This window comes from Gluconobacter sp. P5H9_a, assembly GCF_018812085.1.
Taxonomy (GTDB): Bacteria; Pseudomonadota; Alphaproteobacteria; order Acetobacterales; family Acetobacteraceae; genus Gluconobacter.
The window spans coordinates 1-57,671 of sequence record NZ_JACRVW010000007.1 but is presented as its reverse complement, the minus strand read 5'-3'; the positions used below and the strand labels follow the sequence as shown (position 1 = coordinate 57,671).

The following is a 57,671-nucleotide window of genomic DNA, read 5'->3' as shown; positions in this document are numbered from 1 at the left end:
AGAATCAGGCCTAAAACATGCGCGCTAACCGCGCGGAGTTCGATTGTCTCATCATTTTCTGCCGCGAAGACGGGCTTGGAGAACTCTACGAACCAGTCACAGAAGCAACTCCAGACGAAGCGATAACAACAGTTAGCGTACTCATCGAACCGATAGTTCGAGAGAGCCTGTTGCGCGTCCGCAATTGCAGTGTTCGCTTCTGAAAGGATCCAGCGCCCCAAGCTGCTCTGCACAGTCGTTGGGTCAAAGTTCGCGACCGGCCGTGCACCATTCATCTCGAGGAAGCGGGATGCATTCCAGAGTTTGGTGACGAATGCACGGTGTTCTTCTACACGTTTGCGACCCAGTTTGATGTCGCGTCCCGGGCCTGTGCCCGCACAGATTGCCAGACGGGTTGCATCAGCACCAAACTCTGCAATCAGATCCAGAGGGTCCAGTCCATTACCTTTGGACTTGGACATTTTCTGCCCTTTTTCGTCCCTGACAAGGCCGTGGATCAGGACCGTTCGGAAGGGCACGTCGTCCATGAAATGCAGGCCCATCATCATCATCCGGGCGACCCAGAAGAAGATGATGTCAAAGCCAGTAACGAGAACGCTTGTTGGGTAATAGTGAGCGAGTTCAGGCGTTTTGTCCGGCCAGCCGAGTGTTGTGAAGGGCCAGAGGCCGGAACTGAACCACGTGTCGAGAACATCTTCGTCCTGCGTCAGTGGAACGCCATCACCGGCCTGGGCCTGGGCCTCAGCTTCTGTATTAGCGACATAAACACTGCCATCCGGCCCATACCAGGCCGGAATACGATGCCCCCACCAGAGCTGGCGGCTGATGCACCATGGCTGAATGTCTCGCATCCACGCGAAAAACGTGTTCTGCCACTGCCTTGGCTCAAAAACGATTTTACCACTTTCCACCGCCTCTACGGCTGGCCCGGAAAGCTTTTTCGCATCGCAATACCACTGCAATGTCAGGCGCGGCTCAACAATAGCTCCACCGCGTTCGGCATAAGGGACCTGAAGCTTATGTGGTTCGATTTTTTCAAGCCACTCAAGACGCTCGAGTTCAGCAACAATGCGCTTGCGTCCCTCTTCCCGGCTTAGGCCTGCGAGCGATTCCACAAACGCTACGGACGACAAGCCGTCAACATCTGCCAGTTCGGTGCGGATTTCATCGAGCCAGATATGGGCTGTTTCATCCAGCATCGTGGGCGCAGACAGATTGTGTCTTTTGCCCACTTCAAAGTCATTGAAGTCGTGAGCCGGCGTAATTTTTACGGCGCCGGTTCCCTTTTCAGGGTCGGAATAGAGATCTGCCACAACAGGAATACGGCGACCCGTTAGCGGGAGCGTAACGAACTTGCCCACCATGTCGGCGTAGCGTTCATCTTCAGGGTGAACGGCAACCGCAACGTCTGCCAGCATCGTTTCAGGGCGCGTGGTTGCAACCGTTATCGTGCGCCCGTCCTCGAGCGGATAACGGATGTACCACATGGATCCCTTGGTCTCGCGGTTCTCAACCTCAAGGTCGGAAATCGCGGAACGGAAGTTTGGATCCCAGTTTACCAGGCGCCGATCACGATAAATGATCCCTTCCTGGTGCAACTGCACAAAAACCTTGCGGACGGCGCGTGAAAGCCCGTCGTCCATGGTGAAGCGTTCGCGGTCCCAGTCTGCCGAAGCACCAAGTTTGCGAAGCTGCTGGACGATCTCCCCGCCGGACTGCTCTTTCCACTCCCACACCCGCTCAAGAAAGCCTTCACGACCTAAAGCGGTTCTGCTGACGCCTTCTTTATCGAGCGAGCGTTCGACAACCATTTGCGTAGCGATGCCAGCATGGTCAGTTCCTGGCTGCCACAAGACATTGCAGCCCTCCTGACGCTTCCAGCGGATCAGAATGTCCTGCAGGGTAAATGTCAGGGCATGACCGAGGTGCAGTGTGCCCGTGACATTTGGTGGCGGAAACATGATCGAAAATGGCGTTCCCGGTGCACTCGGGTCGGCACGGAAAGCCCCGTTTTTCTCCCAGCTTTCGTAGAGAGACGTTTCATGATCAGCGGGAACAAAACTTTTTTCGAGCATGATAATCCAGAAAGTTCAGCGGCAAATGTTGGTAAAAGAAGGCAATCAGTTATTCGGGCGCAGACGCGCAATTTCGGCGCGCACCAGAATTTCTACAAGCGAAGGCAGGTGAGCATCCAGCCATGTCCGTACCATGGAGCGCACTTCAGTGCGAACCATGTCTTCAATCGTCATGCCGCTGCTTCCGCTCACGACGGTATCAGACGGGATTGATTTTCCGTTACTGGTGAATGCGGTCTGCAGGTCATTGAGCGAGTGCTCTGCAGCAGCAATGGTTTGTGCGCCCATGAGATCATCCTGCAGCGCGGAGTTGCCGTGCTCTGTCTTTGCAGGCGACACCATCATGGATGGTTCAAGGGTCAGTTCGTCATTTTCGATAGCTGACGTCACGAGTGTGCTCTCCACTGTTGTGTTCAAAGTCTTGTCGTCCTTCAGGATCCGACGGATCGAGCTAAGGACGGTGTCGATTGTATCGTCAGCGGAGTCACGCTGCGGCTCCGGAGATGGAGAGGTCATGACGTATGGGGCATCTTGAGCATTACAGGAAAAGCATTAGCGTCCAGGCTGATTGATCGCGTAGTCGCTGGTGCCCCACAGTCTGTTCTTGACCGCATTATAGTAGGCTTTTTCATCGTAGAGCGGGACACCCAGTTTGAGGTCAGATGCCGTCAGTCTTCCGATCGACGCTGCGACCGCATACGAGGAGATGACCAAGTTAGATAGGTGCTGAACCAGTGTCTGCTGGGCCTGCAGGAGTGTCTGCTGCTGCTGGAGAACAGCTAGTGTCGTGCTGGTTCCGACCAGAGCCTGACGTTCTACGCCGTCAAGCGCGATCACGTTGGAAGATATCGCCACCCGGTCACTATTGATGGACTGCTTGAACGCTACCATCTGTTGCCAACTGGACGCTGCTTTCTGGAGTGCAGTGCGACGCTGTACATCCACTTCGCGATGAGCCGCCTGAGCCTGCTGGCGTGCGCCACGAATAGCCGCATATTCAGAGCCGCCCTGATAAATGGGAACCTGAAAAGAGAGCATGCCGTACTTGTTATCCATCAACGTGCGGCTGTAGCCTTGGTTGACAGTATGCTGATAGCTGAGGTCAGCAGAGACTTTTGGCATGATCGCCGAGATTTGCACCGAAATGTTGTCTTTTTGCTGGGCCTCGGTGAAGAGCGCATTAACGACGTCGGGATTGTTCTGCACAGCCGCGGCAACTGCCTCGCGTTCGCTCGAAACTGGTAGTTTAAGTGGCTGTGGGGGCTCAATATTCGGAGCCGCAGAAATGCCTATAATTTGCAGATATGTGGCCTGCGCGCCTTGCAGCGTTCCTTCAGCTTGTTGGCGTTGGGCCGATGCGCTCGCCAGTGCGGCCTGTGCCTGAGCAACGTCGGTTCTCGTTATTTCACCAACCCGAAAGCGTTCTTGTGTCGCTTGAACCTGTTGCTGGAGAACTCGTTCGTTATTAATGGCAAGTTGAAGAAGTTGTTCGTCCTCGACAACGCCTACATAGGCATTGACGACACTGGTAAAAACGCTTTGTTCAGTTGAAATCAGTTTGGCGCGTTCGGCCATGACCTGATTGGTCGCAGCATGGATACCGGCGACTGTTTTTCCGCCTTCGTAAAGCGGTTGGGTAATATTCACTTGCCCGTTGTAGCCGGGAGTTTGATAGGTAGAGCCACTTCCGAGGGAGCCTCCGGAAGCCGCATAATTTGTACGACCGTCGTAGTAGGTCAGATTCATGGACGTCTGAATGGTCGGGTGCCATCCAGCCATTGCCGTCGGCACCTGTTCGTCGGTTGCGCGCAGGTGGGCACGTTCTTCACGAAGCGTGGGGTTGGTCAGATAGGCAGTGGCAAGTGCTTCCTGCAGGGTATGCGGAACGAAGGTTGGGGACCCGCTCCCATCATACTTCTGAGCCAGGGCTGTTCCGCTCAGGAGAAAGCTCAGAAGACCCAGTCCCAAGGGACCGGATAGAGCCTTTGTGCCGTTGCATCCTGAAGTCATGAGATATCCTGCCATCTGAACACTGTATCGCAGCGTTTCGTGAATCAGCCCTTAATAGCCTGATCCCTCCCAGAAGAAAAATCCTCATCGGGACTGAAATATCTCTCTTGACCAAAATGTCCTGAAAGACGATATAGCCCCTGTCTCCTCCGAGGTCCGGTGGCAGAATGGTGATGTAGCGGACTGCAAATCCGCGTATGTGGGTTCGATTCCCGCCCGGACCTCCAGAGAGATTTTCTCCCGCAGAAAATAGCTGTTTTTCCTGATGTTCTAAAAATCAGGGAATTCGATTTTACAGTTCCAGATAAAGCGCATGGCTTTTTTTGATCGGCTGGCCGTGTGTATTGCGCCACGTTAGCCAGCCGTTTTGCTCAGTCTGTCAGGAGTGAGCCTCTGCATACGCTGCGGCTGCCCCAAAGAGACCAGGCTGGGGATGCGTGATAATTTTGACGGGCATTTCGCTCATCATGGTCTCAAATCGCCCTTTTGCGACGAAACGTTCGGCAAAGCCGGATTCACCGAGAATATTCGCCAGGCGCAGTCCAAGGCCACCGGCAATCACAACGGCATGGGCGCCGTGTGCCAGTGCAAGATCACCAGAAACGGCGCCAAGGCTGAGGCAGAAGCGTTCGAGAGCCGCTGCTGCGATTGTGTCGGAACCTTCCATGGCGTTCTGCCAGAGCGTTCTGTTATCGCGTAGTGTGATGGGCAAGCCCTGTTGTTCCGCGATGACTTCATAAAGGTTGGTCAAGCCAGGACCCGAGACGATGCGTTCTGCTGATACGCGCCGGAAACGCTGGCGGAGTGCCTTGAGGATGTTGTCTTCAACCTCGTCAAGTGGCGGGTAGTCCAGGTGGCCCCCCTCGGTCTCCATGACAAAGTATTTTTCTCCGCGGCGCAGCAAACATGCTGCGCCCAGGCCCGTTCCTGGACCGACAATTGTAATTGTTCCCTGAGATGGCAGGTCCACGTCCGGCCCACACAGATGTCTCATATGAGAGGAATCAACCTGTGCTACAGCATGGGCCACGGCACCGAAATCGTTGACCAGAACGAAGTTGTCGAGATGCAGACGGCTGGCAAGCTGCGTCGGATGGATGACCCAAGGGTTGTTGGTCATCTTCAGGATCTCACCCGTGACCGGACAGGCTACGGCAATCCCCGCTTCCTTTGGTAAAGGGCGGTCCAAAGTTCTACCAAAAGCTTCCCAGGCCAGAGCCAGGCTTGCGTGTTCCGCGCATTTCAGGGTGACGGCTTCACCCAGTTCAGCGACGGTTCCGTTTTCGATGCTTGCGATTGCAAAACGGGCATGGGTGCCGCCGATATCGACCGCAACGATTTCCCTCATGACAACTATCCTCTGGCCTGTCTGGCATCTGTTGAATGTGGAAGCAGTCGCCTACCGGCAGCATGCCGTCAAGTTAGTGAGAGGTGGCTTTTCTTAATTTGCAGCACGTTGTCGTACTTCAGCGGAACGCAGCAGGCGATGAACAATTGGCCGCGGCACCAGCATCTCCAGAAGTCGGGCCAGAGCGAAGGGCCATGGAAACAGAAGATGCGCCCGTCCCTGCCCGATGGCGCGCGCGATGAGCCGCGCTGCTTTCGCGGACGACACCAGGAGCGGTCGAGCCCCTTCCAGACGCTGGCTCATGGGTGTGTCGACATATCCCGGAGAGACAAGCGTCACATGAACATTGTGCGGTGTCATGGCGGCATGAAGCGCTGTGCTGAAACGGGCAAGGCCAGCTTTTGAACCGCTATAGGCCGTTGCAACGGGAAGATCATGGAAGGCAGCAACAGAACCGATGAGAGCGATATTTCCGCCACCCCGTGGAGCCATGCGCCGTGCCATTTCGGTGGCCAGGGTCACGGGCGTCGTGAAGTTGACGAGGGAAATGGTTTTTACCTGCTCCGGGAGTTCCGTGAGCTCATTTTCCGGGCGGATGTCTCCCAGCCCGGCACCGAGAATAAGAATATCGATCGGGTTGACATCGTCGGTCTCGCGCAAGGCGATAAGGGCTGCATCCGTGTCACACAGATCCAGAGCGAGGGTTTCCGTCGTGGCGCCGTGGCGTTGGGCCTGCGCTGCGACCTTATCCAGTCGCTCTTGGTTGCGTCCCCATAGAACAAGATGTGTTCCTGCCCGCGCATAGTGAAGTGCGAGTGCCTCACCGATGCCGCTGGAGGCTCCGGTGATCAGAATTCGTGACTGAGGGCCGCGTCTGGAAAGCGGAAAGGTTGCCATGGGAGAGATATCCACGTTGAAAGTCATGGTCGGATTGGTAATGGGAGGGTATAGCCTTCCGGTGCGAAAAAATGCGACCCTGTGCTGTTAAGGCATATTACTCCATTAGCTCTGAAAAATTTTTCAACCAGAGGTGCAAGGCCCGACCCTATGACATCGCCCGCTCCGCAAGATGATCTAGTAGTCCGTCCGGTTACGACGCGGGCACATTTGAAGCTCTTTATTACCCTGCCCCGCCGTATTTACGCTGGAATGCCCGGGTTTGTTCCACCACTGGACATGGAACAGAACGACCTTCTGAACCCCAAGAAAGCTGCCATTTTCCGTCATGCCAGCATTCGCTATTTTCTGGCTTGGCGTGGTGACACCCCTGTCGGGCGTATTGCTGCGATTGTTGATCATCGTGCGATTGAATTCTGGGGTGAGAAAACAGGGTCTTTTGGCGCACTGGACGCTGTGCCGGAGGCGTCTGTTGTTGCAGCCCTCCTGAGTGCTGCCCGTCACTGGCTTCGCCTTCAGGGCATGGATCGCGTGCGTGGTCCGGTTACGCTGAGCGGGAATGGTGAATCCGGGCTCATGATCGAGGGGCAGGATCAGCCACTCATGATTGCGATGCCCTGGCACCCCAAACTGCTGGGACAGTTGGTCGAAGGCGCGGGCTACGAACGAAGCGAAGACCTTCTGAGCTACCGTTTCGATCTGACGGAAGAAAACAGGGCCAATTTTCGCGTTCCGGGTGATCTGAAAATCGGGGAAGGTCGTCTCGGATCCATTTCCGTGACGCGTCTTTCCAAGAAGCAGATCGCAGCGCAAGGTGAAGTCCTGCGGACGCTCTACAACGATGCCTGGAGTGGAAAGTACAATTTCGTGCCTTTGCAGGACTACGAAATGAAGGCGATGATCAATCAGCTCAAGCCGCTGCTGAGACCTGAGCACTATGTTCAGATTGATCAGGATGGTGAGCCGGTGGCTATGGCTCTGGTTGTTCCCAATCTCTACGATATCGCTGGCGATCTCGGTGGTGATCCTACGCCGCTCGGTTGGGTCAAGCTCGCTGCGCGTCTGGGACTGCATCGCTTTCATTCTGCGCGTGTTATTCTGCTGGGCGTCACGCGCAAGCTTCAGGGCACGATGCTGGGCTCCCTCCTGCCCTCTTTGGCGATTTCGGAGCTGCTGCGTCGCGGGCGCTCTCTACCCTATTCCTGGGTAGAGCTTGGGTGGATTCAGGAATCTGATACGAGAATGAAGAATTTGGCGGAAGCTGTAGTTCCGCACCCTTACAAGCGTTATCGCCTGTACGAACGCTCAGTCCAGGATTGAGCTTTGAAAGGGGTGCCAGCTTTAGAAGTGCTGCCACCCTTTTTTTTGTATTTCCATAAGCTGTCCCTCAGCATTTAGAACGTGAACTCCGGCTCCTGAGCGGATGGCCCCGATACGAGTGACGGGCACGTTTCTTTGAGAGCACGTCTGAACCAACACGCTCTCGTTTTCAGGGGCACAGGTTAAAAGAAGCTCGTAATCATCGCCGCCTGTGAGACGTTGTTCGAGCCATTGTGACCCGAGGGCGTTGGCGGCCGAGGAGGCCGGAACTGTGTCTGCCAGAATATCTATGGCCACCTCCGACTCTGTCGCGATATGACCGCAGTCCTGTATCAGGCCATCGGAAATATCCATCGCTGCATGCACAAGCCCATTCAGGTTCAAACCCGTTCGTGGGCGGGGCAAACGGTATCGCTCTGACAGGAAACCTGTTGGATCAGAAATTTTTCCTTGGAGGGCTAATAGGCCAAGCGCCGCATCACCGATTGTTCCGGTAACCCACAGGCTGTCACCGTCTTTGGCTCCATTCCGGCGAAGAGCAGTGCCTTTTTTCAGCCGTCCAAAAACTGTTGCTGACAGAACAAGTGGGCCCGCCGTCGAGGTTGTGTCTCCCCCGAGCAGCGTTACGCCATAAAGCGTCTGATCCTCCGCCAGGCCCGCAGCGAACGCACTGAACCATGCATCATCATAGTGAGATGCGTGCGGGATGGTGACGTTTAGGGTGTAGGCATAGGGCTCTGCGCCCATGGCGGCGAGATCTGAGAGATTGCAGCGGAGAAGCTTGCGCCCCACTGTTTCAGGGGGATCATCCGTCAGGAAATGGACGTTTTCTGCCATCGTGTCGGTAGAGATGGCCATCTCCTGCCCCGAAGGACAAGAGATCAGCGCGCAGTCGTCTCGAAGGTCGAGACTTTCCGGGCCAGCGAGCTGCCGGAAATGTCGGGCGATGAAACTGAATTCGCCCGACATGCTTCAGGTGTTGCTTTCGTTGCGTCGGCTGACGGCATCAAGAATGCCATTCACCATTTTTGGCTCGTCTCCGAAGAAAAAGCCGTGCGCAACGTCCATATATTCATTGATCACGATGCGGTCGGGCGTATCGGTATCAGCGATTTCGAATGTTGCAGCCCGGAGCAGTCCGCGAAGAACGGGATCGAGGCGCGTCATTGGCCACTGCTCGGGAAGCAGATCGCTTAACGTGTGGTCGATCTTGTCCTGATCGAGCGTTACGCCACGAACAATTTCCTGCATCAGAGTCAGGTCGGCATCAGGAATGTGGCCGTCTTCGAAGGATGCTGTCGGGCTGACGCGGCGGTGACGGAGAAACTGGCCGAGAACGGTCTCCGCATTGTCGCCGGACTGTTCGCACTGGAACAGGGCCTGAACGGCTGCAACACGGGCGATTGTCCGGCTGCGGCGCGTCGGTCGGCTGTTGGGCGCGTCTGATGCGGTCATGGGGTCTCCTGGGGGTCGTTCTTTCCGGGAGACGCATCTGCGTCCCCGGTTATGGGGTTCATGTCGGCGAGGATCTTCGAGAAAGCCTCGACCTCGCGGAAGTCGCGATAAACGCTGGCGAAGCGGACATAAGCCACACCGTCCACCTCGCGCAATGCGTCCATCGCAAGTTCGCCGATACGATGTGAAGAAATATCCTGCTCTCCTGACGCTTCAAGCTGCCGGACAAGCCCGTTGACCAGGCGTTCCTGCCGCTCTTCTTCAACGGGGCGTTTGCGCAAAGCGACGCGGATCGAACGGCTGAGCTTGTCCCGATCGAAGGGGACACGCCGACCATCTGCCTTGATAACGTTCAACTCACGAAGCTGGACGCGCTCTACGGTTGTGAAGCGCTGTGTGCAGACCGAGCAGACGCGCCGACGTCGGATAGCGGTCCCGTCTTCACTGGACCGGCTGTCCTTTACCTGAGTGTCGTCGTGTCCGCAGAAAGGGCAACGCATGAACAGTCCTGATCGTTCGGGCCTTGTCGGGGCCAGGAAAATAGGAGCAGTTTACCGGATCATCCGTTCTGGCCCAAATGGGCCTGTCCGTTACCGGGAGACTATCGTTGAAACGGGTATCTGCGGCTTTTGCTGTCTTGTTATCGCTCTCTGCTGTTTCTGCTCTTGCGCAGGAAACTGGCGCTCTGCCAGTTGCACAGCATAATCGCCAAAAAATTGTCGTTCTGGATGGAACACTTGCCCCTTCGAAGCATGACGACACTCGGGCCAATGCGTATTTTACGATTCGCAATGACGATGACAGTGATCATCTGTTGAAGGGCATCACGTCATCGGCCTGCTCCACCATCACGGCGCATCACACGAACCAGGAGCAGACGCAGGCCACGAATGATCTGTTTTCGCATCTGGCCCTGCCCCATAACTCAGACATGATATTTCCGGTTTCCGGTTATCATCTGCTGTGCGGTGGTGTGCAGCAGGGTCTTCAGATCGGACAGAAAGTACCGTTTACCTTCGAGTTCCTCGATGGTGACAGCATAACGATCGGTTTTACGGTCGAAGCGGCCAAATAAACTGATTTGGAGATCTCAGGCCATGATAGTGGCTGAGATCTCCTTGATAACGGCCAGAACCGATTCGCCGTACCGGTCGAGTTTCGAGGCCCCGACCCCTTTGATACTGCCAAGTTCCTGATGGCTGACGGGGTGTTCTCTTGCGATGTCCCGAAGAACCGAGTCGTGGAAAATGACGTAGGGGGGAATTTCCTGCTCCCGCGCTTCTGAAAGGCGCCATTGCCGCAGGGCATCGAAAACGGATTTTTCTTCTGCGGAAAGATTGTCGTTTTCCGGATTGGTGGTCGGAGACCGAGCAATAAGGCTCTGCTTGGCGTCCAGTCGCAAAGAGACCCTTTCTTCTCCACGAAGAATTGGCCGCGCAATCTCGCTCTGAAGCGCAAGGCTTCCATGTTCGCCGTGCGTCCGGATTGCACCACGCGCGATGAGCTGTCTGACCACGGCACGCCACCAGTTCTCGGTCTGATCCTTCCCGATGCCGAACACTGAAAGGTGCTGATAGGCGTGACGTTCGATGGTTTCGTTGGTTTTGCCGCGTAAGACGTTGGTGAGCTGGACCGCGCCGAGGCGTTGCCCTGTGCGATAAATGGCTGACAAAACTTTTTGTGCGGCCTCGGTGCCATCGAATGTGGACACGGGATTGATGCAGTTATCGCAATGGCCACAGGGAGAGGACAGATTTTCTCCAAAGCACGCCAGAAGCGCTTGTGTGCGGCAGCCTGTGGTTTCCGTGAGAGCAATCATGCTCTCCAGACGAGACTGCATGACGCGCTTTTCGTTGTCAGGCGCGCTTGACTGCTCCAGCCAGTGTCGCGCGCGAGCCATATCCTCACCGCCATAAAGCAGGAGCGTGTCAGACTTCTCACCATCACGCCCTGCCCGTCCAATCTGCTGGTAATAGGCTTCCGGAGAGGATGGCATGTCCAGATGCACAACACAGCGGACGTCCGGGCGATCAATGCCCATTCCGAACGCTACTGTGGCAACAATGACCATGTCCTCGCCAGATCGGAACCGCATGAGGGTTGCGCGTTTTTCAATGGGAGAGAGACCTGCGTGAAACGGAAGCGCAGTCAGGCCTTTGCCCCGCAGCATTGTCGCTACACGTTCGGTCTTGTTACGGCTTCCACAGTAGACGATGGCAGCACCGCTCCGATGGCTTTCCAGTGCCTCGGTCAGCTGCTTGCTTTCGCCTCCCTTTGGGCGGGCTTCCATGAAAAGATTAGGCCTGTGAAAGCTCGCCATGAGGACGCGCGCATCGGGCATCCCGAGAACATTCAGGATATCGTCGCGTGTTCGCGGGTCAGCCGTTGCCGTCAGGGCAATACGGGGGACGTTCGGGAAAAGTTCAGGAAGCGACGCGAGGGCTCGATATTCCGGTCGGAATTCGTGTCCCCATGCAGAAACGCAGTGAGCCTCATCAATCGCGATCAGGGAAATACGGCGCTTGGAGAGAAAGTTGCTGGTCGCGGGCTGTAAAAGCCGTTCCGGCGAAATGTACAGGATGTCGATCTGATTATTGCGAAGATCCTGATGCAGGATGTCACGCTCTTCAGCATCCAACTCGGAATGAAGGGCTGCGGCACGGATGCCGAGCTGCCTCAGGCCGGCTACCTGATCGTCCATCAGGGCGATCAGAGGGGAAATAACGAGACCCATGCCGTCCCGACATAATGCGGGAACCTGATAGCAGAGGCTCTTTCCTCCACCGGTGGGCATGAGGACGAGAACGTCTTCGCCCTGCATGACAGTTTCAACGGCCTCTCCCTGGAGACCGCGAAATCCTGGAAACCCGAACACGTCTGCGAGGACCTGTTCGGGAGATTGGCCCGGTTTGGCCGCAGGGTGGTTTTGTCCCTCCGTCACTCCGGGCTCCGGCTCAAAGACCCGGTGTGATTGTGATGGAGACGCGACGCAATGCAACATGGGATGCGTCAATGGTAGCCTCTGGTTCTGGCTTGATCTCGATTTTCGCACCATTCACGCCGTCATTGGCAAGCTGTGTTGCAACGGCCTGCGCACGGCTGTCAGCAAGTTCCTTAAGAACGGCCGGATCACCGTTCATGCCAGCCGAACCGGAAACGCGGATGCTCTGAGCGTGCTCATTGCGTGCTGCCGTAGCCGCTTTTGTGACAACAGCCTGAGCAACCGGGCTCAGTGAAACGGAATCACGGTCGAAAAAAACAACGTAGCTGTCGCGTGTCGGCTGGTCGGCACAACCGGCCAGAGCGGCGGTCAGGACGAAAGCCGGAGCCGCAATACGGATGGAAGAAAGGATACGAACCATGGCGTTACGTCCTGAGAGAAAGAATTGAGGCTCCTAGGTGCCTTGTCGGCAGAGTCTGGTCAACCTGCGCTTGAAACTACCTGTCCGTTCTCAAGGCGCCAGATGCGATCCAGCCTTTCAACGCCTGTCAGGCGATGAGCAATCAGCAGAACGCTGCGGCCTTCTGCAACGTTGTTCAGGGTCTCCAGGAACGCCTTCTCGGTATCTGCATCGAGGCCTGTTGCTGGTTCATCGAGGATCAGGATCGGGGCGTCTGACAGCAGGACACGGGCGAGTGCTATGCGCCGTCCCTGCCCGCCGGAGAGTTTCGATCCGCTTTCACCAATCCATGTATCCAGACCTTCAGGAAGGCTATGCACCAGATCCGCGACTTTCGCCTGATCGAGAGCATTCCAGAGTGCGGCTTCTGGAATGTCGGTGCGACCGAGAAGAAGGTTATTGCGGATCGTATCATCAAAAAGGTGGCTGGACTGCGAGAGCCACGCGACCTGAGAGCGCAATGCGTCGTTGTTCAAATTGGCAATATTTTCGCCACCCAGACGAATTTCTCCGTCTTCAGGCGCAACAACTTTCAGGATCAGCGCTGCGAGACTAGATTTTCCAGCACCCGATGGGCCAATCAGCGCCGCACGTTCGCCCTGCCGAAGAGAGAGGGTGAGATCACGAAAAACTGGTTCCCGATTCGGGGTCCATCGAAAGGTTACCCTATCGACTTTGATGTCTCGTCCAGATGGAAGCGGCGTTGTTCCCTCGGCGACTGTCGGGGACTTCTCGGCCACTTCCATGATGCGTTCAGCAGCGTACGAGACCTGGCCGTATAACAAGCCGGCACGAGAGAGGCCCGTAACGCCTTCCAAAGCGGTGATGGCAACAAAGAGTGCTGCGACGCCAGCAACTGCTGCGGCCTGCTGGAAAATCAGACCTGCGACTGCGCAGAGAATGATAGCGATACCTGTCTTGGCGACCAGGCCAGCCACAAGATTTGTCAGCGCCATGCGGATGGCCTGTCTGCGCTGGGCAGAGAACAGGGCTTCCTGACGTTCAGTTACCGCGTTTGCAAGGACGTGTTCGGCGCCAAAAGCGCGAGCCTCACGGAGACCTGACGTCAGATCAAGAGCTGCTACGCGCAAATCGGCCGCAGCGTGAAGAATGTCCGGGCCGAAACGCCGTGACACTCGGGTTGCCACCCAAGGCATGGCGAAAGCGAGAACCGCAAATAGAGCGGTTGTGAGCAAGCCGGGGAGTGTTCCAGCTTTAAACCAGACAAACGCGGCAACAGGCAGCGTCAGAACAGCGGACGCCATCGGGACCAGAATGCGCAGGTAGAGATTGTCGAGCGTCTGGACATCCGAGACCAAACGAGACAGGAGATCTCCAGAGCGTTGGAAGCCAAGGCCTGCTGCTGCGCCTTTTGCGAGACAGCGATAAAACCACACACGCAGGTCTGACAGGGCGCGGAACATCGCATCATGCGTATAGAGGCGTTCCAGATATCGCAGGACGATCTGGGAGGCACCGGCTGCCTGTAACAGCATCGACCCAGCAGCAACCCCTACGGCAGCCGCCGCAACGCGACTACCGGCCTGCCCCATGAGAGCCAGACTGGAACATACAGCCAGTTCTGCAATGACGATGCCTGTGATCAGGCGGCCGTAATGTGGCTTCCAGACGCGGATAATACGCGAGAGAGCCGTGCTGTTCTCTGGGCGCTGCGATTGAAGAGAAGCGCTCATGCTGCTTGCTCCGTATAGGAGATAACGCGACCTTTGCTGAGAACAAGGTGGCGACCATGGAACTTCTGGGCTTGCGCAGAATGAGTGCAGAGGACGACCGTTCGCCCCTCAGCCAGACGATGAAGGCTCGTCAGGATGTCTGCCTCTGTCGCCGGGTCCAGATGTGATGTGGGTTCATCCAGAAGCAGAAGTGGCGCGTTCTTGAGGAAGGCTCTGGCAATCGCAATGCGCTGGGCCTGCCCGCCTGAAAGACCAAACCCGCCTTCTCCGATCCGCGTTTCCACGCCTTCGGGAAGATGCGGGATATAGCTATCCATTGCCGCGTGAGAAATGGCTGACTGCAACTCCTGGTCGGAAGCCTCGGGTTTAGCGAAAAGAATGTTCTCGCGAATTGTTCCTGCAAAAAGGACCGGTTTCTGCCCGATCCAGCTAATGCGGGATGAAATCTGTCGTGGCGTCAGGGTGGCCATGTTTGTGCCATCCAGAAGGATGCGGCCCTGTGTCGGGTCTACAAAACCCAGAAGAAGTTCGAGAAGTGTGGACTTGCCTGCGCCCGAGGGCCCTTCCAGGATCAATGTCTCGCCGGCCGGGAGCGTGAAGCTCACGTTTTCGATCACGGGACCACGTTCTTCGTTCCAGGAAAACGACAGGTTTTCAGCAGTCACGGTGAGGCCACGGCCATTCTGTACAGTAGCAAGTGCGGGCGTTGACGACAGTTCTTCAGGAAGGTCAGCCAACTCGTGCATAGCCTCCGCGGCTGCCGTCGCATGCGCGCGATCCTGATAAGCCGCAGACAAGGCACGGAAAGACGCGAATGCTTCTGGTACAAGAAGAATGGCGTAAAGGGCGCGTGTCAGAGCAATTTCAGGCGTCGCGCTACTAAGATTATGGCTCTGGGTGATGACGATCAACATCAGCGCTACGACCATGGCGATATCTGTGGTGGCGGATGCAATAAAGGCAATACGCAGGACCTTCATGGTCCGTAGGCGGAGATCATCAGCACTTGCTGCCAGCGCCTGGGCTTCACGCTCCGTGCTGCCAGACAGGACAATCGTGGCAATTCCCTTAACGCGGTCCAGAAAGCGCGTCTGCAGACGTGTCATCGCCAGAAACTGACGGCGGGATGCAACGGCAGTGGCGATCCCGAAGAATGCCTGGAAGACCGGAAGGGACGCGCAGCAGATTGCGAGGATGATGCCTGCACGATGGTTCTGCCAGAAGACAGCCGCAACAACGATCCATTGTGAGATGAGCCACAGCGCAGATGCCGGGAGCCAGCGTGCGAAATACCCATCCAGCGCTTCCACGCGATCCACAAGGGTGGAGGCGATTGCCGAGCTGTGTTGCCGACGCAGAAGCGCAGGACCTTCGCCAATAATACGGGCCATGATTTCAGAGCGAAGTCGGCGGCGGGCTGAAAGACTTGCGGACGATGCTCTGATGTCCTGCACTGCCGTCAGGCCTACGCGGATCACGCTCACGGCAATGAACATTCCGATAGCCGGAGGCGCGTTGCCCGGATGTCCGGTCAGAATGGCGGCAAGTGTCCGGGCCAGAGCCCATGCCTGCAGAAGACCCAGGAGAGTCGAGAGCAGTCCGAGGATCACTATAACGGAGGTCAGGGAACGGCTGGCACGCCCCTGAGCTTTTATCCACGCTTTTGCGATTGTCTTGTCGGCCTTCATGATCCCTGCATATAGGTCGCAAAGTCGCCACAAGACAGTCTTTGACGCATTTCTTGCTGCTTATTTAGATTTTAAGTGGTTATTTCAGGAGTCGGACGGGCTGCCGGAGCCTGCGGACGATGGCGACTCTTCGCTGTGGATTGCTTTGTGAGCAATCGCGACAGCTGTCGGAGAGGGATCCGCAGGTACGAACTTCATGTTGTACCATGTGCCATCTTCATTCGAGATCAGAAGATCCGCGTTGATCTGGCGGGCAAATCCACGGATCAACTGAATGCCGATTCCTTCTCGCCTGTTGCGTGACTCCGTAGCACGTGAGGCTTCAAGTCCGATTCCGTCATCCCCAAGCTCGAACGCCACTAATCCCGTTTTATCGGCGGGAGGATTTTGGACGCGATGAAGGGAAATACGAATGATACCGGATCGATTTTCCGGAAAGGCATAACGAAGGGCGTTGCTGACGACTTCGGTGACAATCAACGCAACTGGCACGGCCTGATCTGGCGAGATCAGGACGTGTTCGATGTCCAGCTCCAGCCTGATCCGTGTTTGAGTATTCATGCTGTGGGCCGAAAAGAGAATTGAACAGAGCTCTTCCAGAAAGCTCTGAACATCCAGAGCGGACAAACCATTTTCAGAATATAGATAGCGATGCAGTGTCGCGAGTGCGCGGACCCGGTCTCGTACCAGTCGAAATTCCTCTCGCGCTTCATGAGAGCGAATACGGCTGGCCTGAAGATTCAGCAGTGATGCAATGACCTGAAGATTGTTCTTAACCCGGTGATGAATTTCCCGGATGAGCATGTCCTGATGGTGTGCGGATTTCTCCAAGGCCTGCTCATGGCGTGTCAATCGGCGCGTTGCTCTAAGAAAGGCGCGCTCCAGGTGTCGAATTTCCAGCGGGATAGAGCGGTTAATTCTTGGATCGAAGGGCGCCCCTCGCCTCCAGTCCGCTACTGCCAGAGCAAGCCTTTCCAATGGCTCGACAAGAAAGGTTCGGGCAGCCCAGGCTACGATGAGCAACTCCAGAACCAGAAGAGTGGCAATCAGACTTACGCGAATCAAAAAGATATTAAGGGCACGGTTCTCTTCACGGGTGCGCTCAGTGGCAACCAGTAGGCTTACTGGGCCATAGGCGTTCTGCAGCACATAAGTTGTGCCTTGGGACGTGAACGAGTCATGCAAGGCATGATTGGTAAGATCTCTTTTGAGGCGATCATGAACAGCAGGAGGCAGCGTGGGAATGTAAGGGTGATCCGGGAAGAGCGAAAAAATCGACCCATCTCCCATCATGAGAAGATGTCTCGCGTTGTCATTTACACCGAGGAGTAGTCTCCCATCCCCGACAGGCAGATGACTACGCTGCCAACCAAGCGTTCGTACCGCGATAATGTATCCTGCTATCGTTCCCTGGCTCATCAGGGGAACGACGAATCTTACCAGAGGGCCACGTCCCCCTTTGATAACATCCACGCCGATATTAGGGCGTTCAGCATTTTGGGCCAGCGTTGTGAGAAGTTGACCTGAAGGACAGATTGCGGGGTCTTGAGAAGACGGCGGGGGGAGCACAACAGAGGGGTGCCCCTGCGCGTCTGTCAGCATCAGGGAACAATAGTGATGCTGTGAAATCGTTTGGACCAGGCCAAATTCTCGGAGTGCGGTTTCTGCGGTTATATCGCGGTCGGCCAGCATATCCAGAACGCTGTGCGTCTGATCCAGATCGCTTGACAGTTCAGAGAGCGCAGCCTGGGCATCGCGTTCGGTTCTGGCCAAAGCGTTGCCAACGTTTTCCTGATAGCTATGCCAAGCCAACAGGCCTGCGATTGTCGCAAGCGGAAGCGTTGTCGCAACAATCAGGGCCATTACACGGGCCCCGACCGTATCGAACATACGCACACTGCGAAAAACCATTTTGCGATAAGGAATGACGGAACCCTTTATGACCTGCCACCCAGGATCTCAGGCCGGGCTTCCTGTGCAATCACTTTTTCCGGTCTTCTTCGATCAGCTTTAAAAGCTCTTCAGGAATAGGTTCGCTCGCAACATCGTCAAAGAGCTGATGCAGTCCACGACTCAGCCAGATACCAAAAGGAGAATCCTGATCATCCCCTTTGGATTTTCCGGATGAGGATTGGGACTTGTCTCCTCCGGTCATTGTCTAGTCCTGAGCCTCTCTGTGACAACGCAGAATAATCGCCTCTGCTCCCTGCAGACTGTCGCTTTGGCCAACCGCTCTGTGAGAGTTGCGTAGCCAAGCGACAGTAAAGAACTGTTTACAAAAACGGTACACTTACCGCAATCGCTTCAATTCCGAAATGGGCGAAATACCAACGTTCCCACGAGGCAAAGAGTTCATCACTGCTTATGAGAAAAGGAGATCGTCAGCAGACTGTCCAGCGCGATGACGGACATCGATCGCGTCACGTAGCGCCTTCACCTTAACGCGCAGCTTATCGTTGCTTGGCATATCGCCAGTCATCCAGGCTTCCAGCTGACGACGGGCACGGAAAACGCGGCTCTTAGCTGTACCGACAGCGCAATCTGTTGCCTCGGCCAGAGCTTCGTAGCTCATGCCCTGAATAACAACCATGACAAGGGCTTCCCGCTGGTCGGCTGGCAGGCGGGAAAGAGCCAATGACAGGTCTTTCAGAGCGAGCCGGTCTTCATGGGTTGCCGGGCTGGCAAAGGTTGAAGCTGGCACATCATCAATGTCGGTCGTCTCGCGACGCTTGCGCAGGTCGGAAATAAAGCGGTTGCGCAGGATGCGATGCATCCATGCTGAGAAGTTTGTGCCGGGAATAAAGCTGTTCTGAGCGGCCAGAGCGTTGCACACGGCGTCCTGAACAAGGTCCTCCGCAGCAGCGCGGTTGCGCGTGAGGGACAGAGCCTGCACACGCAGCTTCGGTAGGATTGCAATAACCTGATCATGGAACGTCATGGGAAATACTCCTGGTTTCGTCCTGTTTCATGGGATCAATGAATAGGGTTCCAAGATCGTTGCATCCCGATGTAAGTTTTTTTTCGAATTTCTGGAAAAATAATAATTTTCAACAGGTTAATGGGTGGATTCTTGAGGAGTTTGCCCGTCCGCCAGAATAGAAAGCTGGCTTCGCGCTCTTGAAACCCGCGCTTTCATGGTTCCTGGAGGGACATTACAGATGCAGGCGGCCTCGTCATAAGAGAGTTCCTGTGCGCCTACGAGGATAATGGCTTCCCGCAACAGATCCGGAAGTCTCCAGATCAGTTCTCCGAGATCCGTTACGGCATCTCGGGCACTTTGCATGGAGGGGATTTCGGACGACAGGGGCATGTCCATTTCGACGTTCTGCATGATCTCCTGTTCACGAGAAGATCGTCTACGCTGCTCGTAAAAGGCATTTCTCTGAATCGTGAACAGCCAAGCTTTGAGCGTAGTTCCTGCCTGGAACTGTGTTTGCGCAGCGAGTGCGCGAACAACTGTGTCCTGCACGAGATCGTCTGCTGCGACAGCATCACGTGTCAGGAACCGTGCGAAACCACGGAGGTCTGGCAACGTCTTCAGGAGTTCCTGATGAAAGGAAACGCCTCTTTTCTCCTGTGGAGCCGTTTCAGGCTCGGAAACAGGTGCCGTCAGAGGGGTATCCTTTCAGGAAAATGAAAGCTGCAAGTGCAGACAGACACTAGGCGTATCCGGTCGCTCGTGTCATGATTATTCAATCGCCACAAACGGATAGTCCTTCATAAGGTTTCCGCGCGGCTGTCTAATATCAAGAGGCTGAGGATCCATGGCTGACACGTCACGTCACGAACTCATTGCGGCGGTACCGTATGCTCGCCGTTTTGCCCGTGCCCTGGCTGGAGATCAGGCACAGGGAGACCAGTTGGTAGCCAGTGCGCTGAAGGATTTTCTTGCGGAAGAAAAATCTGATCTCCCTCCCCGGCTGGCACTGTATGGCAAGCTTGTGCAGGCGTTCTCAGAGCGGAACGCCGATCGCCCGGACATGACCCTTGTTCAGAGAGCCCTGATGCTTCTGACCTCTCTTGAAGAGCAGTCCCTGGCTTCTGCGGCACGGGCGCTTTCAATTTCTGAAGAAGATGCTGCGGCAAATCTGGCTGTGGCTCGACAGGCTCTTCAGGGCATTGCGCAGACGACGGTGCTTATCATTGAAGATGAGCCGATCATTGCCATGGATATTCAGGATCTGGTCGAGCGCTGTGGCCATAAAATCGCGGGTGTTGCGTACACGGAGGCTGACGCCGTGAAGCTGGCTGCCGAGACGAAGCCGGGGCTTATTCTGGCCGATATCAATCTCGGCGGTGGCGGTGACGGAATGCATGCGGTCGGGCGTATTCTGAAAACACATGAAACGCCTGTTATTTTTGTAACCGCCTATCCGGAGCGTTTGCTGACCGGAGAAGCGCATGAGCCCTCCTTCGTTATTACGAAACCATTCGAGCCGATGGCGCTGGCTGTAGCGACCTATCAGGCCGTAACGGGTGGCATAAAATCCGTCTGAGAGAAAATCCGTCTTTGGTGCCTTGCGGGCAAACGTTCCCTGCGACACATAGGGGATATGTCGGCACCCATTCTTCTTCTTCAGAATATTACTTACACTCTTGGCGGACGCCCGCTCCTTGATGGCGCCGAGCTCGGCGTTCTTCCAGGCGAACGCATCTGCCTTGTGGGGCGGAATGGCTCCGGTAAGTCTACACTCCTCAAAATAGCGGCTGGCGACATTGTTGCTGACGACGGGACCCGGTTTGTACAGCCGGGCGTCAAGGTGCATTACCTTGCGCAGGAGCCTGATCTGACGGCCTACTCCTCCACCTTCGATTATGTCGCAGATGGACTGGATGAGACGGAGCACTATCGGGCCCGATCCATGCTCGCTGAACTTGGCATGACGGGTGACGAAGGGTGCGAGCGGCTATCTGGCGGCGAGGTTCGCCGCTGCGCCCTCGCCCGCGCCTTGGCTGCGGAGCCAGATCTTCTGCTGCTGGACGAGCCGACAAACCATCTGGATCTTCCGACGATTACCTGGCTGGAAAAAGAGCTGGCCGCATCGCGCTGCGCCATGATTGTCATCAGCCATGATCGACGTCTCCTTGAGACGCTATCCCGGAGTGTGGTGTGGCTTGAGCAGGGCAAGACGCGGCGTCTGGACCAAGGCTTTTCGCGCTATGAGACTTGGCGGGACGAAGTGCTGGAGCAGGAAGAACGTGATGCTCACAAGCTGGATCGTCAGATCGCTCGGGAAGAGGACTGGATGCGTTATGGCGTGACAGCACGCCGGAAGCGCAACGTCCGCCGCGTCGCTGAACTGGCGTCCTTGAGGAACAACCGCCGAGAAATCTCCGCGCGCGGCACCAGCACGCTGCGCATGTCTGCGACGGAAGCAGATGGCGGCGGCAAGATTACGATCGGTACGGAAAGCCTGGGATGGGCGTATGGGGATCGCACGATTGTAAAAAATCTCGATCTCAAGATTCTGCGCGGAGACCGTTTGGGGTTGGTTGGCGCCAATGGTGCAGGAAAGACCACGCTGATCCGTCTTCTGACTGGTCGCATGCCCCCGCAGGAAGGATCTGTTTATATCGGACCTTCTGTTGCGATGGTGACGCTGGATCAGCAGCGTGAAAGTCTGGACCCGACCAAAAGCCTTTCTGACACGCTTACAGGCGGCAGTGGGGATATGGTTCAGGTCGGGAATGAGAAGCGTCACGTTATCGGATATATGAAGGACTTCATGTTCCGGCCGGAACAGGCACGTACGCCTGTTGGAAAACTATCTGGTGGTGAGCGGGGGCGTCTTGCTCTTGCGTGCGCGCTTGCCAAGCCATCCAGCTTGATGGTGCTCGATGAGCCTACCAATGACCTTGATCTGGAAACGTTGGATCTGTTGCAGGAAATGCTGGCGGACTATGCGGGGACCGTTCTTCTGGTCAGCCACGATCGTGATTTTCTTGATCGTGTAGCGGGCTCTGTTCTCGTATCCGAGGGCGAGGGACAGTGGATCGAGTACGCCGGCGGCTACTCGGACATGCTGGTTCAGAGGCGCGGTGAAGCTCCTGCCGAGCGTTATTCAGAAGATCGAGGTGAGAATGACCTTGTATCGAAAAATACTGTAAAATCAGAAAAGAAGCAGACGAAGCTTAGCTATAATGACAAGCGGACCCTTGACCTTCTTCCCGGAAAAATGACTAAGCTGGAAAAGGCTATTGTCACGTATCGCGAGGCATTGTCTGACCCCGTGCTGTACAGCAAGGACCCAGCAAAATTCACCAAGATCAGTGATGCGCTTCAGGCGGCAGAGCGTGAATTGACTGACGCCGAAGAGCAATGGCTTGAACTTGAAGCCAAAAAAGAAGGGCTGGAAAGTCAGTAAAAAATAAGGTTCTCAGGCCTTATCTGCTACCGGGATAAGGCCTGAGAGCTCCATGGCCTTACGAGACGCATGGATGCTTTCGGTGACGCGGATTGCCGCATCGAGCGCTCGGATTCCAGCTTGGGCATCAACCAGCACTGGTGCGCCGTTAAGGCATGATTCAGCAAAAGCTTCGTGCTCTACGGCAAGGTTGTCGTGGTCATGCCAGCTGATGGCTTCGCGTTTGAAGCCTCCGGTTCCCGGTAGAGGGAGACCGCGTTCTCTGTTAATGAAGCTGAGTTTGCGCTCCATGAAGTCCGCTGACAGGTAGCCTTCCTGTGAGAAAAGTCTCATACGGCGTTCTGTTTTAAGGGAAATTCTGCTCGCTGTGATTGTGGCGACGCATCCGTTCTCAAATCGGACCCGCGCATTCGCAATGTCTTCGTGTTCGCTTGAAACGGCTGCGCCAATGGCATCGATGTCTGTGATCGGGCTGTCTACGATTGCAAGAACCAGATCCAGGTCATGGATCATCAGGTCCAGAATGACAGACACATCTGTCCCTCTCGGCTTGAAAGGCGCGATGCGTGTGGCTTCGATATAGAGCGGCTTGTCGATGCGCTCTGTGATTGCTCTGTGCTCTGCGGAGTAGCGCAGCAGATGGCCCACCTGAAGAACTTTGCCCGTCTGGGATGCAAGATCCGCCAGATTGCGAGCTTCCTCCAAAGTGGCTGCGATCGGCTTTTCAACGAGAACATGACGGTCCGCGTTAAGGGCTTTGCTGGCAAGTCGGAAATGATGCTCGGCTGGAGCCGCAATGATCAAAGCCTCGACCGAATTTAGCAGGGCCTCGTAAGTTTCTGCAACGGCACAACGTGCCTCACGAGCAACTGTAGCGGCGCGAGCCGGGTCAGGGTCGAAAAGCGCCACCAGATTTTCAGCCGGATTTGCGGCTGATTTGAGGGCGTGAAATCGCCCGAAGTGACCGGCACCGACGATGCCGACCCGAAGCTGTCGCCGAGTGTTCATGAGTGACAGGATTACCAGTCCATCACGGCTTCGCAAAGCCGTCAGGGGCGGAATGTTGGTGAAAGGTTGCATCGGCATTGCGGAAGCGGCATGGTCCCGCGCAAGAAACTCGAACCGTCCAAACCCGCCGAGGACATCTCGACCCGTTATGATGTATTATAGCCGGCTCAGACTGCTGGGCGTCGCAGGCATCTGCCTGATCGGCCTCCTGTTCTGTCTGCCCAATTTCATGCGTGCCCCCACGCAGTCCCTGCCCTGGCGGCAGATCCACCTTGGCCTTGATCTCCGTGGTGGTTCATATCTGCTGCTGCAGCTCGACCTGAAGTCCCTGGAGCATGACCGTCTGCAGTCCTTGCAGGATCAGGCACGTCAGACCCTTCTGGACAAATCTCTCGGTTACCGTGACTTCCAAAAGGATGATCAGACCGCCAGCCTGAGCTTTGAGCCACGCTCAGATGCGGAGCGCGCTGTTGCTCTGAAGACAATGCAGGATCTTCCTGTCGTTGTGCCTGATGAATTTCATGTCACTGAGGCCAACGGTCGCATCGTGCTTACGCTTCAGCATGATGCCATGTTGGCGCGTGCCCGGGACGCTGTTGCTCAGTCCATTGAGATCGTTCGCCGCCGTATTGATGCCACGGGTGCCATTGATCCAAGCATTGCCCGTGAGGGCGATGACCGGATCGTGGTGGAACTGCCTGGTGTCAGTGATCCCGAGCGGATCAAGACTCTTCTGGGAACAACTGCCCGTCTGACCTTCCGGCTGCTGGCGCCAAACCCAAGTGTTGCCAGCCCCGGTTCGGCGATGCTGGAAGACATCAGCACTCATTCTCAGGTTGCCGTACAGGATCATGTAGATGTTGACGGCACGGATCTGACGAACGCAGGTGCGGTGATCGATCAGCAGAGCGGTGGCTGGGCCGTGACGTTCCAACTCAATAGCGCTGGTGCAACGGCTTTTGCCAATACGACCCGCGCTAATGTGGGTAAGCGGTTTGCGATCGTGCTTGATAACAAGGTTATCGAAGCGCCGAACATTATTAATCCGATTACGGCAGGGAGTGGTCAGATCACAGGTGGCTTTGATGCCCACAGTGCGTCCGATCTTGCGCTTCTGCTGCGTGCTGGTGCTCTGCCCGCTCCATTGGCTGTTATTGAGCAGCGCACGATTGGTCCGAGCCTGGGCGCTGCGTCCATCCACGCTGGCATTCTCAGCCTTGCGGCTGGATTTGTCCTGGTCGTGGTGTTCATGGTGCTCTTCTACGGTCGCTTTGGCCTGTATGCGGATATTGCGCTGTTCGCCAACTTGATCCTGATGGTAGCGATCCTGTCTCTTTTCCAGGCGACGCTAACGTTGCCAGGTATGGCGGGTATGCTGCTGACGCTTGGTATGGCTGTGGATGCCAACATCCTCATCAATGAGCGTATCCGTGAGGAAGTGAAGCGCGGGCGTGCGCCGCTTCAAGCGCTGCAAGCTGGCTTCGAGCGCGCAACCAGCACAATCGTTGACAGTAATGCGACGGCTTTCTTGGCCCATGTCATGCTGTTCGTGTTCGGCACGGGTCCCGTGCGGAACTTCGCCCTGACGATTACCATCGGCATCGTGACCACTCTCTTCACGACCCTGCTGCTGTCACGCTTCCTTGTCGTGCGGTGGTATGCCCTTGCCCGTCCCAAAGAACTGCCGGTCTGAACGTCATGCTGTCACGTCCCCTTCTCCGTTTTGTCCGTGACGATCGGCGCATCAACTTCATGCGCGGCCGTCATATGGGGCTTATCGTTTCGGCGGTTCTCTCCMTTGCTTCTGTCATCCTGTTTTTCGAGCCGGGCCTGAAACTCGGCCTCGATTTCCGGGGTGGCATCATCGTCGAAGCCCAGACGCCGGGAGCCGCAGATTTTGGTAAGCTGCGCTCTGCTTTGGAAAAGGCCGGCATTCATCCAGATGCTGTTCAGGCCTTCGGTTCTCCGCGGGATGTCCGCATCTCAATCAATGCGCCGGAAGGTGCGGATCGTGAAGCGCAGACACAGAAGCTTGTTGATGGCGTAAAGACCGCCATCTCAGCGGCTGAACCCGGTACGCAGGTTCTGCGGGCTGATGCTGTGGGTGCTTCGGTATCTTCCGAGCTTTTCCGGGATGGCCTGTTGGCGCTCGGTTTCAGTCTGGCCATGATTCTGGCTTACATCTGGATCCGCTTTGAGCGTGAGTTCGCCATTAGTGCTGTGGTGACACTTATTCTGGATTTGACGAAAACCGTGGGCTTCCTCGCCATTACGCGTTTTGAGTTTGATCTGGTGATGGTTGCCGCATTGCTGACGATCCTCGGATATTCCACCAATGACAAGGTGGTTGTTTATGATCGTATCCGTGAGAATCTTCGCAAATACCGTACGATGCCGCTGCGGGAGCTTCTGGATCTCTCCATTAATGAGACCCTGAATCGTACGCTCGGCACCTCCATGACCGTCTTTCTGGCGGCCCTGCCGCTTGCTTTGTTTGGTGGCAGCACGCTGACCGGGTTCGCAACGGTCATGCTATTCGGTATCGTTGTTGGAACATCGTCTTCCATCTTCATCGCTGCTCCCCTGCTGCTTTTGATGGGTGAAAAGCGACTTCGGAAAACTCCTTCTTCCGATACGGAATGACGCTCTGAAGACTTTATCAGGCACAAAAAAACCGGCTCAGTCAGAGCCGGTTTTTTTGTGCCGTGAGGCGGAATGTCTAGCTATCGAAGCTGGTCAGAAATGCTGCGATTGCGGCGTCTGCCTGACGATTTTCCGATGATGTCTGAAGCCTTGTAGCATTCAGAACTGCTTTTTGAGCATCATGGTCGAGGCTTATGAGCTTTTGAACATTCTGGGGGGTAACTTTTCCCCTCATTAACGCCCCTCGTGCCATGCCGTGAGCAATAAGATACGCATAAAGTCTGGCATTCGGAGATGGGGGCACGCCTTCGAAAGGACGTGCCACGCATCCACAGAGCAGGCTCCCCACCAAAACAAAACCTGTCAGTTTGCGGGTGAAGGTTGCTCCGAAAGGAGCCTGCCGTGACATCAGGAAGCCTTGGTAGCCAGAATGTCGCGGATCTCTGTCAGAAGAACTTCTTCCTTGGTCGGTGCTGGCGGCGCTGCTGGTGCAGCCTCTTCCTTGCGGTGAAGCTTGCCGATGAGGCGCACAACCCAGAAGATGAAGAATGCCACGATCAGGAACTGAATGACAGCATTCAGGAAAACACCCAGATTGACGGTAACCGCACCGGCCTTCTGTGCTTCTGCAAGCGTATCCTTGACCGGGCCCTTCAGGGTGATGAAGAGGTTAGAGAAATCCACACCACCTGTCAGGAGGCCGATGAAAGGCGTCAGGACATCTTTGACGGCGCTGTTCACAATCGTGGTGAAGGCCGCACCGATGATGACACCGACGGCGAGATCCAGCACGTTTCCGCGCATAATGAATTTCTGGAAGTCGCTCAGCCAGCCCGGAGTATGCAGGGCATGTTTCGTTTCGCTCATATTTCGAACCTCTCTTGGGGGAACCCGCATCACTGCGGTTGCAGGCCGGAAAAGCGCTACCTGCATCGCCCAAGGGATAAACGGACTCATGTGATCCCGTAAAGTGTGCTTTCATCCTTGAGCGGTTTCCGTTATACGCGCCTCATGATTCGCTCCGGTCGGTATCGGAGCTTTTTTCCTGGAGTAGAGAATTCATGAAATCCGGCATTCATCCCGACTACCACGAAATCAACGTCATCATGACCGATGGCACCGAGTACAAGACCCGCTCCTGCTATGGTCAGCCTGGTGCTACGCTGCGTCTCGACGTTGATCCGAAGTCCCATCCGGCCTGGACTGGCGTGCAGCGTATGCTCGACACCGGAGGCCAGGTTGCCAAGTTCAACAAGCGCTTCGCTGGTATCGGTACCCGCAAGTAAGCTTGTCTGCCTCCACGCTCCCCTCTTGAAGGGGCGCAGGACAGGTACCATCTGGAATATCGGTCATGATGCCTTCGGGGTCATGGCCGGTAAACCAAGCGCAGTCTGCCAATTGGGGATTGCATCAGATGAACCCTGCCTTGAGGAGGTTTTCATGACATACGATTTTACGCCGCTGTTCCGCAGCGCAATTGGCTTTGATCGCCTTGCCCGTATGGCTGGCAACGCTGCCAATGCTCAGGCTATGCCGAGCTACCCCCCCTACAATATCGAAAAAACTGCTGAGACAGACTACGCCCTGACCATGGCTCTTGCCGGTTTTGGCCCGGATGATGTTGAGGTTCTTCAGGAAGACAATACGCTCGTCATCCGGGGAAGCGTTCCAGAAAATACCCGGGATCGTGAGTGGCTTCATCGCGGTATCGCGACGAGAGCTTTTGAGCGGCGCTTCGTGCTTGCCGATCACACAGAAATTGATCAGGCCGAGCTTCAGAATGGTCTGTTGACCATCGTGGTGCGGCAGGTTGTTCCTGAAGCTGTCCGGCCGCGCCGTATCCCGATCGTCACAGGAAACGGTGTTCATGGTCATCAGAACGTAGCGGCATCCACATACGCTGGCACGCAGCACGCTGCATGACGGTGGATCGGCAGGGCGGTTTTTGGATTTGCCCTGCCGTTTCGACCTTGACCAGATGTGTGATGGTGCCCCATACCGTTTCTCATTATCGCCGTGCATCCAGCAGGTGCCGCGATCATATCCCGAGCGGCCTTTCGTTCCTCTCCGGGTACGCCAATCGGTGCCTGCGCTCTCGCCGGCCCCTTAGCGCCCCAAAAGGAACGCACTGACATGACCCTGCCTTTGATGCCCAAGGCCACGGCCGTCTGGCTAATCGAGAAAACCGGCCTGACCTTTACTCAAATTGCTGAATTCTGTGGCATGCATCCGCTTGAAGTTCAGGCAATTGCCGATGGTGAAGTTGCAGCCGGAATCAACGGCTACGATCCGGTCAAAAATCATCAGTTGTCTGACGCAGAGATCAAGCGCTGCGAAGCGAACCCGGACTCCAAGCTGAAGATCCTGTCGTCTGGCAGCCCGGTGAAGCGTCGCGCCAAGGGCGCGCGTTATACGCCTGTTGCAAAGCGCAATGACCGCCCTGACGCCATTGCGTTTGTTCTTCGTCAGTTCCCGCATCTGACGGAAGCTCAGATCGTAAAGCTTCTGGGCACGACGAAGGACACCATCATCAAGGTGCGTGACCGCCAGCATTGGAATAGCGCGAACATTAAGCCGCGCGATCCCGTCATTCTCGGTCTTTGCACCCAGATGGATCTGAACGCAGCGGTTTCAGCTGCCAACGACCGTCTTGCCCGTGAAGGTCAGACGCTTCCTGTGGTGAGTGCATACGACGCTCATGAAGACAGCGCTCACTGAGCTGAGATCAAGGATGTAGCTTTTCACGAAGCTGCATCCTTTTTTATTGGTGCGGGCCTGACTGGTTTAGGCCGCCTCAGCCGTGATATGGATTCATGACGATGGACGGAATGAATTCTGTTCGTCATCATGCCGTGACAGAGTTCCGGGACCGATAGCAATGATGACCGATAACAATGCCATGCTCCGCCGCCTCCACGAACTCCGGAGCGAGCATCGCGATCTTGATACGGTTATTGAGCGCCTGGTGGACCATCCCCTCAATCAGCTCCAGATTCTGCGCCTTAAGAAGCGCAAGCTGCAGCTAAAAGACGAGATTTCCTGGATCGAGACCCGTCTGATTCCGGATAACATTGCCTGATGAGCCAGATCCTTTCTCCGAGCGAGACCATTCAAGCAGAAGACGCTGTGCGCGTTGGTGTCATCATGGGGAGCCAGTCTGACTGGGAAACCATGCGGCACGCCTGTGACATATTGGACGAACTGGGTATTGCCCATGAACGTCGGATTGTCTCTGCGCACCGGACGCCAGATCGTCTTGCGGACTATGCGCGTACGGCCCGCAGCCGTGGATTGCATGTCGTTATCGCAGGTGCTGGCGGGGCTGCTCATCTACCCGGCATGTGCGCGGCGTGGACGTCCCTTCCCGTTCTGGGCGTTCCTGTGGAAAGTCATGCGCTTAAGGGGCAGGATAGTCTGCTATCCATTGTGCAGATGCCAAGTGGCGTACCTGTTGGAACGCTGGCGATTGGTAAGGCTGGAGCCAAGAATGCTGGCCTGTTAGCGGCTTCCATTCTCTCTTTGGCCGATCCGGAGCTGGCTGCGCGCCTTGACGCGTGGCGCGGCACCCAGACGGCAGCTGTTGCGGACATTCCTGTCGAATGACGGTTCAGAATAATCAGGTTTTTGCACCTGGAAGTACAATCGGGATTATTGGTGGCGGCCAGTTGGGGCGCATGTCAGCAATGGCGGCCGCCAAGCTTGGTTATCGTGTTCATATCCTGAATCCGGCGGCCACGAGCCCTGCTATCGAAGTTTCAGCTTCTGCGACAGTTGGGTCTTACAATGATCCAATAGCGTTGGAAGATTTTGCTGCTCGCTGTGACGTAGTGACTTTCGAATTCGAAAATATCAGTGTTGATGGTCTGTCACTGCTCGAAAAACGTCGCCCCGTCCGTCCTGGTGGCGAGATCCTGAGGATCAGTCAGGACCGAGTTCTGGAAAAAACCCGGCTTGCTCAGGCTGGCGTGGAACTGGCACCGTGGAAAGCGGTATCCGAGCCGGCGGATCTCTTTGCGCTGGAAGAACTGGGTTTTCCTCTCATCCTGAAAACGACCCGTTTTGGGTATGACGGGAAAGGGCAGTTCCGGGTTGAAAGTGCTGAAGCACTTTCTGCGTTGACGGACTTGCCGTACCCGCTTGTTGCCGAAAAAATGATCGACTTTCAGCGTGAGCTGAGTGTGATGGTTGTTCGCGGAATTGACGGCACAGTACGGTGTTTCGACGCAGTGGAAAACCGCCACCGCGACGGTATCCTGGACATCACCTTGGCTCCCGCACCTATTATGCCGAATATTGCAGAGCACGCTCAGGCTATCGCAACACGCATTGCGACGGATCTTGAGCTGGTTGGCATCATGGGAGTGGAGATGTTCCATGCTGCTGATGGTCAGTTGCTGGTCAACGAAATTGCTCCCCGGCCCCACAATTCAGGGCATTGGACGATGGACGCCTGTCTGATCGATCAGTTTGAAATGCATATTCGGGCTGTGGCGGGGCTGCCCCTTCCGCCTGCGCGACGTCATTCGGACGCTGTCATGCATAATCTTGTCGGGCCGGAAGATATGGCGCGGGTTCCTGCCATACTGGCCACAGACGGTGCATCACTGCATCTCTATGGCAAGCACGAGGCACGTCCGGGCCGGAAGATGGGGCACGTCAACACGCTCTTTCCGCGTGGCGCATTGCCGGGCGAACTCGCCCTTGAAGGACTACTGCCTCCGAGGGGCTGAGAGTGGCTTGCGCTAGATCAGGCCAAGCCGTTGGAAGCTGGTATGTTTGCCGTTGCCGATGATGAGGTGATCCGTGAGTTGGACGCCCACAACATCCAGTGCAGCCTGAACCTGCTGGGTCATCTGGATGTCGGTCTGTGAAGGTGTCGGATCGCCGCTTGGGTGATTGTGGACCAGAATAAGTGATGTGGCTTCAATTTCGATCGCGCGGCGGGCGACCTCCCTTGGGTACACAGGGGTGTGGTTGACCGTACCGCGTGCCTGAGCTTCATCCGCGATCAGGCTGTTTTTCTCGTTGAGAAAAAGAATGCGGAATTGCTCGATATTTTCTCGCGCAAGTCTGGCTGTCAGGTAGTCCAGAAGTTTCTGCTCGCTATCGAGAAGATCAACTTTTGGTAGCCGCTCACGATTATAACGAAGTGCAGCATCATGCAGAACCCGGATCATCGGGACCATGTGTGATCCCATATCCTTTATGCTGGCCAATTCCCTGTTTGTGGCTGCCAGAATGCCCGCCAGCGATCCAAATCGTTCAAGCAATAAGGGGCTTAAAGTCTCTGCTTTTGCTTCGTCGCCGGTGAAAAGAGTGACGACCATTCTGAGAAGAGTATCGTCATCCAGATGACGACCTCGTCCGCTCAGCAATGCCCTTGAAGGCTCGGGTAACTCGGTTGATCGCTGAGTGGTCACGGCCGCGGATCTTATGGTCTGAAGCAGAGAGCTATTCAGAACTTCAGAAAATCCGTCTTCGGCTGCCAGCATATCGTCCATGTGTTTTTGTGGCATTTCCCGGATGTTGATATCAAGCCACAGAATATGCCTTGAGGTACGGGCTGGATATAAGGCTACGACCACTTCCTTGTCATGGTAGTGGTCGTAGATTTACGATTTCCTCCGAACTTATAGCAAGCCTTCCTGTCGAAAGCTGCAAACCGGGGTGTCGGGCACCTCCAAGAGAATATCATGCAGAACAATCGAAAGTGGCCTGAGTGCGGTTTCCAGCGTTCGAGCAGCGGTTGAAAGCGCGGCTGGCTTTAAAGCTGGCTGAACATGAAGTCCGATGATGGCGGTGGCGTGCAGGGCAAGTGCGCGGATTGCGATAGCGCGATTCAGGACGGTAATATTTTCGAGTTCTGGAGCTGCTTCATCGGATAAAAGACGATTGCGATTGTCCAGGTAAAAAAGGCGGAATTGCCCGCGAATTGCTCCCGCCAGGGCGGTCTCAAGATATTTCATCAGCTGAGGCCAATCCCCCAAAACGGGTCTTTCGCGGTGTTCGGCAGATGCCAGTCGTTCTGCCGCAACGGCTGGCAGTCTCAGTGCACGAATGGTGTCGTCGTTGAGGCCTGCGCTTCTCAAATCCTGTGTGGGTGCGCGGAAGACGTCGATCAGGCTTCCGAAGTGGCTGATGAGGCCTTTTGCGAGCGGCTTGGTATCCTTGCGCGCGATGCCCAAGAACAGCAGCATTTCCAGAATTTCGTAATCTGCCAAGGTTTCTGCGCCGTTGGTCAGGACGCGGGTTCGCATTCTGGCTCGATGGCCTTGTGGTCCGGTGCCGCGTGTCAGAGTGATCCGGGGAGATGATGTGTTGGCCATAGAGCCATCACACTCTATATCGGGAGTGTGCCGCAAGACCCTCTCATCCCCACCCCCGAGTATCTCTCCCGCCTGAACCCGGAGCAGAGACGTGCCATCGAGACAACCGAAGGCCCGTTGCTGATTCTTGCCGGTGCAGGAACGGGAAAGACGCGCGTGTTGACGACGCGCTTTGCCCATCTTCTTCTGACCGGACGGGCTTACCCCAGTCAGATTCTGGCCGTGACATTCACCAACAAGGCTGCGCGTGAAATGCGCGAGCGTGTTGGTGCTCTTCTGGGGGAGCCTGCCGAAGGGCTCTGGCTTGGCACATTCCACGCCATCTGCGCGCGGATGCTGCGGCGTCATGCGGAGTATGTGGGCCTGACGAGCGGGTTCAATATTCTGGATACGGATGATCAGCTTCGTTTGTTGAAGCAGATTATGGAACCCTTCCGGCTGGATACGAAGCGCTGGCCGCCTAACCAGCTCATGGGCATTATCCAGCGTTGGAAAGATCGTGGCCTGACGCCGGATCGCGTGACGCCTGCCGAAGATACGGATTTTGCCAATGGGCAGGCCTTAGCCATCTATCGCGGCTACCAGCAGCGGCTGCGCGAACTGAATACCTGCGATTTCGGCGATCTGATGCTGCACATGGTGGAGATCCTGCGGTCCCAGCCGAATGTGCTCGCGCAGTATCATCGGATCTTCCGCTATATTCTGGTGGACGAGTATCAGGACACCAACACGATCCAGTATCTCTGGCTGCGTTTGCTGGCGAAGCGTGAGCAGGGTCCTTCCAACATTGCCTGTGTGGGAGACGACGATCAGTCGATCTACTCCTGGCGTGGGGCCGAAGTTGAAAATATTCTCCGGTTTGAGAAGGATTTTCCCGGCGCTGCTGTTGTCCGGCTGGAACAGAATTATCGTTCGACGGCGCAAATCCTGGCGGCGGCGGCGGGATTGATTGCTCACAATGAAGGACGATTAGGCAAAACGCTCCGTCCCGGCCGTGAGGATGCGCAGGGCGAGAAGGTCCAGATCATCGGGGTTCGGGATTCCGATGAGGAAGCCCGGATTGTTGGTGGCGCGATTGAACGCCTTCATGGCGATGGTCATCCGCTGTCTGAAATGGCGATCCTGATGCGTGCTGGCTTCCAGACGCGGCCATTTGAAGAGCGTCTGATGACGATAGGCATACCCTATCGGATTGTTGGCGGTCTGCGGTTTTATGAACGCTCGGAAATCCGGGACTGTCTGGCTTACATGCGCGTTCTGTCGCAGCCTTCGGACGATCTGGCGTTTGAACGGATCATCAATGTTCCGAAGCGTGGCGTAGGGGCTGTGGCTGTGCAGAAGCTACATGGTGTAGCGCGTACCCTGCCCGGCCCGTTAACTGCTGGTGTTCTGACGCAGATTGAACAAGGTGCGCTCAAGGGAAAGTCCAAGGAAGCCCTGACCAGTCTGATGGAAGCGTTTCAGCGCGCGAAAGCGACGCTCGAGACCGAAGGTCAGGTCGTGGCTGTTGAGCAGCTTCTGGAAGATAGCGGCTATCTGCAAATGTGGCGTGATGACCGCTCTGTGGAAGCTCCGGGCCGGCTTGATAACATCCGTGAGCTTTTGCGGGCGATTGGCGAGTTCGCGACGCTCGAAGGTTTTCTGGAACACGTCGCGCTTGTCATGGATACGGAAAGCGAGACGAGCGACGACAAAGTTAGCCTCATGACGTTGCACGGCTCCAAAGGGCTGGAGTTCGATACTGTGTTCCTTCCTGGGTGGGAGGAAGGCGTTTTCCCGTCTCAGCGGTCCCTGGACGAAGGCGGCAACCGGGCGCTGGAGGAAGAACGGCGTTTGGCTTATGTCGGGCTGACACGGGCAAGGCTTCGGGCCATCGTTGTTCATGCGGCCAGCCGCCGCATTTACGCGAACTGGCAAGCCTCCATGCCGAGCCGGTTTATTGAGGAAATTCCATCCGAGTACGTTCAGACGAGCGGGCAGTCTCTTGAGAGCCGGAGGCAGGCTGCGGCATCGCCTTCCATGTTTGCGTCCGGCCCGTTTACGAGTACGCGTCGTTCTTCAGGGGGGCCTCAGACCCCTCGCCCGCGCGTTACGGACGTGCAGCCGCAGGCAAATGTCCCTCTTGGAGCAACGGTTTTTCATCAGAAGTTTGGCGAAGGCACCGTGATTGCGGTGGATGGCAGCCGGCTGGAAATCAACTTTGAAAATGGCGGCATCAAGCGCGTCATGGCAAATTTCGTGGAGATCAGATCGTGATGGCACCCCGCAGCATTGGCCGACGCCATGCCAGTGCGCTTGAAACCCTGTCCATTACGGTGGAGGAGGAATTTGTTCCTCTTTTCGAGCAGGCCCTGATGTGTGTCTGTGAGACTGTCGGGATTTTTGAGGCTGATGATGCGCAGAAATACTGGCGTATCGAAGGTGTCAAAGACACTGGTTACAAGGAAGACGAGCTTGACAGTGCGTTGTCCGTTGCGCGTCTTCTGACGGGCTGTGAGGCAGAACTGCTTCGTGAGGCAACGGAAGCCGAAGGTTGGCTGGCACGAACCTATGAATCCTTCCCGCAGCAGGACGTTGGCAAGCGGTTTGCCATCCGAGGGACCCATCTGCATGGCGAGCCTGACCGCTCTCGCCTGACCATTACCCTTGATGCCGGTATTGCCTTTGGGTCGGGTGAACACGGATCAACGCGGGGATGCTTGCGAGCACTGGAAATGGTGGCGTACCGCAAACCTCATCATATTCTGGATATGGGGTGTGGCTCTGGTATTCTGGCAATGGCTGCGGCGAAGCTGCTGCATCGCCCGGTTCTGGCTGTCGACATTGAGCCATGGTCTGTGCGGACAGCTAAAGCCAATGCCCGTCTGAACGGACAGGGCAACCTGCTGGACTGTCGCTTCGGAAATGGCTGGAATACGGCTCAGGTGCGCGTCAAGGCGCCGTATGATCTCGTGTTTGCCAATATTCTGGCGCGTCCCCTCTGCCGGATGGCGCAGTCTCTCGCTATCAATCTGGCACCGAACGGCACGGCTATTCTTGCTGGGCTGTTATACACACAGGCGAATATGGTTCTGGCTGCGCATCGCCGTCAGGGACTTGTTCTTGAGCGTCTGTTGCGTGAAGGCGACTGGGCAACTCTGATTCTGCGTAAAAGAGGCTAAGATGTCTGTCGTAATCCGTGAGGTTCAGGAGGCCGACCTTCCCGCAATTCTGCGGATTACGAATGACGCCATCGAGCATACCGATGCACTCTGGATCAGCACGCCGTTCACGATGGAGCAGCGTCGAAAATGGATTGCTGATCGACAGGCTCAGAACTTTCCGGTTTTCGTGGCCGTTGATGGAGATGGCGTGGTCAGTGGGTACGCATCCTATGGGCCGTTCCGGGCTTTCGAAGGCTACGCTGGCACAGTCGAACACTCTGTATATGTTTCATCCGAGTGCCAGGGACGCGGACTAGGCAGGCTTTTGCTAAAGCAGTTGATCCAGCACGCAAAAAGGGCCGGATTTCACGTAATGGTGGCCGGGATTACGGCTGGCAACGAGGCATCCATCGCGCTGCATCATCGCTTAGGCTTTCAAAATAACGGTATTTTGCCTCAGGTTGGACGCAAGGGTGGCCGTTGGCTGGATCTTTTGTTCATGACGCTCTGCCTTGAGGCTGTTTCCAAACCGGAAAAGGACTTTCCATGACCCTTTCCTCCATTCCGCTCAAAGAGCGCCCTACTCTTGTTCGCAAGGCGTGTGAGGCGCTGGGCGTTGCAGGTTTCATCATCCCGCGGGGGGATGAATATCTTGGGGAATATGTTGCCCCCTGCTCCGACCGCCTGGCCTGGCTGACGGGCTTTACGGGAAGCGCGGGTCTGGCGGTTATTCTTCAGGACGCTGCTGCAGTCTTCTCGGATGGACGGTATACCGTTCAGATGGAGGAACAGGTCCCCCATGATCTCTGGGAGCGGCGACATGTGAGCATGGAGCCTGCGTCAGACTGGCTGGAAGAAAAAGCTCAAGGCCTGCGCGTCGGATATGACCCCAAACTGGTCAGTCGGTCCATGCTGGCATCCTGGAGTGCTCCCGGGGTTGAGCTGGTGCCACTGGCACTTAACCCGATTGACCAGGCATGGCTCGACCGCCCTACTGCGCCGGCTAATCCCGTCATTAATCACGGTGTGGAACTGGCGGGGGAAGCAAGTTCAAGTAAGCGCCAGCGCCTGGCCGCCGTGTTACGGAAAGCCGGACAGGATGCTGTGGTGCTGGCGGACTGCACGTCCGTCGCCTGGCTCCTGAATATTCGCGGCAGTGATGTCCCGCTAACGCCTGTGGCCCATGGATATAGCCTGCTGCATGCTGATGGTCGGGCAGAGCTGTTTGTGGACCCTGCCCGCCTTGAAGACGATCTGGCTACAGCGCTCGATGAAGAGGTCGCTGTTCAGGCACCGAGTACACTGGAAAAACGCCTCGTAGCGCTGGGTGGCAGGGTCGTACGGCTCGATCCTGTGACGACGCCAGTTTGGTTCGAAACGACCCTGAAAGCCGCTGGCGCTTCAGTGGTGGATGGGAATGATCCCTGCACGCTACCCAAGGCTGTCAAAAACCTGACCGAACAGGATGGTGCACGTCAGGCACACCAGCGCGACGGTATTGCGATGGCACGTTTCCTCCATTCCGTTTCGATATCTGCTGCGGGACAACGGGAGACGGATCTTGTGGAGCGCCTTGGGATGTTCCGCCAACGCTCTGCCGACTATCGGGAACAGAGTTTTGATGCGATTTCGGCCTCAGGACCGAATGGGGCATATCCGCATTATCGTGCAGAAGTCGGCAAGGACCGCGTGCTTCCGGCCAATAGCGTTTATCTGATTGATAGTGGTGGGCAGTATCCGTTCGGGACGACTGACATCACACGGACGCTCTGGATTGGGCCGGAGTCAGCTCCTCAGGACGTCAAAGAAGCGTTCACGCGTGTTCTGAAGGGAAATATCGCGTTATCGCGCGTGCGTTTCCCGCCGGGAACCACGGGGCATCGTCTGGATGTTCTGGCGCGTGCTGCTCTTTGGCAGGTTGGGCTGGATTATGATCATGGGACCGGACATGGCATTGGCAGTTATCTGTCAGTGCATGAAGGCCCGCAGAATATTTCACCGGCACCGCGTCCGACAGCCTTGGAAGCGGGTATGATTGTTTCCAATGAGCCAGGGTATTACGAGCCGGGGGCTTATGGCATTCGGATTGAAAATCTGATGCTTGTTAAGTCTTCCTCCTATCAAGGGGCGAAGGGCGTATTTCTCGAATTTGAAATCCTGAGCTACACGCCAATTGATCGAGAGCTCATTGATGTGACGCTACTGGATGATGCTGAACTCGAATGGCTTAATGCGTATCACGCAGACGTTCTGACGCGCGTAGGACCGGTTGTTGAGCCTGATGTTCAGGAGTGGCTTGAGAAGGTCTGTGCGCCAATGATGCGCGAAACGACCGGTATCCAGTAAGCGTTTATTCATTTTCCCCGGTCATAAGGTTGGTATGACCGGGAAGCTCCTGTTTTTTCTATTCTGTATAAGTGTTGCTACGTCATCAGCAGGCGCCAATGACTGGGATATGGCGCGGGCATGTAGCGAGGCCGTGTCTATTGCAGAGCCGCAGGTTGGTATTCCGAACGGTCTTTTGGGGGCTATCAGCCGTGTAGAGAGTGGCCGTCGGGACCCATTATCGGGCCGGACGGTCGCTTGGCCTTGGACTGTGAATGCTGCTGGGAAAGGATATTTTTATCCTTCAAAAGTCGAGGCCGTTGCTGCGGTCGAGGCCTTTCAGAGTGCAGGTATCACATCGATTGATGTTGGTTGCATGCAGGTCAATCTTCATCATCACCCGAATGCATTTCTCTCGTTAGAAGAGGCTTTCGACCCCTTCACCAATGTCAGATATGGGGCTTCTTTTCTAAAAAATCTTTTCACGCAATTGCGTGGCTGGAATGCGGCAACGGCTGCCTATCACTCTTTAACGCCTGCTTTGGGCGCGGAATATGAAGAGCATGTCATGGCAGTCTGGAATGGGAAGAATGACATTTACAGGCCGCCAGATTTCTTGCCGCAGGTGGTTATGACTGGTTCAGGTCTGCGGGTTATCGTGCCGCAGTCTGATGAGCGAATAGCGACCAATGTGCCAAGAAGTTCCTTGCAGGCGAGAACGACTACTTCTAGTAGATTCCCGCCATCAACTGTGAGCCATACTGCTTACGCTCCTCCTCCGCGCATTATTCATCATGTGACAAATAACGGAGGAGGAACTGAAAGCCATGGCCGCGACCTGATGTCTTATCGTGCAAGTCCCGTCAAGATGGCCTGGCGACAAAACTGAGGCGTTGGACTACCTGCCGGGTGCGGTCCAGTTATTGTGCTTGTATCCGGAATATGGACCTGGCGTATCGCCTTGGCGCCAGTGAGTGCGATCAACACGATCAGAGTGATGGTCGTGAGCACAGGCTGTCAGCCCAAAGGCCAAAAGGATAGGCCCCAAAAGAAAACGGAACCTCATAATTTCTCTCCACGATATAGCCAGCCTAGCAGCAGGAGGCTGACGACAACGCGTTAGAGGGGATCAACGTTGCGGGGAGAAACCTGTCAAAAGATGATAGAGATACAGCATAAGCCAGTAGAGTTCTTTCAAAAGTGTCCAGAAAGCTCGAAAGACCTCGAATGGGTCAAAATTGGCACTGATCGACAGCGTGGAGGTTCCTTTAAAGGGTCGGGTTTCCTCTCGATAAGCGAAAACCGTCATTTTGAGAAATCCGGGAACAATCGCAAAGTGCCCTGAAAAATGTCATGAGCGTCACAATGGCTTAAAATCTTATCAGAAATCTGAAATCGAAAGCTGTTCTTGCTTTCGATCGCATACCCATTTCGTCAGCTTTTTTATGGAAGGTGCTGGATTCCAAATCGCATCAAAAACCAAAAATGTAAGGAGTAAATAGCCAAGGCGCCTCTCCCTTAATTTTGGGTTTCCATATTGGTTTAGATACCCCGATAAATACGAGCGCGGATCAAATCAGCATTGTCTGTTGATGCATCTGCATACGGAGTTGCAACCAGGCCAGCGAGCATTTCGACCAGAGGAGCCATGGACTGGACGGTCTGCATATAGCTTGCAGCTGAAGGGCAATAGGTTTGCACAATCGGGGTCGCGATTGTCAGCAGCGTATTGAGGTCGGCTCCAAGAGATTTTGCCCAGCTTTTCCCGGTATCAACCGTAATGGATCCGCCAGAACTGGCTTCAATCGAGGCGGTAACACTCTCGATCTGGGCTACAAGGCTATCGAACCTGGCCTTGTCATCAGTGGACAGGTGATTGATTACACCCGGCATTGTTTCGATGATCTGAACCGCATAAGCGATGGCCGCGGCATCCTTGTTCAGGGCGGCTGTGTTGAAGCTGGTGCTGTTGCTCGTCGTCGAGCAGGCCACTGTCGAAGCGAGCAGCATACCCGACAGGCCAAACGCAGCGATGCGATTGAGAAAGTGCATATAATAAAGTCCCTAGATATGAAAAAACCGCCTCAAAGGGCGGTTGAAAATGAATGTTGCCGATAATTGATTGGGCCAGATAAAGCTAAAATGTGCTGGGAGGGCCGTTTCTGGATTATTCCGCGTAGCGAAGTTTAATTGCGCGCAGCAAGGACTTACGCTGAATCACTCTGTTATTTTGCGGTGGGATTTTGAGTGATGGGGTCTCAGTTCTTGCGAAAAGTCAGCCCGGTGATTTTTTTGGAGGGCTCTAATTCTGAGCGGTATACCAAGCACAGAAAAGTAGAGGATGATTGAAGTTATTGATTTTTTGAGAATATCTGACCGGATCGGGTGGTGGGCGCAACAGGGATTGAACCTGTGACCCCTACCATGTCAAGGTAGTGCTCTACCGCTGAGCTATGCGCCCCCGATCCGGTGAGGCGGTGTTTAACTGTCTGGAATGTGGGTGACAACCCCCTTGAACAAAAAAAATGCACTGAGGTTATGACTGACCCTTCCCCCTATCCTGCTGTAATCATTCAAAAGCCTCAGAAAACGGCCATTCCTCTTGTGGTTTCTTCTCCGCATTCCGGACAGAAATATTTTCAGGATTTTCTGGAGAGCAGTCGGCTTTCATTGTGGGAGCTTCAGCAGACAGAAGACAGGTTTGTCGATCAGTTGTTCGAATGTGTTCCATCCATCGGGGGAACATTGCTGACAACCGAATTTCCACGGATCTGGTGTGACGTTAATCGGGATTGTCGTGAACTGGATTCGGGAATGTTCAAACCTTCTCTTTCCACCTCTGGTCTGCTGCAGACCTCAAAAGTCCGTGCAGGTTTCGGGGTTATTCCGCGTTGCGCCACGCAAGGACGACCAATCTATACGCACTGCCTGCCATTGGATGAAGTTCAAAGGCGCCTGGTTGCGTCGTGGGTCCCCTATCATCAGGCCCTTCAGAATCTTTTGCATGAAATGCAGAAACAGTTTGGGTCAGTAATTCTTCTAGAGGCTCATTCCATGCCCCGCCTGCATCAGGCGAAAAGCTGCGACATGGTTCTGGGTGATCTGCATGGCAAATCATGTTCCCCCGCTCTCACAGAATGTGTGGAGCAGTATCTTTCAGGCAGAGGATACGCTGTTCGAAGAAATGTGCCTTACGCGGGGGGCTACATCACGCGACATTATGGCCAGCCATCTGAGGGCATTCATGTCCTTCAGCTCGAAATATGCCGATCCCGTTATTTGAATCCGGCCACCCTTCAGCCGTCGCGTGGGTTTGAACAGGTTAAAAACGATATAGACGGCCTTGTGCTTGAGTTGGCTGATCTTGCATGTCACGCCTTTCAGCTCAGCGAGGCTGCTGTGGCAGAATAATCCCGGTGGCTTTTTTATGGTTACGAACTCAAGAAACCGGTCACTAGATTGTGCCCTGCCTATTCTTTGAAACTATGCGCTAAGCTCCGGATTTTAAACTCTGGTTTGGGACATAGGCATGTTTCTGGGAATTGACGTCGGAACTTCCGGAATCAAGGTTTTGTTGGTGGACGAGAACCAACAGGAAGTTGCGTCTCATACAGAGGGTCTGACAGTCAGTCGGCCATACGATGGATGGAGCGAACAGGCTCCGGAAGACTGGTGGACTGCGACCTGTCGTGGCATCGACCACTTGAAGTCCAGAGTTCCAGAAGCTGTTTCTGCCATACGGGGCATTGGTCTTTCCGGCCAGCAGCATGGTGCAGTTTTGCTGGATTCTGCGGGAGAGGTTCTGCGCCCGTGTATTCTTTGGAATGATACCCGCTCAGAGGCGGAATGTGCGCTTTTTGAAGAGCGTTTCCCCCGCAGTCGAGAGATTACGGGCAATGTGGCAATGCCCGGCTTTACCGCTCCAAAAATTCTGTGGGTTGCGCGGCATGAACCTGAAATTTTCGAACGTATTCAGCATGTTCTCCTTCCCAAGGCATGGCTGCGCTACAGAATGACGGGCCAGATGATTGAAGACATGTCCGATGCTTCAGGCACTCTCTGGCTGGATGTGGGAAAACGTGAATGGTCACCTGAAGCCTTGAAGGCAACGGGCCTGACACGTGCCAACATGCCTGAGCTCCGTGAGGGGACTGCGCCAGCAGGATATCTGAATGAAGAGCTCACCAAACGTTGGGGAATGGTTGCTTCCCCGGTCTTTGCCGGCAGTGCGGGCGATAATGCTGCGGGAGCTGTTGGGCTGGGCGCAATCCGCAATGGCGATGCGTTTATCTCGCTGGGAACGTCTGGTGTTGTTTGGGTAACGACCAACGAATTTCGTCCGGAGCATCAGTCTGCCATCCATGCATTTTGTCACGCTGTTCCCAAGACCTGGCATCAGATGGGCGTCACTCTGTCTGCCGCGGCCTCGCTTGCCTGGTGGGCAAGAACCTGTGGGATGAAAGAAGCTGATCTGCTGGCTGAACTTCCGGAAAAACCGTCCCACCCTTCTCCAGTCTTGTTTGCCCCTTATTTGTCTGGAGAAAGAACGCCTCACAACGATGGGACCATTCGAGGGGCATTTATCGGGCTTTCACAGGACACAAGCCGTGCTGAGCTGACGCAGGCAGTATTAGAGGGGGTGGCATTCTCTTTCCGGGACGCCCTTGAGGGTCTGAAGGTGTCAGGATCGTCCATTCAGGAAGCTGATGTCATCGGCGGGGGATCGCGCAGCCCATTCTGGATTTCCATTCTGGCGTCTGTGTTGGATTTACGGCTCCATTGCCTGGCACATGGAGAGCATGGTGGCGCATTCGGGGCTGCCAGGTTGGCGCGTCTTGCGGCAACGGGTGAAAGTGTAGAGAGCGTCTGCACGTCTCCAGAACGTGTCTCGGCAACTGATCCTGAAGCTGGCCTTCAAAATGAATATGCTGCGGCCTATTGCAGGTACCGTCGGATATATTCAGCGCTTCGTAACATTCAGGATGCGTGAATTAATTTTGGTAACGCAAAAAGAAGAGGTTTTGTCTGCGGAAAACGCGTGGTAGGGCCCATGGTCATGCAGACAAAAATTCCTTCCGTCTATCTTGCTGGAGATCTCGTCTTTCGACCTGATGCTCTCTCCATATTCGAGCGCCTCAAAGCTATTTGTGCGGAGTATGGGCTTGAAGGGATTGCTCCGTTTGACGGGCAAGCAGAAGCTCGTCTGATGCCGCCAGGACGGGAGACCATTCTGGCATTTGTCCGCGCTGACCGAGCATTGATGGATCAGTGTGATGCAGGCCTGTTCTGTGTGGATCCGTTCCGTCGTGCGGCGGACATGGATCCAGGCACTGCCGTGGAAATCGGTTACATGCACGGTTTGGGCAAGCCGATGGAGGGCTATACAGTTGACGGACGACTGTATCCCGAAAAAGTTGAAGCATACTGGGAAAAATCCTGGAAGCAGTCGCTTCGACCGAGGGCCGAGGAAGGGGCGCCCGCTTCAGGCAGTCAGGAAGATCCAGATGGAATGTTGGTTCATTCTGAAGGTCTTCTACAAAATGGCATGGTAGACGGCTTCATCGGCTTCTCGGGCGGGGAAATCTCTATTGACCCGGATTTTTATGAAGCTTTTCGAAAAGCAGCAAAACGTCTCTCAGGGCGTCTGAGCCATTAAAACGTGCCTTTCTCTTTGATACAGCTATGGGAAATGCTCGCTGAGAAGCTTTGAGAGCGCCCGCGGGCAGGATTATCATCTTGAAAGGTTACTGCCTTGCGATTTCACAGGCTGGCCATTGTCTGTTTGAGTATTATGGCGGGATGTGCAGCTTCTCCCCATCGAGATGTGCGGGACGACCTTTTGAAACCTGTTCATTCTGCTGCTCCAGAGAGCAGTGGGAAAGATGGCCTCAAGGACGGAAAAGTACACGGTTCTATGTCAATGAGTACCGGCTTTGGGGCCGGTCGAGCTTCAAATGAGCTAGGGAGATACGGGTCATTGGGAGGATGGTGAAATACTCTATCATGAAAAGTGACTTTGTTATTTTTTAGGTCAAAGAATATGACATGCTCTGTTTGTAAGTCTTTATCGGGGTATCTTCGGGCACGCATAGGCGCTTCTTAATGGTTTGGAAAACATGTTTGATGCAGACTTCAAAGGGTCCGCTTATTGTAAATTTGGGATAGTCTGATTTTTTTCATGCTTTTACGTCTGACAAAAAAGTGCCCACCGTTTCTTTTTGTCGGTATCGTTGTATTCGTTGCAGCAACAGTAGGTATATCTTCGCGCTATATCGGGCAGCTTGCTCAGATCTGGCCAGCAAATGCACTGTTGCTGTGGCTGATGATTACTTACCCTCGCTTTAGCCAAAAAAGTTGCTGGATCAGTGCCTCTGTCGGTTACTTACTGGCTGGGTGGATAATGGCTGATCCGCTTTTTACAAATGCCTGGCTCACAACGGCAAACCTGGCTGGCGTTGGTATGGGGTACATCTTGTTTCGGCGCTTGGAACGACAAGAGACAGAGTTGGATGGCCCCCAGTCTGTTCTCGCCTTACTGCTGGTTTGTTCAGGCGCGGCAGGGGCCGCAGCGTTAGTGGGAACAGGAATTGCATTTTCTCTTCCTGGCAGTACCCCGTGGGGGCGCTTTATTTTGTGGTTCAGTAGTGAGCTGAACCGCTATCTCGTCTTGCTTCCTGTCTGTTTTGCAGGAAAAAAATGGTTTTCGGATCTTGCGAATGCAGGCTGGCGCAGTGTGTTGGTAACGTCAGGCTTCAATATCGCGCCGATTGTAAGTCTGGCAGCATCAGTAGTTCTTGCTACCCTCACTGGCGGTCCTGGCGCAATTGCTTTTCCCGTCCCTGCCCTGCTGTGGTGTGCCCTGACCTACAGCGTTCTGCCTATGTGTCTTGTCGTCCTGATTTTTAACGTCACGGTGATGGGAATTGTAGAAGCCGGGCTTCTGAATTTCCATCAGGCGCATGAGACTATTGGTGTAACCGTTTCCTTTCGGCTTGGTCTTTCTTTTCTGGTACTTGGCCCCCTTACAGTAGCAGCTATCATGAACACGCAACGCGCTTTGGTAGCGCGACTGAATCAATCCATTACTTGGGATAGTCTAACGCATGTTCTGAGCCGCCAGGCCTATCTGGAGAGAAGCGCGGCCTTGATTAAGGACGTTGTAGAAAACCAGAAGAACAACGGCGTTGCCATACTTATGATAGACCTTGATCGTTTTAAGGATATCAACGACACGTATGGCCATTTTACGGGAGACGCAGCTCTTGTCGCCGTGACTGCTGCTATTTCTGATGTGCTTTGTCCCGACCAGATTTTTGGCCGCGTCGGCGGAGAAGAATTTGCGATTACCGTTGCTGCTCTTGATGAAAAGATGGCTATCGATCTGGCTGAGAAAATTCGCCAAACGGTAGAGCATGCTCCCTGCCTTCTTGCTGAATCAGGATTACAGATGACTGTCAGTATAGGAGTTGTTTATCGAGGCTGTATAAGTGAAAAAGACTTTCAGTCTCTTCTTACGAAAGCGGACGCGGCATTATATGAGGCTAAAGCATCGGGTCGTAATTGTGTGGTAAAATATTCTCATTTAAATAATTTCTGATTTTTTCTTCGTTTTTAGTTTGTATTTTCTATAATTTTTTTGCGGCGTTCTCTTTTTACGACGGCATAATATTCCCGTAATTCTGATGATGCATCCGAAAAGTGATAATATGAATTAGCGTCTGAAGGAAAATTAGAAAGAGCTAAAAATTTACTCATTTTTCTAAAAAACGGCTGAAGGCGGTCTTCCAATTATATCCCTCTGTCAGGCCCATTGGACTTGCTATGGTTTTGTACCGGATCGGACGTGCGGTTTCTTTTGCATTCGTGGCCTCAATCCGGCGGATCACCTCCAGCAACTATGGGAGGTATGATGTCATCAAGATTGATCCGACCAAGTGGCGGCCATAAGAAACGTTGCGGATTGGTTGCCACATCTTTTCTGTCGTGCTCCGTCCACTGATCGCTCTGTGCTGTAGTCCAGTCCTATCCGACGCTCTGTAACTGTCGATTTGCTCTCTGCGCCTCGGCCCGACGCGCTTTCTGGTCAAGGCAGGATCACGAACGGCCCGTAGTTTACTTCTCGCGGCCGCTGAAGCGATATTTCATACGCCATAGTCGCGAGCTGTTGGGCTGTACGAGAATGGACAAGCCGCCCGTATCAGCGCGTTTGTAAGGTTTTTTCTGCTGGTGCAAGGCGATGCAGTTGAATATCCATCAGCATCGATACCCCCATGTATATCTCGACGCTGTATGAGCGTGAAGGACTATCACGGAGCATTATAAAGTACACAAACAGCAAAAATCGCCAGTTTGATGACACTAAAATCACTATGAATTATTGTGGGACGCATTGAATGGCGGAGGGATGTCAATGTATTTGAACGGTTAATTGTATGATTTTCAAAGAAAATTTTCGATGAGTATTTTATAATACCCCTAATTATGCCCCGGATATTAATCCAACATATTATAGTGGTAATTTGAGAGGGTTACGGAGCTTATAAATGAAGAAACCTGCCTATCTCATGTGGCGTTTGCAAACCTGCTTTTCCTCGCGGAAGATATTATAACTGCACCTCAAACGTCGTATTCCAATGCGATTGCTCGCCTGTGCTCCATAGTATCAGTCTGCCGCCGTGACCTCTGATAATTTGGCGTGCGAGAGGCAACCCAATCCCGTTTCCTCCGGACTTGAATGACACAAACGGCTCGAAGATTTTCTCCCGTAGAGCCACGTCTATACCCGGTCCATTATCGCAAACACGGATAGTAATCGCGTCATTCGCAGTTTTGACAGCCAATTGCACACGAGGAGCGCTTTGGTTGAGAGCAGCCTCCGCGCCATTGTTCAGAAGGTTTAGCAGCGCCTGCTCCATCTGCACGGCATCAAGCCGAACCATGATATGGCCGGACGGTAAGACGACATCCAGCGCCACATATCCTTTCCATCGCGCAGTAAAAATTCGGACAATCTCCTGAACTAATGCACCAAGGTCCGTTAATTTCAGATCCGGCTCTGGCAGGCGGGCAAGATTACGGTACCCACGAACAAAACGATCCAACCCTTCAGTACGGCGACGGATTGTCCCAAGCGCCTCGATGATCAGATCGTCTGTCTCATAACGCTCTCTCTTCAAGCTGCACCGTTCGGCAAACAGATCCTCTGCCGTCGCCGACAGAGAAACGATGGGTGTGAGAGAATTCATGATTTCATGACTCAAAATCTGCAACAGATCACGAAGTGCCTGTGCTTCAGCAGCGTTTAGTCCGGCTTCAACATCTGTCAGTGCCAGATACGCTACGATGCCTCCGGCGCCACCACCCTTCCCTACCGATAACGCGTAGACCCGGGATGGGCCTCCGCTGGACGCTAGCCGGATCAGACGTTTTTCTGGCCCGGTCTTGTCATTTTCTAATGCCATGACAAGTGGCGGTGGTGGATCGCGGAGGACACCGTCCGTCATGAACAGACGCCGCGCCGCGCGATTGGCGGCATGCAGGGTGCCATCAACATACTGGATTAGCAGCGGAACTGGAGCATGGTCCAGCAGCGCCCGATTGCGCAGTTTTTCCCGATCCACAGATCGCACGACAGAAGGTTCCTGTCGTTTCAGGCGTCGTGCCATACGGATCTGTGCCTCTACGACAGAGCCAGCACAAAATAATCCCAAGCACGATAGCAGAACAGCCGTCGCGTAAAACCCGTGCTGCCACGCCGGAGCCGTGATCAGACAGGCTGCTACAATGCCGGAAAGCAGCAGAAGCGTTTCAATCGCAACCCGCATCTAAAGCCCATACCTTGCCATCCGGCGGTAGAGCGCCGGTCGTGTCAGGCCCAGTTCTCGCGCAGCCTGCGTAACATTGAATCCGTGCTTGCGAAGAGTTGCCTCGATCAGGGACCGCTCTGTATCGCGCAGTGTCGGCGTGCTTTTTGAAGCCCCGCCCTGCCCGTCAGATGATGTCCAGCTCCATGTTCCCGTGAGGACCGCCCGCTCAACGGTTGCACGAAGGCTTCGCACGTTTTGCGGCCATGCTTCTCCACAGAGCAACTGACGCCGCTCTTCGTCTATCACGGGCTCCATAAGCCCGTGCCGGACTGAGAAATAGCGTAAAAAATGTCCACTCAGGGCAAGGATATCCTCAGGTCGCTCACGGAGAGGCGACAGCGCCAGTACTACCATTCCAAGATGCAGCATCAGTCGCGGGTCAAGAGCGGCCTCCAAACCAGTATGATCCACAGATGAAAGGGCAATGACCCGTGGGGGCGTGGGTTCATCCAGCCTGTCTGCCAGATGTCGTTGCATGGGTGCAGACAGCGCTTCAAAGTTGCGAAAGATCCACGTTCCGCCTTCTTCCAGCAGTTCCTCGCAATCTTCCGCGCGGATCGTCATTGCAGAATTGCTCTCCTGAGAAAGCGCATGAATGCGCCGTGCAAGAAGCATCTTTCCAACCCCGGAGGGCCCTGTAATGACTAGTGGAGCACGAGTAACGGCCAGGCGATCGGCTTCAGTGACAATACGGCGCAGTTTTTCCGATGCCACGATCATAACAGGATCGGTTTCAGCCGCCTGATCGGCCCGACGCCCCTTTAGGGTTGTGCCAACCAACGCAAGAAGGCGTTCATTATTCCAAGGCTTCATAACGAAATCAGCAGCGCCTGCTCGCATCGCTGCAACCGCAATCGTTACGCCGCTATGACCGGTTACGACGATCACAGGCAAATCCTGACGGAGAACCAGGATATCTCTGAGTAAGGCCAGTCCCTCTGCGCCGCTACTTTCGCCCTTCCTATAATTGAGATCCAGCAGCACAAGGTCCACAGGAAAAGATGCAAGCTGTGTCAGAGCCTCTTCCGCTCCATACGCGGAAAGCATCTCGATCCCACTTCGGCGAAACAACAGCCTCGCAGCAATCTGCACATCGCGATCATCATCGACGAAGAGAAGGCGGGGCACTAACGACTTTCCTTCTCTCGATTCGTTGCGGAAGTCATTCATTTCGATCTTGACTGGCCTTTCAGAGGTGTCCGGTTCCGGACACCACGTTCGAAACCGGACATATCCTAGATAGATACCTTAATTTCTTCCTTATTTATCAATAAGATAAATTCAATCATCTCCATGATACACTGTTTGCGAACAGGAGAAACAGTGCATGGATCAACCCGTTTCCAAAGCGTCGTCGAACACTACGATGCGCCCGGCATCAGGCGCCGTTATGGATCGGGTGGTTCCTCCTTCACGGCGTAAAGTCGTGCTCCGGAAGACTCTGCGTTATGGCGCTCCTGTGGTAGTCATCGGTCTTCTCTGGGCTGGATGGCGTCTCGTACCCGCGTCGGGAACGCTTTCGGTATCTCAGGACCGGCTCACAGTCGCGACAGTACAGTCCGCACCATTTCTCGATTACCTCCCAGTCCGCGCCACCGTTGCTCCACTCAATGTCACTTTTATCGACGCCATACAGGGCGGAGAAGTTTCTGAAGTCGTGGCAAAGGATGGTGCCCTCGTGAAAAAGGGGGACGTTCTGGCACATCTGACCAATCCTCAGCTCCAGTTGGACGTCACATCCAGAGAAGCGCAGATCGCAAGCCAACTCGGTGCAGTTAGTGCCCAGCGCCTGACCCTGCAACAGACCCGCACAAGCGAAGAAACGCAGCTTGCCGAGGCCAGATATAATCTCCTCAAGGCCCAGCGCGAGCTTTCCATCCGCCAGCAACTTCACGGACAAGACTTTGAATCTGACGCGAACGTTCAGTCCTATCGTGACGAAGCTGACTATTACGCCCAGCGCCTAAAACGCCTTGAAAATGCACTGACACTGGATCTGAAGGTCGCGGATCGGCAGGGAAACGAGATCGACGAAGAAGCCCAGCGGCTGCGGTCCAATCTGGACGTCGTGGAGACCAGCCTCAATGCACTCGTCCTTCGTGCGCCGTTGGATGGCCGACTGACCAATTTTGACCTTCAGCCGGGGCAGTCACTGAAAGCTGGAGATAAGATCGGCCAGATCGACAGCGAGGGGCAGTACCGTCTCGATGCGGACATTGACGAGTTCTATCTAGGTCGCGTCGCAATTGGCGAACGGGCCGAGGCTGATCTTGGCGACACAAAACTGCCAATGACCGTATCCCGCGTGCATCCACAGGTCACGAACGGCCAGTTTCGTGCGGAACTCACCTTCGACCGTCCTCCACCAGTGGGATTAAGGCGCGGAGAAAGCGTCGATCTGCGCATCACGCTCGGTGAAACTCATCGTGCTCTCGTCCTGCCAAATGGCGCGTGGTTGGAGGCGAGTGGCGGCTCTTCGGCCTTTGTCATGGCATCAGGAGATCACAGCGCAGACCGGGKTTCAATCACCTCCGGGCGTCGCAATCCCGAGCAGGTCGAAATCACCGGCGGGTTGCATGATGGAGATCGGGTGATCGTCTCTTCCTACAATTCCTACAAGAATTTCAACCATCTCTCGATCCACTGACAGGGCCGAACATCATGCTGATCGAACTTTCTCAAATCCAGCGCCTCTACCGTTCTGACGAGGTGGAAACCACGGCCCTGCAGGACATCGACCTTCAGATCGAGACCGGCGAATTCGTCGCAATCATGGGGCCTTCAGGCTGCGGAAAATCCACCCTGCTCAATATCCTCGGCACGATCGACCGGCCGACCGGTGGCTCCTATCGCTTCGGCACACAGGAACTGACCGCAATGAACGAAGCGGAACTGGCTAAATTCCGCCGGGAACATCTGGGATATGTATTCCAGAGTTTTAACCTGATCGATGAGTTGACGATCGAAGAAAACATCGAACTGGCCCTCATCTACCGTGAGATGCCCAAAAGCGAGCGCAGGGACCGCGTTGCGCATGCCATGGACCATGTCGGCATCGCGCACCGTGCACGGCATTATCCTTCTCAACTCTCAGGCGGCCAGCAGCAGCGCGCGGCCATTGCGCGCGCCATTGTAGGCCAGCCCAGCCTGATCCTCGCCGACGAACCGACCGGTAACCTGGACACCGATAACGGCGCACAGGTGATGGATATCCTCCAGCGCCTCAATGACGAAGGCGCCACTATCATCATGGTCACACACTCCCCCAGCCACGCCGACCTCGCGCGCCGCCGCATCGACATGCTCGACGGTCAGGTCGTGGTCTCCGTCCGCAACGCTATCTGAGGTGGAGTAAGCGTCATGCTCATCACCATCTTGCGCAATATCGTCCGTCAGGCCCGGCGTCAGCCTCTTTATCTGGCTCTCAACGTGATCGGGCTGGGACTCGGTATGGCGGTCTGCCTCGTGCTGACGTTGCAGGTTCGGTATGAATACAGCTTCAACACATCCATTCCTGATGCTGCGAATGTTCTGCGCCTTGACGCTCATCACATGAATCCCGGAAACGCTCCGCAGGAGAACGCCGATGTGCCGTTCATCGCGTTTCCGTTCCTGCATACGGACTTCCCTCAGATCCTTGCCACGACACGCTACGAAACAGCGGATTATCAGCTTCGCGCAGGCGATCGCAGGGTCACGGCCGACACCGCTATGGTCGATCCATCTTTTTTCGATGTCATCACTCTAAAGCTCGAACGCGGCAATGCACGCACGGCGTTGACCCGGCCAGACGCGATCGTCCTTTCAGCCAATACGGCACAGGCCCTGTTTGGTACGACCGACGTGCTCGGACGCATCATCACGACAGACCATGAAGGCCACCGAGTCAGCCAGACGGTAACGGCCATACTCGCTCGTCCAAGCGGGCCTGTGACGATTAGACCGGAGGCTGTAAAGCCCATCCCCTCTTACGAGATGGAAAAATCGCAATTCACACGCTGGGGCTCCAGTGCAGGCAATATTTTCATACGGGTACATCATGCCGTCGATCGCAGTGTAATCTCACAAAACCTGACCCGTTTTGTGATCGATCACGCATCCGGAGATGCGAATAACGACAACAGCGAAGGTATCCATCCCGAACGCCACTTCCGCCTTTCACTGGTCAGCCTGCGCGAAACACATTTTCACGATCTACAGGTCATTGGCGGAGATGAGGCAACCGACCGATCGGTCGTTAATATTCTTGAACTGATCGGTGTTCTGGCGCTCCTGCTCGCCGTTTTCAACGCCATCAATCTCGCAACGGCGCGGGCTGGTCTGCGCGCACGAGAGGTGGCTATCCGTAAGACACTGGGCGCCACGCGAATGGTACTGTTCGTCCAGTTCGTAGGGGAAGCCATAGTCAATACCGCCGTGGGGGGCGCACTCGCGCTCGCCCTGTGTGAAGTTGCCCTCCCTTTCACGGCTGCCCTCACCGGTACGACCCTGCATATGGACTATGGCTTTACGCTTCCCTTCCTTTTCGGCGTCGTATTGCTGACTGGCCTTGCCTGCGGCCTCTACCCGGCGATCATTCTTTCGTCCTACCAACCGGCACACGTCCTTGCCGCAACCCGGATGCCGTCCGGCGGCCGGAGCGCGGTGCGTCTGCGGAATGGGCTCGTCATCATACAGTTCGCATTCGCCGTGGCCTTCGCGATCTGTACGCTCGTGGTGAACCGGCAGGCCAATTTCATGCAGGCGCTGGATCTGGGCTTCGCACGTGAAGGCGTGCTTATCAGTTCCGGTGACATGGCGAATGATGCCGGAAAGCAGCGTGCCCTCATCGAAGCCCTGCGTCACACCCCTGGCGTGGTGTCCACATGTCTCTCTGAACTCACCCCGAATATCGACAATCGTCACCGATTTGATGTCACACCCGTTGGATCGCACGGCGGAGACATTCACGTCCTTGGAGATACGATCGTTGGCGACTATGTTACGACTTATCGCCCCCGCCTGCTTGCCGGGCGCTGGTTTGACAGCAGCCACGGTGAAGACGACAGCCCCGGGGACGATGCATTCTATAAGGCGCCAGGTAAAACCTGGAACGTAGTCCTCAACCATACCGCCCTGTCCCGACTGGGGTTTGTCACGCCTGAAAGCGCTGTTGGTGCTTTGGTCAAGGGCGGAGGTGTCACGTTACGGGTCATTGGCGTGACCGAAGACATGCGTTTCATTTCCGCACGCGAAGACGTCTCACCCCAGATCACGTTCTATTCCACCGCTCCTCAGACCTATCCGCACGCATCGGTCCGCTTTTCTGGTGCCTCTGAAAACATCATGAGAACACGTCTTAAGTCGGCATGGGATCAGGTTTTCCCGGATGCCCCTTCCAGCTTCGAGACAGTTGAGGAACGTATGTCAACGTTCTACATCACGGAACAGAGACGCGGCTGGCTGTTCTCCATTGCCTCAGGAATTGCCGTCACTATTGCGTGCCTCGGGCTGTATGGGCTTGCGTCCTTTATTGCACTTCGCAGAACGCATGAAGTCGGCATCCGCAAGGCTTTGGGGGCGACGAGCCAGAAGGTCCTCACGCTCATGTTGCGTGATTTCCTGCGGCCCGTGCTTGTCGCCTGCGCCCTCGCCGCTGTCCCGGCATGGCTCGTGGTGCAGTCCTGGCTTTCAGGCTTCCATCAGCGGATCGCCGTCTCATGGCTCGATTTCGCGATTGTCGTCAGCGGAACGATTGCCATCGCTGCCCTTACCGTCCTTGGACAAACATTACGTCTCGCCCGCGCCGAACCTGCCCGTGCGCTCAGAGCGGAGTAAGCGTCATGCTATCCCATATCGCCCTGGTTTTCTGGCGCGGCATCGTCCAGCGCCGTCTGTTCACAACACTGAACGTGCTTGGCATGGCACTGGGTATGGCAACGTTTCTCACGTTGGCCCTGATCGTACGCTACGAATTCAGCTTTGACCGCTGGATTCCACGCGCTGCGGACATTTACCGGCTGGACGCGTTCGATGACAGCGAGGCGTCCGTCTCCAGCATTCGCCTCATCGACGCATTACGCGCCGAACATCCGGACTGGAACGCGACCGCCGTCCTGCGAGGCTTTTCCGGAGCGACCATTCGCGTCAATGAAAACGCCTGGGACGTCTTCATTGCGCGCACCGACCCGCATCTCTTCGATGTCTTTGCCCTGCCGCTTCTGGAAGGAGATCCCGCAACTGCTTTGGTCCCAGACGGCGTGGTCCTCTCACAGGCAGAAGCACTACGCTTCTTCGGGACCGACCATAGCATTCTTGGAAAAACACTCGACCTGACCCAGAAAGGGCAGACTCACAGACTGCATGTCACGGGCGTTCTGAAGGAACTTCCCGCGAATACCACACCACGATTGGACATCATTGTTCCGTCTTCGGAGGCAGCCCTGCACATCAATAATCTCTGGCCAATGGCCACATCTGAAATCTGGCTGCGGGTCTCGCCATCGGTCGCATCTCAATTCCCCACCCTCCTCCAAGGTCTCGTACAGCGACATGCCGCAGGGCTGTCGGAACAAGACGCTAAAAAATATGTTGTCCGCGGACGTGCTCTCACCAGTCTGCACTTCTTCGACGCCACCATTGGTATGCGAGGGACTGATAAACGCCTGCCAGTGATCCTCGGCATCGTTGGTCTGCTGGCACTTGGCGCAGGGCTGCTTAACTTCGTCACACTGTCCACGGCTCTTGCGGCAACCCGGGCCCGTGAAGTCGCGATGCGCAAGGTGCTGGGAGCGACGGTCTTGATGCTGGGGCTGTCGTTTACGGCAGAAGCCATCGGGCTGGCATTGATCGCGGCCTTTGTCGCCCTCGCCCTGACTGAACTGACGCTGCCCTGGATCACGACGCTGAGTGGCTGGCCCATCCGGCTCGATTTCGGCTTTGCAGTGCCTCTCCTTATCATTACCTCCGTCATCGGAGGGGCCTGCGCAGGAGCCTATCCCTCATGGGTCCTCTCACGCTTCCGGCCGGCTACGGTTCTCTCCTCAGCCCGCCTGCCAGGAAGCGGTCGCCTCGGGAGCCGCCTGCGCGAAGGGCTGACCATCGTTCAGTTCTCCTTCGCTGTGACACTGACAATCTGCACGCTGGTCATCTGGCGCCAGACGCACCTGCTCCAGACCATGGACCGTGGGTTCCATCAATCCGGCCTTCTCGTAAGCCATCTGCCGAATGACCCGACCGAGCGTCTGCGCCAGCAGCGATTAAGCGATCTTGTACGTGACCTTCCAGGTGTCACTGGCGCCACGGTTTCAGATGATGCGCCCGGTGGAGGCAGCGCAGGTATAACCTTCGACACAACCCGCCCAGGAAATGCAACGCCTGCCATACTGGCTGTGATCGGAACACAATCCTCGACGCTTCCTGTCTGGGGGGCACACCTTCTCGCCGGGCGCCTGTTCGACAGCTCTCATGATTACGACAGTCGCCCTATGCCCGCGGCCCCATTCGACAGTTTCCTCACCGGCCAGGCGTTGGCGTTCGGCACACATAATGTCGTCATCAATGAATCCGCAGTGCGAGCGCTTGGGTTCGCTAATGATGCAAGTGCCATCGGAACGCCGATTACATTGCATGGAAAGGATATCCAGACGATCATCGGCGTCATTGCCGACATGCGTTTCAAGGACAGTCGGGCCAGCGTCACACCTGCGCTTTACTATGCCATATCAGGACCGATTGGGTACGGCGTACTCTCTGTCCGCTACAGAAACGCTCCTGAAAACACAACGCGAGCAGCAATCGCTACGATCTGGAAGCAGGTCTACCCGGAAAGCGCGCTGAATCTGCGCAGTGTCGGTGACATCATTGATGAGGATGTCCGGCCAGAACAGCAGCGCGGAATGCTGATGATTGTCGCCTCCTTTGTGACTCTCTCTATTTCCTGCGTCGGGCTCTACGGCATCGCCGTGTTCAACGTCCGCCGCAGATTATTCGAAATCGGGGTCCGCAAAGTGCTCGGCGCAACAGCCCAACAGGTGACGCGCCTTCTGATCCTCCAGTTCCTGCGGCCAGTCATGATTGCGAACATCGCCGCCTGGCCGGTTGCCTGGTGGGTGATGCGTAACTGGCTGTCCGGGTTTGACCGGCGGATCAGCCTTTCTCCGCTCTATTTTGCTCTGACTGCCCTGATCGTACTCGCGCTCGCCGTTCTCACCACTCTGTTCCAGATCCGCCGCGGTGCCCGCAGTGCACCGGCCATCGCTCTGGGCTCTTCATGAACCGCTGCTCTACTCACCACTCAGGACCCTGCCCGAATCATGAGACACAGCACGCCCCTCGTTCTTGCCCTGCTGGTCGCGTCCACGGCCGCTTTCCCAGTCATTGCAGATGCTCAAACGTTGCAGGAGGCTTTGGCTCTCGCCTACCGAAGCAATCCGACACTGCGGGGTGAGCAGGCCAATCAGCGCGCCATTACCGAAAACTCAGCGCAAGCCAGATCAGGCTGGAGGCCAACCGTTCAGCTCAACATGGACGCTTCCTATCAACAGGGGCCGTACACCAGCGCCTTTGCGCTTGGCTCCTATACGTCCAACTCTGCTGAAGGTTATGTATCAGCCAAGCAGACGCTGTACTCATTCGGCCATGTCGCCAATCAGGTCCGTGCAGCGGACGCCCGCTCCCAGGCGGAGCAGCATCAGTTGAGGCTCGTCGAGGCGCAGGTCTTTACCAATGTCGTCACGGCCTACATGAATGTATTGCGAGATCGAAACATACTCGGCGTCCGTCGCGCAGATCTGGAGATGCTGACAAGGCAGGTCCAGTTGACAACCTCGCGTTACAATCTCGGCGGACAGCCCTCCGAACAGGTTACGCGCACCGATGTCGAGCAGGCGGAGACGCGCCGACGGTCAGCAGAGGTTGCCGTTACACAGGCTCAGGCCACGCTTGCAGCATCCGTGGCACAGTTTCGCGCGGTTATTGGCGCAGATCCCAGTGAACTCACAATGCCAGACAGCCTGCCGGGCCTGCCTGCAACGCTCGATCAGGCGCTGAAAACTGCGCTTACACTGAATCCACAGCTCGCCCAGATGCAGGAAACAAAGAAAGCCACGTCTGCCGACATCGACACCGCCCGCTCACAGTGGGGGCCACAAATTCAGGTTCAGGGCACTTTCGGAACGATCGGTCCCGCCTCACCGTTCCGGGGTGGACAGTATGGCGAACAGGTGACTGGCGTCGTGCAACTCGTCCAGCCCCTCTACAACGGAGATCTGTACAACTCCCAGATCCGCCAGGCTCGCAACATAGACGAACAGGCCCGCGAGAACATTGAACTCGCGCGGCGGACCGCGCTTCAGGACGTGGCAACCAACTGGCATGCCGTTGAAAACGGATTACAGGCTATCAGTGCCGGGATTGCCGAAGTCAAATCCGGTGAGACGTCTCTCAAGGGATACCAGATCGAATATGGCTACGGTCTGCGGAGCACGACCGACGTCCTCTATGCCGATCAGAACCTGCGGTCAGCCCAGGTGGAACTCGCCAGCAGTCGTCATGATACCATCGTCGCAGAAGCAACGCTCCTCGCCGCGATGGGACGGCTTCAGAGTGGGGATCTCCTACCCGGAATGCCTCATTATGACGCTGCGGCAAAACTTCAGCATGCGCGGACACGCGGCTGGGAACCTCTTCAGGCGCCGATCTCCGCTATCGACAAGGCTGGCTGGTAAGAAAGGAGAACCTGATTATGTTCGCCGATACTCTCAGAGCCACCTGGCGCACTCTTGCCGGTCAGAAACGCTATACATTTCTCAATCTGGCGGGCCTCGCACTCGGCATTGCCGTGTTCCTTACGATGGCACTGATCGTGCGTTACGAAAACTGGACTTGCTACGGTTTTGTGCCGGTTGACTGAGCGTTTTAAGCTCACATCGGGAGAGGCACGGAACCATGGCAGTGACGCACACAGAAGAATTCCGCCGTGAGGCGGTAAGGATTGCCTTGAGCAGCGGTTTGTCACGGACCCGCGTGGCAGCGGATCTGGGGATTGGCAAATCGACATTGGGACACTGGATTTCGCAGTATCGGACCGCTGATCTGTCAGTGCCTGAACCGCAGGCCGATCTGGTC

At 55.4% G+C, this 57,671-nt stretch carries 53 protein-coding genes and 2 tRNA genes (1 of these 55 running past the window's edge); 29 read left to right on the top strand and 26 right to left on the bottom strand.

All coding sequences use genetic code 11. From position 1 onward, the window contains the following. The 3 genes in view from KP708_RS09165 to KP708_RS09155 are tightly spaced (at most 45 nt apart) and all read right to left on the bottom strand, a layout consistent with a single transcriptional unit that may run on beyond the window. Positions 1-2,075: the 5' portion of a valine--tRNA ligase gene (locus KP708_RS09165; protein WP_215750901.1), read on the bottom strand. The gene continues 592 nt to the left of window position 1, outside the view; only the first 2,075 of its 2,667 coding nucleotides appear in the window; its start codon is at positions 2,073-2,075; its stop codon lies off the left edge, out of view. 45 nt (positions 2,076-2,120) lie between these two features. Then, positions 2,121-2,591: a DUF2497 domain-containing protein gene (locus KP708_RS09160; RefSeq protein WP_215750902.1), complete on the bottom strand. Its 471-nt coding sequence runs from the start codon at positions 2,589-2,591 to the stop codon at positions 2,121-2,123. Between the two features lie 36 nt (positions 2,592-2,627). Next, positions 2,628-4,085 carry a TolC family outer membrane protein gene (locus tag KP708_RS09155; RefSeq protein WP_202207416.1) on the bottom strand — a complete coding sequence of 486 codons (1,458 nt, stop codon included), beginning with the start codon at positions 4,083-4,085 and terminating at the stop codon, positions 2,628-2,630. A 153-nt stretch (positions 4,086-4,238) separates the two neighbouring features. Here KP708_RS09155 and KP708_RS09150 point away from each other — a divergent pair. Then, positions 4,239-4,312 (top strand) — tRNA-Cys (locus KP708_RS09150). A 152-nt stretch (positions 4,313-4,464) separates the two neighbouring features. Here the strand turns inward: KP708_RS09150 and glk are convergent. Continuing rightward, the gene (gene glk, locus KP708_RS09145; RefSeq protein ID WP_202207417.1) at positions 4,465-5,433 is read right to left on the bottom strand and encodes a glucokinase; all 969 of its coding nucleotides are present in this window, start codon (positions 5,431-5,433) and stop codon (positions 4,465-4,467) included. A gap of 93 nt (positions 5,434-5,526) precedes the next feature. Further along, the gene (locus KP708_RS09140) at positions 5,527-6,330 is read right to left on the bottom strand and encodes an SDR family oxidoreductase (RefSeq protein WP_215750903.1); all 804 of its coding nucleotides are present in this window, start codon (positions 6,328-6,330) and stop codon (positions 5,527-5,529) included. Positions 6,331-6,480: 150 nt separating this feature from the next. On the opposite strand from KP708_RS09140, the gene KP708_RS09135 reads away from it, so the two are divergent. Further along, positions 6,481-7,650: a hypothetical protein gene (locus tag KP708_RS09135; RefSeq protein WP_215750904.1), complete on the top strand. Its 1,170-nt coding sequence runs from the start codon at positions 6,481-6,483 to the stop codon at positions 7,648-7,650. A gap of 21 nt (positions 7,651-7,671) precedes the next feature. On the opposite strand, the gene thiL is transcribed toward KP708_RS09135, so the two are convergent. From thiL to nrdR, 3 genes are read right to left on the bottom strand one after another with little or no spacing between them, the layout of a single operon-like run. Next, complete coding sequence (gene thiL / locus KP708_RS09130; protein ID WP_215750905.1) at positions 7,672-8,619, bottom strand: thiamine-phosphate kinase; 948 nt, start codon at positions 8,617-8,619, stop codon at positions 7,672-7,674. A gap of 3 nt (positions 8,620-8,622) precedes the next feature. Next, entirely contained in the window at positions 8,623-9,105 is a 483-nt protein-coding gene (nusB, locus tag KP708_RS09125) for a transcription antitermination factor NusB (RefSeq protein WP_046901521.1), read from the bottom strand. Continuing rightward, complete coding sequence (gene nrdR, locus KP708_RS09120) at positions 9,102-9,605, bottom strand: transcriptional regulator NrdR (protein WP_215750906.1); 504 nt, start codon at positions 9,603-9,605, stop codon at positions 9,102-9,104. Before nrdR ends, nusB begins: the two co-directional genes overlap by 4 nt. A gap of 107 nt (positions 9,606-9,712) precedes the next feature. Here nrdR and KP708_RS09115 point away from each other — a divergent pair, with 107 nt between their 5' ends. Beyond that, positions 9,713-10,180, top strand: coding sequence for a copper chaperone PCu(A)C (locus KP708_RS09115; protein WP_215750907.1), 468 nt, complete (start codon positions 9,713-9,715; stop codon positions 10,178-10,180). Between the two features lie 15 nt (positions 10,181-10,195). Here the strand turns inward: KP708_RS09115 and recQ are convergent, their stop codons facing one another. From recQ to KP708_RS09075, 8 genes are all read right to left on the bottom strand, one after another. Next, positions 10,196-12,106, bottom strand: a complete 1,911-nt coding sequence (gene recQ / locus KP708_RS09110; protein WP_215750908.1) for a DNA helicase RecQ — start codon at positions 12,104-12,106, stop codon at positions 10,196-10,198. Further along, a complete protein-coding gene (locus KP708_RS09105) occupies positions 12,060-12,467 on the bottom strand; it encodes an OmpA family protein (protein WP_202207423.1) in 408 nt (135 codons plus the stop codon). Before KP708_RS09105 ends, recQ begins: the two co-directional genes overlap by 47 nt. A 59-nt stretch (positions 12,468-12,526) precedes the next feature. Next, on the bottom strand, positions 12,527-14,200 hold the full coding sequence (gene cydC, locus KP708_RS09100; RefSeq protein WP_215750909.1) for a thiol reductant ABC exporter subunit CydC: 1,674 nt from the start codon (positions 14,198-14,200) through the stop codon (positions 12,527-12,529). After that, positions 14,197-15,888 carry a thiol reductant ABC exporter subunit CydD gene (gene cydD / locus KP708_RS09095; RefSeq protein ID WP_215750910.1) on the bottom strand — a complete coding sequence of 564 codons (1,692 nt, stop codon included), beginning with the start codon at positions 15,886-15,888 and terminating at the stop codon, positions 14,197-14,199. Before cydD ends, cydC begins: the two co-directional genes overlap by 4 nt. 84 nt (positions 15,889-15,972) lie before the next feature. Continuing rightward, on the bottom strand, positions 15,973-17,778 hold the full coding sequence (locus tag KP708_RS09090) for a sensor histidine kinase (protein WP_252347501.1): 1,806 nt from the start codon (positions 17,776-17,778) through the stop codon (positions 15,973-15,975). A 91-nt stretch (positions 17,779-17,869) separates the two neighbouring features. Further along, a complete protein-coding gene (locus tag KP708_RS09085; RefSeq protein WP_160298815.1) occupies positions 17,870-18,043 on the bottom strand; it encodes a NepR family anti-sigma factor in 174 nt (57 codons plus the stop codon). 207 nt (positions 18,044-18,250) lie between these two features. Then, entirely contained in the window at positions 18,251-18,826 is a 576-nt protein-coding gene (locus tag KP708_RS09080) for a sigma-70 family RNA polymerase sigma factor (protein WP_046901528.1), read from the bottom strand. 117 nt (positions 18,827-18,943) lie between these two features. After that, positions 18,944-19,429, bottom strand: a complete 486-nt coding sequence (locus KP708_RS09075) for a sigma-70 family RNA polymerase sigma factor (protein ID WP_256445262.1) — start codon at positions 19,427-19,429, stop codon at positions 18,944-18,946. A gap of 223 nt (positions 19,430-19,652) precedes the next feature. Between KP708_RS09075 and KP708_RS09070 the strand changes: the two genes are divergently transcribed. Then, on the top strand, positions 19,653-20,384 hold the full coding sequence (locus KP708_RS09070; protein ID WP_202207428.1) for a response regulator: 732 nt from the start codon (positions 19,653-19,655) through the stop codon (positions 20,382-20,384). A 57-nt stretch (positions 20,385-20,441) separates the two neighbouring features. Further along, the gene (locus KP708_RS09065; RefSeq protein WP_215750912.1) at positions 20,442-22,253 is read left to right on the top strand and encodes an ABC-F family ATP-binding cassette domain-containing protein; all 1,812 of its coding nucleotides are present in this window, start codon (positions 20,442-20,444) and stop codon (positions 22,251-22,253) included. A gap of 12 nt (positions 22,254-22,265) precedes the next feature. On the opposite strand, the gene KP708_RS09060 is transcribed toward KP708_RS09065, so the two are convergent. Continuing rightward, on the bottom strand, positions 22,266-23,261 hold the full coding sequence (locus tag KP708_RS09060) for a Gfo/Idh/MocA family protein (protein ID WP_215750943.1): 996 nt from the start codon (positions 23,259-23,261) through the stop codon (positions 22,266-22,268). Positions 23,262-23,412: 151 nt separating this feature from the next. On the opposite strand from KP708_RS09060, the gene secD reads away from it, so the two are divergent. Further along, positions 23,413-24,954, top strand: coding sequence for a protein translocase subunit SecD (secD, locus tag KP708_RS09055; RefSeq protein WP_064273473.1), 1,542 nt, complete (start codon positions 23,413-23,415; stop codon positions 24,952-24,954). Positions 24,955-24,959: 5 nt separating this feature from the next. Beyond that, positions 24,960-25,904 (top strand): protein translocase subunit SecF, encoded by a 945-nt coding sequence (gene secF / locus KP708_RS09050; protein WP_215757167.1) that lies wholly within the window; start codon positions 24,960-24,962, stop codon positions 25,902-25,904. 76 nt (positions 25,905-25,980) lie between these two features. Here secF and KP708_RS09045 read toward each other — a convergent pair whose 3' ends face one another. Both KP708_RS09045 and mscL read right to left on the bottom strand, forming a co-directional pair. Then, the gene (locus tag KP708_RS09045) at positions 25,981-26,313 is read right to left on the bottom strand and encodes a hypothetical protein (protein ID WP_211503987.1); all 333 of its coding nucleotides are present in this window, start codon (positions 26,311-26,313) and stop codon (positions 25,981-25,983) included. Continuing rightward, complete coding sequence (gene mscL, locus KP708_RS09040; protein ID WP_099212467.1) at positions 26,313-26,771, bottom strand: large-conductance mechanosensitive channel protein MscL; 459 nt, start codon at positions 26,769-26,771, stop codon at positions 26,313-26,315. The genes KP708_RS09045 and mscL overlap by 1 nt, the downstream gene beginning before the upstream one ends. 194 nt (positions 26,772-26,965) lie before the next feature. On the opposite strand from mscL, the gene rpmE reads away from it, so the two are divergent. From rpmE to KP708_RS09010, 6 genes are all read left to right on the top strand, one after another. Beyond that, positions 26,966-27,190 carry a 50S ribosomal protein L31 gene (gene rpmE / locus KP708_RS09035; RefSeq protein ID WP_046901535.1) on the top strand — a complete coding sequence of 75 codons (225 nt, stop codon included), beginning with the start codon at positions 26,966-26,968 and terminating at the stop codon, positions 27,188-27,190. Between the two features lie 154 nt (positions 27,191-27,344). Continuing rightward, entirely contained in the window at positions 27,345-27,827 is a 483-nt protein-coding gene (locus KP708_RS09030) for an Hsp20 family protein (protein WP_215750913.1), read from the top strand. A 210-nt stretch (positions 27,828-28,037) separates the two neighbouring features. Continuing rightward, entirely contained in the window at positions 28,038-28,622 is a 585-nt protein-coding gene (locus KP708_RS09025; protein ID WP_046901536.1) for a DUF1013 domain-containing protein, read from the top strand. Between the two features lie 160 nt (positions 28,623-28,782). After that, complete coding sequence (locus KP708_RS09020; protein ID WP_046901537.1) at positions 28,783-28,983, top strand: YdcH family protein; 201 nt, start codon at positions 28,783-28,785, stop codon at positions 28,981-28,983. After that, positions 28,983-29,507: a 5-(carboxyamino)imidazole ribonucleotide mutase gene (purE, locus tag KP708_RS09015; RefSeq protein ID WP_215750914.1), complete on the top strand. Its 525-nt coding sequence runs from the start codon at positions 28,983-28,985 to the stop codon at positions 29,505-29,507. The genes KP708_RS09020 and purE overlap by 1 nt, the downstream gene beginning before the upstream one ends. Further along, on the top strand, positions 29,504-30,634 hold the full coding sequence (locus KP708_RS09010) for a 5-(carboxyamino)imidazole ribonucleotide synthase (RefSeq protein WP_215750915.1): 1,131 nt from the start codon (positions 29,504-29,506) through the stop codon (positions 30,632-30,634). The genes purE and KP708_RS09010 overlap by 4 nt, the downstream gene beginning before the upstream one ends. Positions 30,635-30,646: 12 nt before the next feature. Here KP708_RS09010 and radC read toward each other — a convergent pair whose 3' ends face one another. Together radC and KP708_RS09000 are read right to left on the bottom strand one after the other, a co-directional pair. Beyond that, the gene (radC, locus tag KP708_RS09005; RefSeq protein ID WP_252348092.1) at positions 30,647-31,420 is read right to left on the bottom strand and encodes a RadC family protein; all 774 of its coding nucleotides are present in this window, start codon (positions 31,418-31,420) and stop codon (positions 30,647-30,649) included. 114 nt (positions 31,421-31,534) lie between these two features. Next, positions 31,535-32,230, bottom strand: coding sequence for a RadC family protein (locus KP708_RS09000; RefSeq protein WP_215750917.1), 696 nt, complete (start codon positions 32,228-32,230; stop codon positions 31,535-31,537). A 27-nt stretch (positions 32,231-32,257) separates the two neighbouring features. Between KP708_RS09000 and KP708_RS08995 the strand changes: the two genes are divergently transcribed. The 5 genes from KP708_RS08995 (at position 32,258) to KP708_RS08975 (ending at position 38,587) form a co-directional block, all read left to right on the top strand. After that, the gene (locus tag KP708_RS08995; protein ID WP_215750918.1) at positions 32,258-34,486 is read left to right on the top strand and encodes a UvrD-helicase domain-containing protein; all 2,229 of its coding nucleotides are present in this window, start codon (positions 32,258-32,260) and stop codon (positions 34,484-34,486) included. Next, positions 34,486-35,391, top strand: a complete 906-nt coding sequence (locus tag KP708_RS08990) for a 50S ribosomal protein L11 methyltransferase (protein ID WP_202207609.1) — start codon at positions 34,486-34,488, stop codon at positions 35,389-35,391. The genes KP708_RS08995 and KP708_RS08990 overlap by 1 nt, the downstream gene beginning before the upstream one ends. A 1-nt stretch (position 35,392) precedes the next feature. Then, a complete protein-coding gene (locus KP708_RS08985; protein ID WP_215750919.1) occupies positions 35,393-35,923 on the top strand; it encodes a GNAT family N-acetyltransferase in 531 nt (176 codons plus the stop codon). Then, positions 35,920-37,719, top strand: a complete 1,800-nt coding sequence (locus tag KP708_RS08980) for an aminopeptidase P family protein (RefSeq protein WP_215750920.1) — start codon at positions 35,920-35,922, stop codon at positions 37,717-37,719. Before KP708_RS08985 ends, KP708_RS08980 begins: the two co-directional genes overlap by 4 nt. A gap of 133 nt (positions 37,720-37,852) precedes the next feature. Continuing rightward, complete coding sequence (locus tag KP708_RS08975) at positions 37,853-38,587, top strand: transglycosylase SLT domain-containing protein (protein WP_371822769.1); 735 nt, start codon at positions 37,853-37,855, stop codon at positions 38,585-38,587. A 240-nt stretch (positions 38,588-38,827) separates the two neighbouring features. Here the strand turns inward: KP708_RS08975 and KP708_RS08970 are convergent, their stop codons facing one another. From KP708_RS08970 to KP708_RS08960, 3 genes are all read right to left on the bottom strand, one after another. Next, positions 38,828-39,007, bottom strand: coding sequence for a hypothetical protein (locus KP708_RS08970; protein ID WP_215757166.1), 180 nt, complete (start codon positions 39,005-39,007; stop codon positions 38,828-38,830). A 233-nt stretch (positions 39,008-39,240) separates the two neighbouring features. Further along, on the bottom strand, positions 39,241-39,750 hold the full coding sequence (locus tag KP708_RS08965) for a hypothetical protein (RefSeq protein ID WP_215750922.1): 510 nt from the start codon (positions 39,748-39,750) through the stop codon (positions 39,241-39,243). 334 nt (positions 39,751-40,084) lie between these two features. Beyond that, positions 40,085-40,159, bottom strand: a tRNA-Val gene (locus tag KP708_RS08960). Positions 40,160-40,236: 77 nt separating this feature from the next. Between KP708_RS08960 and KP708_RS08955 the strand changes: the two genes are divergently transcribed. The 4 genes from KP708_RS08955 to KP708_RS08940 all read left to right on the top strand — a co-directional run bounded on the left by KP708_RS08955 (position 40,237) and on the right by KP708_RS08940 (position 45,295). Beyond that, complete coding sequence (locus tag KP708_RS08955; protein WP_215750923.1) at positions 40,237-41,109, top strand: N-formylglutamate amidohydrolase; 873 nt, start codon at positions 40,237-40,239, stop codon at positions 41,107-41,109. 118 nt (positions 41,110-41,227) lie between these two features. Next, positions 41,228-42,688 carry a xylulokinase gene (gene xylB / locus KP708_RS08950; protein ID WP_215750924.1) on the top strand — a complete coding sequence of 487 codons (1,461 nt, stop codon included), beginning with the start codon at positions 41,228-41,230 and terminating at the stop codon, positions 42,686-42,688. Between the two features lie 66 nt (positions 42,689-42,754). Continuing rightward, a complete protein-coding gene (locus KP708_RS08945) occupies positions 42,755-43,354 on the top strand; it encodes a nucleoside 2-deoxyribosyltransferase (protein WP_215750925.1) in 600 nt (199 codons plus the stop codon). Between the two features lie 522 nt (positions 43,355-43,876). Continuing rightward, complete coding sequence (locus KP708_RS08940) at positions 43,877-45,295, top strand: GGDEF domain-containing protein (protein WP_215750926.1); 1,419 nt, start codon at positions 43,877-43,879, stop codon at positions 45,293-45,295. Between the two features lie 1,006 nt (positions 45,296-46,301). On the opposite strand, the gene KP708_RS08935 is transcribed toward KP708_RS08940, so the two are convergent. Continuing rightward, positions 46,302-47,522: a PAS domain-containing sensor histidine kinase gene (locus KP708_RS08935; RefSeq protein WP_215750927.1), complete on the bottom strand. Its 1,221-nt coding sequence runs from the start codon at positions 47,520-47,522 to the stop codon at positions 46,302-46,304. Next, entirely contained in the window at positions 47,523-48,692 is a 1,170-nt protein-coding gene (locus KP708_RS08930; RefSeq protein ID WP_215750928.1) for a response regulator, read from the bottom strand. It abuts the gene before it with no gap. A gap of 199 nt (positions 48,693-48,891) precedes the next feature. On the opposite strand from KP708_RS08930, the gene KP708_RS08925 reads away from it, so the two are divergent. From KP708_RS08925 to KP708_RS08895, 7 genes are all read left to right on the top strand, one after another. Further along, positions 48,892-50,211 (top strand): efflux RND transporter periplasmic adaptor subunit, encoded by a 1,320-nt coding sequence (locus KP708_RS08925; protein WP_252348091.1) that lies wholly within the window; start codon positions 48,892-48,894, stop codon positions 50,209-50,211. Positions 50,212-50,225: 14 nt separating this feature from the next. Beyond that, the gene (locus KP708_RS08920) at positions 50,226-50,909 is read left to right on the top strand and encodes an ABC transporter ATP-binding protein (protein ID WP_211498061.1); all 684 of its coding nucleotides are present in this window, start codon (positions 50,226-50,228) and stop codon (positions 50,907-50,909) included. A 15-nt stretch (positions 50,910-50,924) separates the two neighbouring features. Beyond that, positions 50,925-53,381 carry an ABC transporter permease gene (locus KP708_RS08915; protein ID WP_215750929.1) on the top strand — a complete coding sequence of 819 codons (2,457 nt, stop codon included), beginning with the start codon at positions 50,925-50,927 and terminating at the stop codon, positions 53,379-53,381. Between the two features lie 5 nt (positions 53,382-53,386). Next, a complete protein-coding gene (locus tag KP708_RS08910; RefSeq protein ID WP_215750930.1) occupies positions 53,387-55,819 on the top strand; it encodes an ABC transporter permease in 2,433 nt (810 codons plus the stop codon). A 39-nt stretch (positions 55,820-55,858) separates the two neighbouring features. Beyond that, positions 55,859-57,271 carry a TolC family outer membrane protein gene (locus KP708_RS08905; protein ID WP_215750931.1) on the top strand — a complete coding sequence of 471 codons (1,413 nt, stop codon included), beginning with the start codon at positions 55,859-55,861 and terminating at the stop codon, positions 57,269-57,271. Between the two features lie 17 nt (positions 57,272-57,288). Next, positions 57,289-57,456, top strand: a complete 168-nt coding sequence (locus tag KP708_RS08900) for a hypothetical protein (RefSeq protein WP_215750932.1) — start codon at positions 57,289-57,291, stop codon at positions 57,454-57,456. 35 nt (positions 57,457-57,491) lie between these two features. Next, the coding region (locus KP708_RS08895; protein WP_215750933.1) for a transposase at positions 57,492-57,671 on the top strand (180 nt) is incomplete at its 3' end.

Bases quoted from the DNA above. Each gene is read 5' to 3' on its own strand.
- KP708_RS09160 (WP_215750902.1), bottom strand. From the start codon at position 2,591: ATGACCTCTCCATCTCCGGAGCCGCAGCGTGACTCCGCTGACGATACA.
- KP708_RS09155 (WP_202207416.1), bottom strand. From the start codon at position 4,085: ATGACTTCAGGATGCAACGGCACAAAGGCTCTATCCGGTCCCTTGGGA.
- glk (WP_202207417.1), bottom strand. From the start codon at position 5,433: ATGAGGGAAATCGTTGCGGTCGATATCGGCGGCACCCATGCCCGTTTT.
- KP708_RS09140 (WP_215750903.1), bottom strand. From the start codon at position 6,330: ATGGCAACCTTTCCGCTTTCCAGACGCGGCCCTCAGTCACGAATTCTG.
- KP708_RS09135 (WP_215750904.1), top strand. From the start codon at position 6,481: ATGACATCGCCCGCTCCGCAAGATGATCTAGTAGTCCGTCCGGTTACG.
- thiL (WP_215750905.1), bottom strand. From the start codon at position 8,619: ATGTCGGGCGAATTCAGTTTCATCGCCCGACATTTCCGGCAGCTCGCT.
- nusB (WP_046901521.1), bottom strand. From the start codon at position 9,105: ATGACCGCATCAGACGCGCCCAACAGCCGACCGACGCGCCGCAGCCGG.
- nrdR (WP_215750906.1), bottom strand. From the start codon at position 9,605: ATGCGTTGCCCTTTCTGCGGACACGACGACACTCAGGTAAAGGACAGC.
- recQ (WP_215750908.1), bottom strand. From the start codon at position 12,106: ATGTTGCATTGCGTCGCGTCTCCATCACAATCACACCGGGTCTTTGAG.
- KP708_RS09105 (WP_202207423.1), bottom strand. From the start codon at position 12,467: ATGGTTCGTATCCTTTCTTCCATCCGTATTGCGGCTCCGGCTTTCGTC.
- cydC (WP_215750909.1), bottom strand. From the start codon at position 14,200: ATGAGCGCTTCTCTTCAATCGCAGCGCCCAGAGAACAGCACGGCTCTC.
- cydD (WP_215750910.1), bottom strand. From the start codon at position 15,888: ATGAAGGCCGACAAGACAATCGCAAAAGCGTGGATAAAAGCTCAGGGG.
- KP708_RS09090 (WP_252347501.1), bottom strand. From the start codon at position 17,778: ATGTTCGATACGGTCGGGGCCCGTGTAATGGCCCTGATTGTTGCGACA.
- KP708_RS09085 (WP_160298815.1), bottom strand. From the start codon at position 18,043: ATGACCGGAGGAGACAAGTCCCAATCCTCATCCGGAAAATCCAAAGGG.
- KP708_RS09080 (WP_046901528.1), bottom strand. From the start codon at position 18,826: ATGACGTTCCATGATCAGGTTATTGCAATCCTACCGAAGCTGCGTGTG.
- KP708_RS09070 (WP_202207428.1), top strand. From the start codon at position 19,653: ATGGCTGACACGTCACGTCACGAACTCATTGCGGCGGTACCGTATGCT.
- KP708_RS09065 (WP_215750912.1), top strand. From the start codon at position 20,442: ATGTCGGCACCCATTCTTCTTCTTCAGAATATTACTTACACTCTTGGC.
- KP708_RS09060 (WP_215750943.1), bottom strand. From the start codon at position 23,261: ATGAACACTCGGCGACAGCTTCGGGTCGGCATCGTCGGTGCCGGTCAC.
- secD (WP_064273473.1), top strand. From the start codon at position 23,413: ATGTATTATAGCCGGCTCAGACTGCTGGGCGTCGCAGGCATCTGCCTG.
- KP708_RS09045 (WP_211503987.1), bottom strand. From the start codon at position 26,313: ATGTCACGGCAGGCTCCTTTCGGAGCAACCTTCACCCGCAAACTGACA.
- mscL (WP_099212467.1), bottom strand. From the start codon at position 26,771: ATGAGCGAAACGAAACATGCCCTGCATACTCCGGGCTGGCTGAGCGAC.
- rpmE (WP_046901535.1), top strand. From the start codon at position 26,966: ATGAAATCCGGCATTCATCCCGACTACCACGAAATCAACGTCATCATG.
- KP708_RS09030 (WP_215750913.1), top strand. From the start codon at position 27,345: ATGACATACGATTTTACGCCGCTGTTCCGCAGCGCAATTGGCTTTGAT.
- KP708_RS09025 (WP_046901536.1), top strand. From the start codon at position 28,038: ATGACCCTGCCTTTGATGCCCAAGGCCACGGCCGTCTGGCTAATCGAG.
- KP708_RS09020 (WP_046901537.1), top strand. From the start codon at position 28,783: ATGATGACCGATAACAATGCCATGCTCCGCCGCCTCCACGAACTCCGG.
- purE (WP_215750914.1), top strand. From the start codon at position 28,983: ATGAGCCAGATCCTTTCTCCGAGCGAGACCATTCAAGCAGAAGACGCT.
- KP708_RS09010 (WP_215750915.1), top strand. From the start codon at position 29,504: ATGACGGTTCAGAATAATCAGGTTTTTGCACCTGGAAGTACAATCGGG.
- radC (WP_252348092.1), bottom strand. From the start codon at position 31,420: ATGCCACAAAAACACATGGACGATATGCTGGCAGCCGAAGACGGATTT.
- KP708_RS09000 (WP_215750917.1), bottom strand. From the start codon at position 32,230: ATGGCCAACACATCATCTCCCCGGATCACTCTGACACGCGGCACCGGA.
- KP708_RS08990 (WP_202207609.1), top strand. From the start codon at position 34,486: ATGGCACCCCGCAGCATTGGCCGACGCCATGCCAGTGCGCTTGAAACC.
- KP708_RS08985 (WP_215750919.1), top strand. From the start codon at position 35,393: ATGTCTGTCGTAATCCGTGAGGTTCAGGAGGCCGACCTTCCCGCAATT.
- KP708_RS08980 (WP_215750920.1), top strand. From the start codon at position 35,920: ATGACCCTTTCCTCCATTCCGCTCAAAGAGCGCCCTACTCTTGTTCGC.
- KP708_RS08970 (WP_215757166.1), bottom strand. From the start codon at position 39,007: ATGACGGTTTTCGCTTATCGAGAGGAAACCCGACCCTTTAAAGGAACC.
- KP708_RS08965 (WP_215750922.1), bottom strand. From the start codon at position 39,750: ATGCACTTTCTCAATCGCATCGCTGCGTTTGGCCTGTCGGGTATGCTG.
- KP708_RS08955 (WP_215750923.1), top strand. From the start codon at position 40,237: ATGACTGACCCTTCCCCCTATCCTGCTGTAATCATTCAAAAGCCTCAG.
- xylB (WP_215750924.1), top strand. From the start codon at position 41,228: ATGTTTCTGGGAATTGACGTCGGAACTTCCGGAATCAAGGTTTTGTTG.
- KP708_RS08945 (WP_215750925.1), top strand. From the start codon at position 42,755: ATGCAGACAAAAATTCCTTCCGTCTATCTTGCTGGAGATCTCGTCTTT.
- KP708_RS08940 (WP_215750926.1), top strand. From the start codon at position 43,877: ATGCTTTTACGTCTGACAAAAAAGTGCCCACCGTTTCTTTTTGTCGGT.
- KP708_RS08935 (WP_215750927.1), bottom strand. From the start codon at position 47,522: ATGCGGGTTGCGATTGAAACGCTTCTGCTGCTTTCCGGCATTGTAGCA.
- KP708_RS08920 (WP_211498061.1), top strand. From the start codon at position 50,226: ATGCTGATCGAACTTTCTCAAATCCAGCGCCTCTACCGTTCTGACGAG.
- KP708_RS08915 (WP_215750929.1), top strand. From the start codon at position 50,925: ATGCTCATCACCATCTTGCGCAATATCGTCCGTCAGGCCCGGCGTCAG.
- KP708_RS08910 (WP_215750930.1), top strand. From the start codon at position 53,387: ATGCTATCCCATATCGCCCTGGTTTTCTGGCGCGGCATCGTCCAGCGC.
- KP708_RS08905 (WP_215750931.1), top strand. From the start codon at position 55,859: ATGAGACACAGCACGCCCCTCGTTCTTGCCCTGCTGGTCGCGTCCACG.
- KP708_RS08900 (WP_215750932.1), top strand. From the start codon at position 57,289: ATGTTCGCCGATACTCTCAGAGCCACCTGGCGCACTCTTGCCGGTCAG.